Source organism: Micromonospora pisi, assembly GCF_003633685.1.
Classification (GTDB): domain Bacteria; phylum Actinomycetota; class Actinomycetes; order Mycobacteriales; family Micromonosporaceae; genus Micromonospora_G; species Micromonospora_G pisi.
In genome coordinates, this window is record NZ_RBKT01000001.1 from 2,707,134 (window position 1) to 2,761,833 (window position 54,700).

Below are 54,700 nucleotides of genomic sequence, written 5' to 3' on the forward strand. Positions count from 1 at the left end.
GGGGTACCCCAACCCGACGACGGGCGCTGCTGGAACAGACCCAGGGAGTCGTGGTCGTTCATGTCACCGAGGTGACCCAGGTTCTCCAGCTTCGACTCCTGCATCGAGGTGGCGACCGCGATCACGGCGCCTCGCTCACCCATGCCGAGCTTCTTGGCCGTGTCGGTGATGGCCTTGGCGTTAGCGAGCTGGTCCTTGCTCAACGAGATCTCCGACTGGGCACCCTGGGTGCCGTGCGGCACCAGCTTGTCCATGGCCGGCTTGTCACTGGTCACCTGCGCGACGGTGGTCATCGCCGGGGCGGTGTGCTCGGCCGGGGCCGCGAACGCGTGGCTCGCGGGACCGGCGACGGCGCCACCAACAAAGGCGAGGCCAGCAATACCAAGAGCGGTCTTACGAACGAACGAAGCTTCAGTAACAGCGGTGAAAGTCGTCTTCACGATGGTTCACCTTCCAATCGGGGGTACCGAGGCGCACACAAGAAAGGGGGGAAACAGGTGCGTCACTCGGGAAGAAGTACGAGGCCACAGGCCCTCATGAGGCGGGGGACGCCTCGGCGCTGCTCCGGTCGTACGCGATGTATAACGACCCCACCCCCGCCAACATTCCGCCGATCATGCCCCGGACCAAGTTGATCAAGCCCAAAAACCTCGCACCGGGGACATCCGGCACGGGTGACGAGACGTGTCCGCTCCGGGTGCCTGCCCCAGCAGGCCCGAGGCGTTCACTCGAGCCGGACCCATCCCGTCCCCGACCCGGACATCGGGGTGACTACGGGATGATCGCGTCGACGTAGCCGCCGTCTACGCGTACGGCCGCGCCGGTGGTGGCGGAGGCGAGCGGGGAGGCGAGATAGGTGACCAGGTTGGCGATCTCCTCGGGCTCGATCAGCCGCTGGAGCAGGGACTGCGGGCGGTGCAGCCGCATGAACTCGTGCTGGGCCTCGTCCCACGGCAGGCTCTTGTCCACGAGTTCGTAGACGAAGTCCTCCACGCCGCCGGTGTGGGTGGGCCCGGCGATGACCGCGTTGACGGTCACACCGGTGCCGGCGGCGGCTTTGGCGAATCCCCGTGACACACCGAGCAGGGCGGTCTTCGAAACCCCATAGTGGATCATCTCGGCGGGGATCACGACCGCCGAGTCGCTGGCGATGTACTGGATCCGGCCCCAGCCGCGTTCGATCATCCCGGGAAGGTAGGAACGGCTGAGCCGGACCGCGGCGAGCACGTTCACCTCGAAGTAACGACGCCACTCCTCGTCCGAGATCTCCAGCGCCGGTCGGGACCCGAAGATGCCGAGGTTGTTGACCAGGATGTCGACGGCCGGCAGCAGGTCGAGGGCGCGCGCCGTACCCTCGTCGCTGGCGACGTCGGCGGCGACCTCGACCACGTCCGCCTCGGGGACCGAGGTACGCAACGTCTTCGCCGCCTCCTGGACGCTGGCGGCGGTACGACCGTTGATCGCCACCCGGGCGCCGGCCCGGGCGAGACCGGTGGCGATGGCGGCGCCGATGCCCTGCGTCGAACCGGTGACCAACGCGGTCTTACCGGTGAGGTCGATGTTCACGGTCATGGCCGTCCTTCTCGTCATGCGTCCCGCGCCGCCCCCGGTTCGGGCGACGTTTCCGGCAATCTGCACCGTAACCTCGCCGGCGGTATCCGGCAGGGCGAGCGATGACAGAGCGGGCCCGCTCCCGGCCGAGCAGTCGGGACCGACGGCGGGTCAGGAGCCGGGTCGACTCGGTGGCTGAGGCGTCGACGGTGGCTCGGTGGCCAGGGCATCGGCGCTGGCCTGACGTTGAGCGGTGGCGAGCAGTGCGCGGGCGGGGGCGCCGAGACGCCGATCGGCCGGGGCGGCGATCGAGGTACGGAAGACCGGGCCGTGCCGTACGGGTATCAGGCGCAGGTCCACGTCCTTGACGATCGCGCTCGGGGGCACGAAGGCGATGGCGAGCCGGTGCCGTACGAAGTCGATGAGGCTGCCCAGGTCACCGACCTCGTAACGGACGGTGCGGGCCACCTCGGCGGCGGCGAAGGCGCGGTCGGTGGCGATCCGGTTGCCCCAGTCGGGCGGGGTGTCGACGAACGTCTCGTCGGCCAGGTCGCCCAGTTCGACCTCGGCGCGGTCGGCGAGCGGATGGTCGGAGGCGCAGACCAGCGGCATGTTCTGGGCGTCCAGCGGGAGCAGGTCCAGCCCGGCCGCCGATCCGGTGGGCAGCGCCAGGTACGCCAGGTCGAGGCGTCCGCTGCGCAGGTCAGCCGCGTGCGCGGCACTGGCTCCGACCCGCAGTTCCACCTCGACGCCGGGGTGTTCGGCCCGGAACTCGGCGAGGAGGCGGGCCACGCTCACCGCCGAGGCGCGCTGGGCCTGCATCATCCCCAGCCGTACGGTCCCGCGCAGACCACCGCGGAGCTGGTCGACCACCTCACGGGCGCCGGCCGCGGCGGCGAGCGTACGGCGTGCCTCTGGCAGCAGTAGCCGGCCGGCGTCGGTGAGCTGGACCCGGTGCGTGGTCCGTTCGAAGAGCGGCACGCCCAGTTCCCGTTCGAGGTTTCGTACGGCGGCGGAGACAGCGGACTGGACCACCCGGAGCCGGTCGGCGGCCCGGGTGAAGCTGCCCTCTTCGGCGACGGCCGTGAAGGTGGCGAGGTGCCGGAGTTCCATCCTCCGTGTTTATCACGGATCAAGATAATCGATAGAAGTTTTCTTCGTGGCCGGCGATTACTTACCGGACCATGATCGGAGTCGACTCACACGGCTTCAGACGAGGTGCTCCGAACATGTCCTCAACCAGCACGAACCTCAGCGCCGGGCGGTCGGCACGCGCCCACGGCCGAGGTTTCTGGGCGGTCGCGCTCGCCTTCCTGGCGATCATGGCGCTCGGCACCCTGCCGTCCCCGTTGTACCCGCTCTACCAGCAGCAGGACCACTTCTCCACGTTCACCATCACGCTGATCTACTCGGCCTACGCGGCCGGGGTGTTGGTCAGCCTCTTCACCGCCGGGCACATCTCCGACTGGCACGGCCGGCGTCGAGTGCTGGCCCCGGCGGTGGCGGTCAGCGCCCTCAGCGCCCTCGTCTTCCTGCTCTGGCCGGAGCTGCCCGGCCTGGTCGTCGGCCGGGTGCTCGGCGGCATGGCCGTCGGGGTGGTGGCGGCCACCGCGACGGTGTGGCTGGCGGAACTGCACCGCGCCCACCGCCCGGACGCCTCGCCCCGGCGGGCACAACTTGTCGCGTCCGTCGCCAACCTCGGCGGCCTCGGGCTCGGCCCGCTGATCGCCGGCCTGCTCGCCGAGTACGCCCCGCACCCGCTGCGACTGCCGTACGTGGTGCTGCTGGTCGCACTGGCGCTGGCCCTGGTCGGCGTACTGCTCTCCCCGGACAGCCGGGAACTGCCGAACCCCCGCCCCCGCTACCGGGCGCAGCGAATCTCGGTGCCGGCCGCCGCCCGGAGCCGGTTCTACGCCGCGCTGGCCGGCGCGTTCCTCGCCTACGGCGGTCTCGGCGTGCTCGTCGGGCTCTCCGGCACGTTCCTCGCCGGCACCCTGCACCACCCCTCCCGGGCGCTCGCCGGTGCGGCGGTCTTCCTGGTCTTCGCCGCCGGTGTGGCAGTCCAGCTGACCACGCTCAACTGGTCGATCCGGCGCAGCCTGGCGGTCGGCATGGTCGGCCTGGTGGCCGGCGTCGGTCTGCTCGTGCTCGCCGCCTGGCTACCCACGCCCAGCCTGACCGTCTTCCTGGTCGGCGGGGTACTGACCGGCGTCGGGGCCGGGGCGCTGTTCAAGGGCACGCTCGGCACCGCGGTCGCCATTTCCAACCCGGAGAGCCGCGCGGAGGCGCTGGCCGGGCTCTTCCTCGCCGGCTACCTCGGGCTGTCCGTACCAGTGATCGGGATCGGGATCGCGTTGCAGCACGTCAGTGCACGGGTGGCGCTGCTCGGCTTCGCCGTACTCGTCACGCTCGGGGTGGTGGCGGTCGCCCGCCGGCTGCTGGACGACCCACGCCCGGCCACCGCGGTCCGGCCCGTGGTCACGACGCACTGATCCGGGGGGATCGGCCCCGACCGGCCGGGCAGCGTGGCCCGGCCGGTCGGCGAACAGGGGCGGTGCACCCGCGTCCCCGGGGCGCCACCCCTGTTCGCCGTGGGCCGCCTACCCGGTACGCCCGCCGGTGGCGAGTCGCTGCCGGTGGGCGGGCGACTCGGTCCGGTCCAACCACCACTGCGAGACGAGCAGCGGGACGGTCCAGCCGACCCAGGTGGTGATGCCGGCGATCGTCCAGCTCAGCAGTTCCTCGCTGCCGCCAAACGTGGTCTCCAGTTGCGGCGCGAGCGCCAGGTACGCGAAGACGCCCCAGATCCGGTTGGTGATGATCGAGGCAGTGAGCGCGAAGCTGCGGATCATCCAGCGCCGGTGGTCGGCGTAGCGTCGCTGGCGGGCCATCCGGTAACCGACGACGGTGCAGGTCAGCCAGAGCGCGGCGAGCAGCACGTTGCTGACCCGAGCCACCGGCCCGTAGGGGCTGACCGCGCCGATGGTCAACGCCATGATCCCGGCCGGCAGCACGCCGCCGAAGACGTACACCCGGCCGATGACCCGGTGCGCGGTGCGGTAACGCTGACGGAACCAGGGCCAGATCTGGAGGCAGGCCGTCAGCAGCGCGATCGAACCGAAGGTGACGTGCCCGACCAGGATCGGGTAGTGGGCGGCGGTGAGCCACTCCGGCTGCGGCACCCGGGACTGGGTCGGGTCGAAGGTCAGGTACGGCGGCAACGAGAACGCCACGAAGACGATCGACAGGACGGCGAGCGGGGCGATCCAGGGGCGTCGCCACCAGCGGCGTGGCCTGCGGCTCGGTGCGGGGGTGGGCGGCTGGTCGGGCTGGGGACCGGTGCTGGGCGTCTCGGTGATCGTGGTCATGGCGGGGCTCCTGTCTGCTCGCCGGCAGCTGCGGAACGCGGAGGGATCGCACCGGCGGGGACCTGATCGGAATGTTGCCGAGTACGGCGTACGCGATGCGTATGCCGTACGCACTGCGTAGGGTATACGCATCGCTAGGATGATCGCATCCAGGAAGGTGGCGGAGATTTGGCTTCGGCAGACAGCGACGACGAGATCCCCCGGAGCCTCCGGGTCCTCTGGGGACGGACCGACCGGCGCCCCCGAGCACCGCAACCGGCACTCAACCTGGACCGCATCGTCGCCACCGCCATCGAGATCGCCGACACCGACGGCATCGGCGCACTCTCCATGGCCCGCCTCGCCGAGCGGCTCGGCTGCGCCACCATGTCGCTCTACCGACACGTGGCCAACAAGGAAGAGCTACAGGTGTTCATGATGGACGCCGCCCCCGGCGATCCGCCGGACATCCAGACCGCCCCCGGAGACTGGCGCGCCGGGTTGGAGCGCTGGGCCCGGGAACTACAGGCCGTCTACTACCGACACCCGTGGATCCTTCAGATCACCGCCGGTCACCCACCACTGGAGCCGGGTCAGCTCGCCTGGCTCGACTGCGGTCTGCGTACGCTCACCGGCACTCGACTGGACCCGCAGGAAAAGATGAAGGTCATCCTGCTGGTGCTGAACTACGTACGGGGAGAGGCGCAGATCGCCCTGACCCTGCATCAGGCAACCGGCCCGGAAGACCACACCGACCACGATCGGCAGATTTGGTACGGGCGGATGCTGACCAAGCTGGTGGACGCCGAGCACCTTCCCGCGCTGGCCGAACTCTCCACCGCCGGCACCTTCGATCCGGGCAGGCTCGAAGCCCACCAGCCGCCGTTCGACTTCGCCCTGGCCCGGATCCTCGACGGCCTCGAAGTCCTGCTCCGGTCCGAGACCTTGCCCCCGGGCCGCCAGGCGGGACCGTGACGGGGACAAGACTTCCCCGCCCCGGTGCACCCGGCGGAAGCCGCCCGGTCAGCTCCGGACGAGCTGCTCGCGAGCCGAATCAAGTGCGAAGCGCATCGAACCGGCCGCCCCGTCGGGCCGCCAGCCCTCGGCCAGACCGGCCCGGACCACCCGCTCGACAACTGCCGGAGTGATCGGCTCCAGCTCCATCACCTCGGCGATCCGCTCGGGCGGCGCGGTGATGATCAGCCCGAAGTTCAACCACGGGTCGTCGAAAGCCACCCGGACGTCCAGCCGGCAGCCGCGCCCGTTGGCGCCGCCCCACACCCGGAGTTCCACGTGGCTCTCCCCGCCCGAGCGGACCAGCCAGCGGTAGTCGGCACCATCAACATGAATCCGGCGCAGCCTGCGTCCCATCCGGCCACAGTAGATGGACAAACCGAGGGACCGCACCGTCATTTGCCGTCCCGAACTTCGTCGCTCCTTTCGTCGCGCATTCCGTCGCGCATTCCGTCGCGACGAAGCACCAGCAGGTCCAGCCGGTCCACCACCGGGGTGGCATCCGGGCCGGCGACCCGGGCCGCCGTACGCATCCGGTCCAGACCTGCCGCGTACGCCGCGTCGCTGATCAGTTGCAGCGGCGTGTGCGCCGCGCGGCGCAGGTTCGCCACGGCCTGCGCCAGGGAGGCCGCGCTCACCTGCGGGACCTGTTCGAGCGCGACGAACTCGAACCCGGCCGTCGTGAACGTGTCGCGGACCTGCTCCACACTCGGATAACCGTCCAGCACCCGGATCGCCTCGGGAAAGTAGCGGAACAGGGTGATCTGCTCGTGCCGGCCGGCGAACGCCGAACGGATCAGCACCGGAGCACCGGGGCGGAGGACCCGCCGCAGCTCCGCCGCCGCCGCGCCGAGGTCGGTCACGTGGTGGATCACGGTGGAGATCCAGGCGCCGTCGACGTACGCGTCCGGCAGGGGTAGGGCGGCGGCGTCACCGGCCAGCATGCCCGGAAAAACCGAGCGGGCCCGCATCTCGGCCGACGGCTCCACCGCGACCATTTCGATCCCGTACCAGTCGGTGAAGAGGCGGGCCCAGGTCCCGGTCCCCGCGCCGAGATCAAGCACGCGGGTCCCGGCACGGGGACGCAGGTGCCGGGCGACGGCCTCCCGCCAGTGCGCCGCCGCGTCCGGATCGAGTTGCCGATTGGCGGCAAACGCCTCGGCCTGCTCGGCCGCGTACTCCGTCATGCCCATCGCCGCTCCCCCACTCGCTACGGGTAGTCGCTGACCTCAGACAGGTTGCTGTCGGGTCGCGCGGGTAGATCGTTCGCACCGCTGCGTATCTTTCGCGGCGCCCAGGGTGCTCGCCGTCACCACACTCCGGTCGAGCCGTCGGTGAGTTCCCGCAGGATGTCGATGTGACCGGCGTGCCGGGCGGTCTCGTCGATCATGTGAACGTAGATCCAGCGCAGCGAGACCGCGCCCATCTGCTCATGGCTGCCGGTGTCGTCGAGGGCGTACCCGGCGGCGGTCTCCCGCGACCGGGCACACTCTCGGGAGTAGTCGTCGAGTAGTTCCGCCATGCTGGTGTGCTCCACCGACCAGCCACCGTCGGCGTCACCGGGCGGTGTGGGCCGACCGGCGAGATGATGCTGGAACCAGTTGCGTTCGACCACGGCCAGGTGGCGCAGCAGCCCGGCGAGGGTGGTCTCGGACGGGACGAGCCGACGCTTGGCGTCGGCGTCCGACACGTCGTGCAGCTTGGTCACGACGATCCGGCGGTAGAAGTCGAGAAAGGATTCCAGGACCTGGCGTTCGTCCGAGGTGACGACAAGTTCCGGTCCGAACGGCGGCGTGAGCGGCATCGTCTCCATACGCCACGTTAACCCCTCGCCCCGCGCCATGCCCGCCCGCGGCCACCTCGCCCACGCCGCGCCCGCACCCCGCCGCGCGGCGGCGGCGTTAGGAAGGGCCCCTTCCTATACAGAAAGCGATAACAAGGGGCCCTTCCTTCGTCAGGCGACGGAGGCGAGGTAGGCAGCGGTCTTCGCCGGGTCCATCAGCCAGTTGGCGTAGTCGGAGGGGTCGGAGAAGCCGTTGGCGAACCGGCGGGCAACCGTCTGATTGGCCACCGCGGTACCGAGGATCTGCTGTACGTGCTCGGGCAGCGGCGCCAGCATCGCGTTGGTCCAGTCGGTGACCGGTGCCCCGGACCGCTCCCAGAAGTCGGCGAAGGTCTGTTCCATCCACGCCCGGTCGAACGGCTGGTCACCGTGGCTGACGATCGCCGCGAGGTACGCGGCGGCGCACTTGGCGGCGGTGTTGCTGCCCTGCCCGGTGATCGGGTCGTTGGCGATGACCACGTCGGCCATGCCCAGGACGAGTCCACCCGACGGCAGCTCGGCCACGGGGTGCCGGACCGTCGGGGTGTACCGGCCGGAGAGGGTGGCGCGGGCGTCGGTGAGCTCGACCTCCGCGCAGCGGTCGTACACCCAGGGGGTGTAGCGACGGGCCAGCTCCAGGGTGAGCTTGAGCTGTTCGGCCGGGTCGAGCCGCTCCTGCCACAGGTCCAGCGGGCCGTCCGGGACCGCCTCCCAGAACAGGATGTCGCAGGGGCCGCTGCGGGTCAGGGCGGGGATCACGAACAACTCCCCCAACCCGGGTACGGCGTTGAAGCCGACGTTCGGCGCCGGGAACCGGGGGTCGGGCGCCAGCCCGTGCACGTACGAGACCGCCAGCCCGCGCTGCGGGGCGGTGTGTGGGGAACGGGCCGTGTCGCGGTCGAAGACGCCGACGAGTTCGCCCTTGCCGGCGGCGACCACGGTCAGGTCGTACCGGCCGATCCGGGTGAGCCCGTCCAGGTCGGCGGTGGTGACCCCCTGGTAGTGCAGGATGCCGCCGCGCTCTTCGAAGAGTTCCAGCCAGGCGGCCATCTTCACCCGTTGGTCGGTGCTCTGCGCCGGGTCGTCGAGCGGGGCGATGATGCTCAGGGCCCGTTGCCCCGGGGGCGCGGAGAGTGAGACGTGGAAGCCGGCGATCTGCGGCGCCTGGTCGTCCCAGAGGTTCAGCCCGTACGCCCGTTCGGTCTGCAACGCCTGGTGGAACATTGCCTGGGTGCTCATCACCCAGCCCTCGCGGATCTCCTCGGGGGTCCGCGCCGACATCAGCGTCACCTGGTAACCCTCGGCCAGCAGGCTGAGACCGAGTTGCAGGCCGGACTGTCCGGCACCGATGATCAGGATCTTCCGCATCGTCTTTCTCTCCCAGGGGTGGTAGGGGCTATCGGCCGGCGGCGGCCGGGGCGGGGCCGGCGGGGCGGGGACCGGCCACGGGTACGGCGGGCCGGTGGACAGGCCGTCGACCGCCGGTACGGCGCATGGTGTGTTCCACGACGGTGAGCAGTGCCCGCGCGACGGAACCGGTGTCCCGGGCATCGCAGCTGATCACCGGCACGTTCGGGTCCAGTGCGAGCGCGCGTCGTACGTCGGCGAGTTGGTGGGTGAGCCGGCCGTCGAAGAGGTTGACGCAGACCACGAACGGCAGGTTGCTGTCCTGTTCGAAGTAGTTGACCGCCGCGAACGACACGTCCAAGCGGCGGGTGTCGACCAGCACCAACGCGCCGACGGCGCCCCGGCACAGGTCGTCCCACATCGGCCAGAACCGGGCCTGTCCGGGCGTACCAAAGAGGTAGAGGACCAGGTCGTCGGCGACGGTCCGGCGGCCGAAGTCCATGGCGACGGTGGTGGTGGTCTTGTCGATGCCCGGGTCGAGCCGGTCGACCGGTTCGCTGGCGGCGGTCATCCAGGCTTCGGTGTTCACCGGTGGGATCTCCGAGATCGACCCGACGAAGGTGGTCTTTCCCACCCCGAATCCACCTGCGACGACGATCTTCGCCGAGGTGACGGGTGGCGGCTCAGGCGAGTTGTAGGAGGCCATCGCGGAGTCTTTCCAGAAGCCGGGAATCAAACGGGGAGGAGTAGGTCTCGGGGTGGATCTGCAACCGGTTGGTGGTGGCGAGGTCGTCGATGACCACCCGGGTCACGCCGAGCGGCATCCCGGAGTACGCGGAGAGTTCGGCGACCGAGGTGGTACGCCGGGCCCGGTCGTAGAGCGACCTCGTCTCCGGCGGCAGGCCGGCGGCGAACCGGGGGTCGTAGTACGGCACCGAGATCAGGGTGTGTACGAAGAGGCGCTGCCGGGTGCGCGTACGGCCGCCGGTAAGCACGTAGGGTCGCACCTTCCAATGTGCGGTAGCCACGGTGGCGATCGCTCCCTCGAGAGTGCGCGGTCGGGGTCTGGTTCGGGCGCGGGTACGGGCTGACCCGCTGTCGGCCCGCGTACGCGACGTCCGCTGCGGCGGTGGTCAGCCGACGCGCTGGCCGGCGGCGGTACGGCGCTGGAGGTCGCTGCGGACCTGCGGGCTGAGCAGATGGCCGACCGCGCCGACGAACTTCGTCATCTGGTAGGCGACCACCCGAAGGTCGCAGCCGCTGGTGGCGGCGACCGCGAGACCCGCCGAGTCGCCCACCCGCATGAAGAGCAGGTGTCCACGGGGCAGGCGGACGGTGAGGTATTCGGAGAGTCCCAGGTCGAGCAGGGCGGCGCTGCGGTCGGCCATGCTGATCAGGCCGGAGGTGAGCGCCGCCAACTGGTCGCCGAGGTCGCGGGAGACCATGTCCGAGGCGACGAGTTGCAGCCCGTCCAGGCTGACCAGCAGCGCGTGCGTCACCCCCGCCGTCTCGGTCGCGAACCGCCCGAGCAGCCACCCGAAATCCTGTGGGGCCTGGACTCCGGCCGGCGGGCGGGGCAGGTCACTGCGCGGGCTGGTCATCACGATGTCCTTCGTCGCTGGGGTGTGGTTGCTGCCCGTCGCGGGAACCGGCCGCGAACCCGTCACGGAAACCGGTGGCGAAGTCGAGCGTCTCGTCCGGCCAGGCGAGCTGGTCCGATCCGACCGTCGGGCCGGTCGGTGCCAGGGGCGGGGCGGGCAGGTCGCCGCGGAGGCTGGCCGGTTCCCGCCGGGGCAGGCCGTTCGGGCTCGACCCGGTTCCGGCCGGCGACGGTCCGCTGCCGTTGACCCGGGGCGCCGGGCCGTCGGCCGGCTGCCGCGACGGCTGATGCGGCGCCTGATGCGGCGCCTGGTGCGGCGGCTGGTGCGACGCGAATCCCGGCGGGGTGAACCGGGGCGGGGCGGACGGTGCCCGAACGGACGGGGGCTGGACGGCCGGTGCCGGGGCGGACGAGAGCTGGTCCGGACCGGGTCGGGCCGGCTGGACGGGCTGGGTCGGATTGGGTCGGACCGGCTGGCCGGACGAGGTCTGAGCGGGTCGGGCCGGCGGAGGCAGGGACGCGGGTCGGGGCAGCGGGGGTGCGGCGGGCCTGGCCGCTGCGGTCGGGGGCAGTGCCGCCACGGGCCGGACCGGTGGGGGCGGGGCGGGCGACAGGGCGTGCGGATTCGGGGCGTCGTGCGAGGAGGGGATCTCGCAGAGCAGCCCGGCGGGGAGCAGGGCGGTCGCCGTGGTGCCGCCACCCGGACGTGCGGTGAGCCGTACACCGATTCGGTGCGCGGCGGCGAGCCGCTGCACCACCAGCAACCCCAGCCGGTTCGCGCTCGCCGGGTTGACGGCGTGCGGTGCCGCACTGGCCAGCATGGCGTTGACGTCGGCGAGTTGCCCAGGGGTGAAGCCCAGGCCGGTGTCCTCCACCCGCAGCAGCACGCTGCCCGCCTCGGTCAGGTGGGCCGAGACGGTGACGGGCATGGACGGCGGGGAGAACCTGGTCGCGTTGTCGAGTACCTCGGTCAGCACCCGGATCACGTCGTCGGCGGCGAAGTCGACCACGGCGAGGTGGGCGATGACGCCGAGGCGTACCCGGGGGTAGTGCTCGATCGCCGACGTCGCCGCCCGGGCCACGTCGATCAGCGAGGTGATCTGACGTCCGGCGTCGTCGACCGGCCGACCGGCGAGCACCAGCAGGTTCTCGGCCTGCCGACGGATCCGGGTGTTGGCGTGGTCGATCCGGTAGAACTGGGCCAACCGGCCGGGGTCCTGTTCGTCCGCCTCGACCTCGGCGAGCTGCCCGCCGGTCTGGTACGCGGCGGCCAGGATGCGGAGTGCGAACTGCTCGCAGAGCGCCGGCCACGCCTGCGCCGCCGTGAACTGCGGTCCAGCCGGATCCCGATCGAGGGCGGACGTGGGTCGAACGGACTCGGCGCCGTCCGCCGGTGCGGCGTCGAAGATGTCGGCGGCGGTCGGGTCGAGCCACCGGGCGACCCGACGTCGCAGTCCACCCGGCCGGTTCATCGCAGGACCTTTGAGCAGCACATATCCTGTTCTTCCGGATCAGTGATGAACTCACATAGGGCACGGCATTTATTTATGCTTCGAGGTTTTTGTGCCATAGCTCGGTGTAGCTAATCAGCCCCACTCAGGAACGGCAATAGGGGCCGGCGCTCCACACGTGGTGCATACCCCTAGGGGCAGGACATCGATGATCGACGACGCCACCGGGATTAACTTTGTCCGGTCTGCCGGCCTCCGGGGCGCGCAGCGGCGACACTACCGGGATGGGAGTTCTCCGCATCAATGGCACAACAGCGCTGGTCACCGGTGGTTCGTCGGGCATCGGCGCGGCTGCGGCCCGGCAGTTGGCCGGCGCGGGCGCCCGCGTCTTCCTCGCCGGCCGCGACGCCGCCAAACTCACCGACCTGGCGGACCGGATCGGCGGCACGGCGGTGATCGGCGACCTCACCGAACCCGCCGGAGCCGCCGAACTGGCCGACCGGGTCCTGACCGAGGCGGGGCGGGTCGACGTACTCGTGAACAACGCCGGGCAGGGCTGGGCCGGCTCGTTCACCGGCATGGACGAGCCCGAGATCGCCCGGATGGTGGCGCTCAACCTGACCGCACCGCTCCTGCTCACCCGGGCCGTACTCCCGGACATGCTGGCGCGCGGACGCGGCCACCTCGGCTTCGTCGGCTCGATCGCCGGCCGGCTCGGGGTACGGGACGAAGCCGTCTACTCGGCGACCAAAGCGGGGCTGAGCGTCTTCGCCGACAGCCTGCGACACGAGACCGCCGGGCGCGGAATCGTGATCACCGAACTGGTGCCTGCGGTGGTGGACACCCCGTTCTTCGTACGCCGGGGTCGCCCCTACGACCGCCGCTCCCCTCGCCCGGTCTCGGCCGAACGGGCCTCCGCCGCGCTGCTCACCGCCATGTTCGCCGGCCGCCCCGAGGCGTACCTGCCGCGCTGGCTCTACCTTCCGGTGGCGATCCGCGCCACCCTCCCCCGCACCTACCGCCACCTCTCCCGCCACTGGGGCTAACCCCCTTCCCCCTCGATCTAGGGCGTATCCGCGCCGTAGGAGATCAACCGACGCGGATTTGCCCTAGATCGACGAGGTGGGTGGGCGGGCGGGCGGGTGGCCGGGGGGTTAGCTGGTGGAGCGGAGGGCGCGGATGGACTGGGTGAGGGAGTTCATGGTGGCCAGGACGGCGGTGGGCTCGTAGCCGCAGTGGGCCATGCAGTTGGCGCAGCGGGAGTCCTTGCCCCGGCCGTAGCTCGACCAGTCGGTGGTCTCGATCAACTCCTTGTACGTCTTGGTGTAACCGTCGTTCATCAGGTAGCAGGGGCGCTGCCAGCCGAAGAGCGAATACGACGGGATCGCCCAGGCGGTGCACGGGAAGTCGATCTTGCCCTCCAGGAAGTCCAGGAAGAGCGGCGAGTGGTTGAGCCGCCACTTGCGCCGCCGCCCGTCCGCGAACGCCTTGCGGAACATCGACCGGGTCTCCGTCACCCCGAGGAAGTGCTCCTGGTCCGGCGCCTTGTCATAGGCGTACGCCGGGGAGAGCATCATCTGGTCGACGGCGAGTTCGTCGTTGAGGTAGTCGAGCACCTCGATCACCGTCTGCGGCGTGTCGGTGGAGAAGAACGTGGTGTTGCTGGTGACCCGGAAGCCACGCCGCTTGGCCTCCCTGATCGCCTCCACCGCCTGGTCGAAGACGCCGTCCTTGCAGACCGAGGCGTCGTGCCGTTCCTTCAGGCCGTCGATGTGCACCGCCCACGAGAAGTACGGCGAGGGCCGGAACTTGTCCAGCTTCTTGGTCATCAGCGCCGCGTTGGTGCAGAGGATGACGTACTTGCGGCGCTTGACCAACTCGTTGACGATCACGTCGATCTGCGGATGCATGAGCGGCTCACCACCGGCGATGGAGACCATCGGCGCCCCTGACTCCAACACCGCGCCGACCGCCTGCTCCACCGGCATCCGCCGCTTCAGCACGTCGGCCGGATGCTGGATCTTCCCGCAGCCGGCGCAGGCGAGGTTGCAGGCGAAGAGCGGCTCCAATTCCACCAGCAGCGGGAAGTACTTCTTGCGGCGCAGCTTCTGCCCGATCAGATAGCGGCCGACCCGGATGCTCTGACGCAACGGCATACTCATCGCGGACGTTTCTCCTTTGGCAGGGTGAAATGCACTTCCTCCGTGCTGGTCGTACGTTCCCGTACGGCCCGCGCGCCGAGCCCGACGAGCGCCGCCACGGTCTGGTCGACCAGGTGCGGCGGAGCCGACGCACCCGCGGTGACACCGACCGTGCGGATACCGGCGAGCCAGCGCAGGTCCACCGCGCCGACGTCGTCGACCAGGTGGGCCGGGGTACCGGCGCGCCTCGCCACCTCCACCAAACGCAACGAGTTGGAGGAGTTCGAGGATCCGAGGACCAGCACCAGATCCGCCTCGGCGGCGATCGCCCGGAGCGCGACCTGGCGGTTGGTGGTGGCGTAGCAGATGTCGTCCGAGGAGGGGCCGGTCAGGGCCGGGAAGCGGCGGCGCAACACGTCCAGCACCCCGCTCACCTCGTCGACCGCGAGCGTGGTCTGGACCAGGTAGGAGACCCGGTCGGGGTCGGCGACCTCGACCCGCTCCGCCTCCCCGGGGCTCTGCACCAGGGTCACCCGTCCCGGCACCTCACCGAGCGTGCCCTCGGTCTCCTCGTGCCCGGCGTGACCGATCAACAGCACGGTACGGCCCTGTCCGGCGTACCGGCGGGCCTCGTTGTGCACCTTTGTCACCAGCGGGCAGGTCGCGTCGATCACCGGCAGCCCTCGGTCGGCGGCGGTCCGGCGTACCTCGGCGGAGACGCCGTGGGCCGAGAAGACGGTGACGGCGCCGTCGGGCACCTCGGTCAACTCGTCCACGAAGACCGCGCCGCGCCGGCTCAGGTCGTCGATGACGTGGGTGTTGTGCACGATCTGCTTGCGTACGTACACCGGTGGGCCGTGCCGGTCCAGGGCCTGCTCCACCACGGTGATCGCCCGTTCCACCCCGGCGCAGAACGAGCGGGGTGCGGCCAGCACGACCTGTTCGAGGCTGGTCGCCCCGGCCCACTCCGCCAGACCCGGGCCGACCCGGGTCAGCGCCCGCAGCGCGGTCGCCACCCGCCCCAGGGTGGCGGCCCGGAACAGCGGCTCCGGTGCCACGTCGGCGATCACCCGTACGCAGGCGGTGGGGCGGTCCGGCGGACCGGCGAGCAGCGCGGAGGACTCGGTGTCCACGGCGAGCGCGCCGGTGGCGGCGAGTCGGTCCCGGTCCGCGCCGTCGACCAGCCGGTCGCTGCTCACCACCGGGCCGAGGTGGACGGTCAGCCCCTGCCGGCGCAGTGTCGCGGCGAGCATCGGCGCCGAGGGGCAGGGCAGTCGCTCGTCGCCGGTCCGGCCGTCCCGGCGTACCTCGGTGGCGACCACGACGTCGCCAGGGCGCAGTGCCGGGTCGAGACCGCCGGCGATGCCGGCCACCGCGAGCGCCGAGGTGCCGCCGTAGCCGGCGGCGGCGCGGGTGGCCCGGGACAACCCGCGACCGGTACGCCGCAGCGGCGCGCCGGCCGGCAGGGCACGACGCAGCGCGCGGGCCTCCATCCGCATCGGCGCGAAGAGCACCCAGTCGCCGGACAGGTCGGTGCGTTCGCCGAGTCCGGTCACCCGCGCCCCCCGCTGATCGCGCCCACGTCGGCGTTGGCCCCGACGGTGGCGCCGTCCCGGCCGGTGGCGCCGTTCCGGGCCGCCGAAGGGTGAGCGGCCCCGACCCCGACGCTCTCCCCGGTGGCGGAAGCGGCGAGGATGCGGCCGAGGGCGCTGACCGGGAAAACGAGCCGGTACAGGTGGTAGTTGATGTAGAAGTCGCCCGGGAAGCCGGTGCCGGTGTACTGCGGCTCGTCCCAGGTGCCGTCGGGGCGCTGGGTCGCCACCAGCCAGTCGATGCCGCGCCGGGCCGGCTCGCTGTCGCCGTGGCCGGTGGCGTGCAGGGCCAGCAGCGCCCAGGCGGTCTGCGACGCCGTCGAGGTGCCCCGGCCCCGCCAGGACCGGTCTCGGTAGGACCGCATGTCCTCGCCCCAGCCGCCGTCCGGGTTCTGCGCCCGGTGCAACCAGCCGACCGCGCGTACCAGCACCGGGTCGTCGACCGGGAGGCCCGCCGCGACCAGCGCGGGCACCACCGCACCGGTGCCGTAGACGTGGTTGGCGCCCCAGCGGCCGAACCAGGAGCCGTCGCGTTCCTGAGCCCGCAGCAACCAGGCCACCCCGCGCCGGACCGCCGCCGAGTCGGACGGCCCACGGGCGCAGAGCGCCTCGACCACGTGCGCGGTCACGTCCGCGCTGGGCGGGTCGATCACCTCACCGAAGTCGCAGAACGGCAGCTCGCGGGCGACGGTACGGGTGTTGTCGGCGTCGAACGCACCCCAGCCGCCGTCACGCGACTGCATGCCGCGCAGCCACTGCTCGCCCCGGTCCAGCGCCGCTGGCGTACGCGGGTCGTTGCCGCCGCGCCGCAACGCCATCAGCACCTCGGCGGTGTCGTCGGTGTCCGGGTAGCCGTCGTTGTCGAACTCGAACGCCCAGCCGCTCGGCGGCAGGTCGGGCCGGCGTACCTGCCAGTCCCCACCGACCCGGATCTCCTCGTCGAGCAGCCAGCTCTGCGCGCGTACCAGGGCTCGGTGGTCGGCGGGAAGGCCGGCGTCGGCGAGCGCGATCACCGCGAGCGCGGTGTCCCAGACCGGCGACTGGCACGCCTCCAACCGGCGCAGTTCCCCCTCCGGGCTGGCCTCCCGCACGGTGAAGCGGTCCAGGCCGGCGAGCCCGGTCCGGAGCACCGGGTGGTCGAGCGGGTAACCCAGCAGGTGGAGTGCGATCAGCGAGTAGACCCACGGCGGTTGGATCCCACCCCAGGAGCCGTCCGCCTCCTGCCGCGCCACGATCCACTCGGCGGCGCGGCGCAACGCGTTGCGGCGTACGGACCGCAGTGGCCGCCGCTCGTAGCCGCGCAGCGCCCCGTCCAGCCGCTGGAACCAGCCGGTACGGCTGCGCAGCGACGTCGACGGCGGCGTCGGGCGTACGCCGGTCCGGAGTTCGTCCAGGGCGAAGCCGAGCGGGCGGACCGGACGCAGCGCCCGCACGATCGACAACGGCACGATGGTCTGCCGGGCCCAGCAGGCGAAGTCGTAGATGTTCAGCGGCACCCAGGACGGGAGGAGGACCACCTCCGGTGGTACGGCGGGGATCCGGTCCCAGGGCCACTCGCCGAACAGGGCCAGCCAGATCCGGGTGAAGACCCGACTCAGTTCGATCCCACCGTGGGCGAGGACGAACTCGCGGGCGGTACGGAGGTGTTCGGCGTCGACCGGGTCGCCGGCGAGCCGCAGCGCGGCGTACGCCTCGATGGTGGTGGAGAGGTCGCCGGGGCCGTCGTGGAAGTTGGCCCAGCTCCCGTCCGCCTGCTGCTGGCTGCGGATCCACCGGGCGGTGGCCTCGGTCTCCTCGGCGGTACGGATGCCGAGGAACTGCCGCATCAGCAGGTCCTCGGCCTCCATCGTCACATTGGTGGCCAGCTCCCCCTGCCACCAGCCGCCGGGATGCTGCGCGGCGAGCAGGTGGTCGCGGGCCCGGCCCAGGGCGTCGACCGCCCGCCGCTGCCGGTCGTCGACGGCGGCACCGGCCGGCGGGTCGAGCGTGGCACCGGCGGACTCGATCCCGGGCACCACGGCGGCGTCGACCGCCTCCGCGACCGCCAGGTCGACCGCCTGCGCGACGTCGAGTTCGACCACGCCGTCGGCGTTCGGGGTGGCGATCGCCTCGTCGACCGGACCGGTCCCCGGGCCGACGTCGGGTTCGGCGCCCATCAGTGGTCCCGGCCGGTCATGAACCGGGCGATCTCCACCAGCTCCCGGTGCACCTCGGCCAGGGCGTTCGCCTCCGGCCCGTCGCTCGCGCCGACTTCGGTGAGCCGGTCGAGCTCGGCGAGGGCCTCGGTGAGCAGCCGGTCGGCCTCCTTCTCGGTCCAGTCCCGGGCACCGGTCTCCTCGATCAGGTCGGCGGCCAGGGCGAGGTCGGCGGTGGAGAGCTCGCCCGGGGTGGCGTACAGCTCCTGGAGCTGCTCACTGGCTGTTCCGCCGGCGGTGAGGGCGCGGACCACCGGCACCGACTTCTTCCGGGCGACCAGGTCGGCCAGGACCGGTTTGCCGGTGACCGCCGGCTCGCCCCAGATGCCGAGCAGGTCGTCGACGAGTTGGAAGGCGAGGCCGAGGCGGTCGCCGTAGAGGGCCAGGCCGAGGGTGAGGGCCGGCGGGCCGCCGCAGACCACCGCGCCGAGGGTCGCGGAACAGGAGAGCAGCGCCGCGGTCTTGTCCCGGGCCATGGTCAGGCACTCGTCCAGGGTCACCGTCACCCGGTGTTCGAACGCGACGTCGGCGGCCTGGCCGGCGATCAACCGCCGGACCGCGGCGTTCAGGTAGCGCAGCCCCCAGGTGCCGCCGTGTCCCGGCATCGCCGAGAGCACGTCCCCGGCGAGGCTGAGCATCGCGTCGCCGGCCAGGATCGCCGGGCCGATGCCGAACGCGGCCCAGGCGGTCGGCCGGTGTCGCCGCTCCGCGTCCCCGTCGATGACGTCGTCGTGCAGCAGGGAGAAGTTGTGCACCAGTTCCACCGCCACCGCACCGGGCAGGGCGTCCTCCGCGGTCTTGCCGGCGGCCCGGGCGGAGAGCAGCACCAGGGCCGGTCGCAGCCCTTTGCCACCGCCCCGGGTGGTCGGTTGGCCGTCGGCGTCCCAGTAGCCGAGCTGGTAGCCGGCGGTGAGCCGGGTGCGTTCGTCGATCCGGTCGAGCGCCGCCCGGATCTCGGGCTGCACGAGTGTGTCCACCTCGGCCAGGAAGCCAGGCAAGGTCATGGTCATGTCGGCGCCTCCGTCGTACTCGATCTCGACCCGAGATGGGCGAGCACGACGTCGGCGGCCTGCCGGCCGCTGCGTACCGCGCCCTCCATCGTGTCCGGCCATCCGGTGTCGGTCCACGCCCCGGCCAGCGCCAATCCGGGCAGCCGGGTTCCCGCCGCGGGCCGGTCCCGGCGGGTGCCGGGCCCCTGCCGGAAGGTCGCCCGTGGTTCCCGCGTCACGAACACGTCCCGTACCGGGGTACGCCGGGCCGCGGGAAAGAGGTCGGCCAGCGCGTCGAGCTGGGCCCGGCCGAGTCGTCCGGCCGGTGTCCGCAGCAGCGGTTCCGCCGCCGAGATCGAGGTGACCAGGTACTGGCCGGTGCTGCCGGGCGGGGTCCGGTCGAAGACCCACTGCACCGGGTTGTCCAGCGCGGCGGCGAACTCCAGGTCGGTCACCCGCCGCTGGTAGCGGACGTGCACGTTGATGATCGGCGCCGCACCGAGCCCGGCCCAGCGTTCGCGGTCGGGTGCTGCCTGTGCCGGGACCAGTCGGGCCGCCTGCGGGTGCGGTACGGCCAGCACGACCGCGTCGGCGGTGAGCCGTACCCGGTCGGCGGTGATCTGGAACTGACCCTGGTCCGGGACGATCTCACGCACCTTGACCCCGGTGTGGACGGTGCCGCCGCGTTCGCGCAGCAGCGCCCCGGCCGGCTCGCCGTGCAGTTCGGACAGGGGCACGGTGGGGCGGCCGATGTCGCCGGCGTCGGCCCGGTCGAGCAGGCCGGTCCGGAACACCCGCGCGGCGAGCGCGAGCGACGCCCGGTGCGGCGGCGCGTTCAGCGCCGCGACGCAGATCAGCTCCCACAGCCGGCGTACGGTCGGTGCGTCCTGCCCGTGTCGGGTCAGCCAGTCACCGAAGCTGATCTCGTCGTTGGCCGGGTCGTCCGGGTCGACGCCGCGCAGCGCGGCGGCACCCCGGATCGCGGCGATCCGTTGCCCGACCCGGAGCGGCCGGTAGTTGATCAGGGCTGGGAGCAGGTGCGCCGGGGCCGGCAGCCGCCGGGTACGGGTGAGCAGGTGCGGCGGTACGCCGACCCGCAGGATCGGCACCGCGAACACGTCCTGCAGGTGTGCTCCGCCGCTGGTGCCGAGCTGGTCGAGCAGTTGCCGGTACTCCCGGTAGCAGCGGAGGAAGACGTGCTGGCCGGTGTCGACGACGAGATCGCCCCGGCGGAAGGAGTAGGTGGCGCCGCCGAGTTCCGGCCGCGCCTCCAGCAGGGTGACCCGGGCCCCGGCGTCGACCAGCCGCAACGCGGCCGCGATGCCGGCCAGGCCGCCTCCGACGACACAGACCTGTTCTCCGTTCACGCGCTGCTCCGGGTCATCGCCCGCGCCGCCACGTACGCCTTCTGCCAGCCCGGCAGGGAGACCCGCCGCCGGGTGACGGCCTGCGGGTCGGCCACGATCCGGGCCAGCAGCCGGTGGTAGATGCCGGCCATCGCGGCGACGCAGGCGGCGCTGCGCCGGTCCAGCAGCGGCAGCAGCCGCAGTCCGGTGCGGTAGTAGCGCTCGGCCCGCTGGGCCTGCCAGCGGACGAGTTCGGCGAGCCGCTCGGGCGGGTCGGCGAGCCCGCCGTCGATGCCCGGGGTGAGGGTGCAGCCGAATCGTTCCAGGTCGACCCGGGGAAGGTAGACCCGGCCGTCCCGCCGGTCCTCGACGATGTCCCGGAGGATGTTGGTCAACTGCAGGGCGATGCCGAGCGTGTCGGCGAGTTCGCTGGCGACCGCACGCGGCACGGTCGGCCGGACGTCGAAGACGCCGAGCGAGAGCCGGCCGATCGACCCGGCCACCTGCCGGCAGTAGCCGACCAGGTCGTCGAAGGTGTCGTACCGGGTGCCGCGGACGTCGGCGAGGCAGCCGTCGACCAGTTCACCCAGGGCGTCGATCGGAATCGGCAGTCGACCGCCGGCGTCGGCGAGGGCGAGCAGCACCGGGTCGCCGCCGGCCTCCGGGAGTTGACGCAACGCGGCCCGGACCTGGTCCAGTCGGGCCAGTTTGGCGGCCGGGGGCAGGTCGCCGTCGCCGATGTCGTCGATCCGGCGGGCGACCGCGTAGACGGCGCAGAGCGCGCCGCGCCGCTCGGGCCGGAGCAGCCGGATGCCGTACGAGAAGTTCCGCGCCTCGGCGCGGGTGATCCGCTCGCACTCCCGGTAGGCCAGGTCGAGTTCGGAGGGGACCGTCGAGCGGCCCGCGGCGCTCATCCGGGCCTCGCGATCAGGGTCTTGAGCCACTGCCCGGCGGTGCCGGCGCGGGTCGGCCGGGGCACCCGGGCTAGCGGGTCGTGGTCGGAGCGGGAGAGCGCGGCGAGCGCGGCCCGGCCACCGGCGAGGTAACCGGCGACCGCCAGTCGAGCCCAGCCGTGCAACGTACCGACCAGTGGGGCGCCCGCGTCGAGTGCGGCGCGGGCCCGTTCCGCCTGCACCCGGATCACCGCGCGCAGCGCCGGGGAGGCGTACGGCGCGGCGAGGTCGGCCGGGGTGACGCCGTGTCGGGCCAGGTCGTCCTGGGGCAGGTAGATCCGGCCCCGGCCGTAGTCCTCGGCCACGTCCTGGAGGTGTTCGATCACCTGGAGGGCGGTGCAGATGTGGTTGGACTGGGCGATCCGCCGGGCCGACTGGGCGTCGAAGATGTGCAGCACCAGTTCGCCGACCGGGTCGGCGGAGAGGTGGCAGTAGTCGACCAGGTCGGCGTACGTGTCGTAGCGGTGGACGACCTGGTCGCGTTGGTTGGCGGCGATCAGGCGGCAGAGTGGTTCGAGCGGCAGCCGCCGGTCGGCCACGGTCGGGGCGAGTCCGACCAGGACCGGGTGGGTGGGCGGGACACCGTCGTACATGGCCCGTAGTTCGTCCTCGAACCGGCGCAGCGTCGCCGACCGGGTCGCCGCGTCGTCGTACGGGCCCGGTCCGCCGGGTTCACCGCCGGGGTCGCGGGCGGGTTCGCTGGCCGGGTCCCGCGCCGGTTCGCTGAACGGGTCGAGCGCGGGTCGGCTGGACGGGTCGACCGGTGGCCGGGCGGGCGGGTCGGTGGCGGGCTCACTGAACGGGTCGAGGGCGGGTTCGCTGTTCGGCTGCTGGGCCGGTTCGTCGCCCAGGTCGTCGACGTAGCGGGCGTACGTGTAGAGCGTCAGCAGGTGACGGCGGATGGTTCCGGGCAGGATCCGGAGCGCGACCGGGAAGTTCTCGCCGGAGAGCGCGGTCTGCGGGATCCGCCGCTGCGCGGCCGGGTCCCCGGACGGTTGGGCGGCTGGATCTCCGGGCGACTGGCTGGAGACGTTGCCGGTCAATTCGAGCACATGCAGCCTCTCGCGCAGAGTCCACCTGTCGACGCGAGCCGGCCGGACCGCCGCACCAGATGTCAGTAACCCATCACTCGCGCTAAGTAGTCGTGACTGAGCGTACCCAACTTCACCCGCCTGGACGGTGAGGCCGGCGAAGTCTGTTTCAGGTTCCGCCCGGGCCGGGCTACTTGGACCGGGTGGTGCTGGCCAGGGAAATCCCAACGATCATGAGGATCACGGCGATAATCTCGATCACCAGTCGGGGGCCGTCGGTGGAGAGCGTCTCGTGGAACGCGAACACTCCGATCATCACGCCGCCGAACGGGTCGAGCAGGGTGATCGCGGTCAGCGGGGCGGCGATCGGCCCGCTCTGGTACGCGTTCTGGTTCAGCACCAGCGCCGCCGCGCCGACCACGATCAGCGCGTACAGGTGCCAGTCGGCCAGCAGTGTCCACGGGTGACTGGTCAGGTCCTCGCTGATCGTCTTGAGCAGTGCCGCCGCGACCGCGTACAGCAGCCCGGTGGCGATGCCGAGCAGCGTGCCCCGGTGTGCGTCCCGGGCCCGCCAGGCGCCGAGCAGGCAGATCGCGATCAGGCCACCGGCCACCACGCCCACCCCCAACCAGGCCAGGGTCGACGGCTGCTCGACCCCGGCCCGTGGGTTGGCGGTGATCAGGAAGGCGGCCAGGCCGACGATCGCGACCCCGGCCAGGATCAGGTCCTTGGCATGGGGCCGGCGTTTCTCCAGCGCCGCCTCCAGCGGAATCGCCATGAACAGGCCACTCATCAGCAGCGGTTCGACCAGCGCCAGCGGACCGAACCGGAGCGCGACGGCCTGGAGACCGGTGCCGATCGCGTCCGGGATGCCGCCGAAGAGCCAGAGTGGGCGGTGCAGCAGCCGGATCAGCAACCTCGGGTCGCCGGCCCTGGTGGGCTTCTCCTGCTTTGCGGCGTGCTGTTCCAGCGCCGAACTGAAGGCGAAGAAGAGCGCCGAGGCGAGGCCCAGCAGGACCGCGAAGAGGGTCACCGGGTCAGCCCGCGCTGTGGCGGCCCGACCTCACCTGCGCCGTCCCGGCGCGGTGGGCTGCTGGGCGTGGTGGTGGGCGTACCAGTTGAGCGCGGCGACGGCCAGGCAGACCAGGACCCCGGCGCGACGGGCCCGACGACCGCGCCGGCCCCGGGTGAACACCGAGGACTTGGGCAACGGGACCGGGGGCTCGGCTGCCCCCCGGGCCACCTCGGCCACCACCTCCGCCGGATCGGACCGGAACAGCGCCAGCCCGGCTTCCCGCTGCCGCTGCCCGCGTACCCCGTCGGTGAGTTCGACCAGGGCGGGCCCCAGGTCGTCGGCGCGGCGTACCCAGGTGACCATCCCGGCCTCCGCCATGGTGACCGCGTTCGCCCGCCCGTGGCCGGGGATCGGGCGGTAGGTCGCGACCGGGAGCCCGCTCGCCATCGCCTCCAGCGCGGTCAGCCCGCCGGCGTTCTCCACGAGTACGTCGGCGGCGTGCAGCAGGGCCGGCATGTCGTCGACCCAGCCGAAGACGTGGGCCTGCCCCTGCCGACGCAGCCGGCGGTAGAGCGCCTCGTTGTGGCCGCAGACCACGACCGGTACGGCCGTCCCGGTCCGGGCGATCTCGGCTGCGGTCGTCGCGACCTCGCCCACTCCCCAGGAACCGGCGACGAGAAGGGCGAGCCGCGCGTCGGTCGGCAGGCCGAAGCGTTCCCGGGCGTGTCGCCGGGCCTGTTCCGTGCCGGGGCCGAAGCCGGCAGAGACGAGCCGGCCGACGACCCGTACCTCTGTGCCGCCAAGCGCTCTGGCCTGGTCCCGCGTGCTCGGGTGCGCGGCGCAGTAGACGTCGACACCGGGTGAGACCCAGAGTGGGTTGACCGCGAAGTCGGTCAGGTAGGTGATCACCGGTACGTCGAGTTGGCCCTTGCGGCGCAGCGGGCCGAGCAGTTGGGTGGCGATCGGGTAGGTCGAGACCACCGCCCGGGTGTCCGGCCCGACCAGTTGTCGGACCTGCGGGCGGACCGGGCGCAGCAGTGCCCGGGTGATCGGGCCGGCGCCGGCGAAGCCGCAGCCGATCGCGAACAGGGAACCGTAGATCCACGGGAACCTGCTCAGCATCCCGTGGTAGGTGCCACGGAGCAGCTTGCCGAGGCCGTACGGGAAGATATCCGCCAAATCCCGACAATCTACCTGGAATCCGCGAGTACGGAGCCGATGTGCCAGCTCACGGCTCGCCCCTTCGTGCCCAGCCCCCGCGCTGGCCGAAATGATCACCACTCGGGCCGGCCGTTCCGGTGTGCCCCGTCGTCGCCCGGGCGGAACCCCCGCTCCGGCGTACGGGTCCCAAGCCGCCGGCCTCGGCGTGCCGCCATTCGGCTTGGCCGCCGGGCGCGTCTCGCGCCACCCGCGAATCAGTCGCATCCGGCCATCTACCCGAACCTGGTACGAAGAATCCTCGGGATCCGCATCCGGCCCGGATATCTCCCCCGCCCCGTACCCGCCCTCAGGCAGAGCGGATCCCGGCACCAGCGATCATGGGTAGATGCCCCATCTCGGACTGGTTACCCTCGTCGTGCGCGACTATGACGAGGCGATCGCCTTCTACGTCGACCGGGTCGGCTTCCGGCTGGTCGAGGACACCCCGCGCGGCGACGGCACCCGCTGGGTGGTGGTCGCCCCGGTCGGCTCGACCGAGACCGCGCTGCTGCTGGCCCGCGCCGCGAACCCGGAGCAGGCCGCCCGGGTGGGTGACCAGGCCGGCGGACGGGTGACGCTCTTCCTCCACACCGACGACTTCGCGCGGGACCACCAGCGGATGACAGCCGCCGGCGTACGGTTCGCCGAACCGCCCCGGCACGAGCCGTACGGTTCGGTCGCCGTCTTCGAGGACCTGTACGGCAACCGCTGGGACCTGATCCAGCCGCGTACCGGCGACGCACCGGCCTGATCCGGCGGGTCGGTCATCCCGACGCAGGTCAGCGCTCGGCTTCCCCCACCAGGTCGGTGCTCCGGCGCCGGACCGGACGGGTTTCCCCGTCGAGTTCGGCCGCCGCCTCCGGGGTGGGCGCCGAGCCGCCGAGGTGGGCCGGCTGCCACCAGGAGTCCTCCGGCCCGGCCGGCTGGTCCGGGTATTCGCGCTGCGCCCGGTCGATCAGTGTGGTGAGCTGCCGGCGCAGCTCCGCCATCAGCGCACCGGAGGTGCCGAAGTCGGCCGGGGCGAGCGGCTCCCCGATCAGCACGGTGATCGGGGTGTGGCGCCGGGTCAGGGTCTTCGGGCGCCCCTTGGTCCAGAGCCGCTGGGTGCCCCAGAGCGCGACCGGCAGCACCGGCACCCCGGCCGTGTCGGCCATTCGGGCGACCCCGCTCTTGGTGGCCTTGAGGGTGAACGATCGGCTGATCGTGGCCTCCGGGAAGACCCCGACGACCTCACCGGCGCGCAACGCGCTGACCGCGGTCGCGTACGAGCCGGCGCCGTTGGCCCGGTCGACCGGGATGTGCCGCATGCCGCGCATCAGCGGGCCGGCGTACCGGTTGGTGAAGACCTCCTGCTTGGCCATGAACCGCACCAGTCGCCGGGACTGCTGGGCGCCGAAGCCGCAGAAGATGAAGTCGAGGTAGCTGACGTGGTTGCTGGCCATCACGGCACCACCGGAGCGGGGCACGTGATGCCCACCCTCCACGTGTAGCCGCAGGTCGAGGGCGCGGAACAGCGTCTTGGCGGTCGCGATCACGGGCGGGTACACGAGTTCTGGCATCGCCAAACGTTACCCGTACCACATCACGAGGTAACCCACGCCCCGCCCGGCTCGCCCGCTGGCTGGGCGAGCCAGTCGTTGACCAGTGCGGCGAGCTGGGCCGGTTGCTCGATGACCATGCCGTGACTCGTCCCGGCCAGCTCGATCACCCGGAGCCGCGGGTTGGTGGCCGCCACCTCCGCGATCCGGGCCGAGTTGCCCCGACGGTACGCCCCGTACAGCTCCCGGAACGGATGTTGCTGGGGCAGGTCCACAGTCGCCAGCACCAGCAGCAGCGGGCAGCGCGCCGCCCGCAGCGCCGGGACCAGGTCGAACGCCGCCATCGCCAGGCGTAACTGTTCGACCGTCTCCGGGCCGGGGCGTGTCTCCTGCCGGGCCAGCTCGACGGTTGTCGCCGCGAAGGCGGCGTGCAGCCGGGCCAGCTCCGCCGCCGCGTGTGCCGTGGTCAGACCGGCCAGTTGGTCGGGGTGGGCCGGTGCGGGGACGCCGTCGAGGCTCACCGCGCCCGGACACTCCGGATGCCGCCGCGCCCACTCGGTGGCGATCATCCCACCGAGCGACCACCCGACGATCGCGGGCGGCTCCAGCGCCAGTTCGGCGACGAGCGCGTCGAGGTCGGCAAGGGCGGCGTCCATGGTCCACGGGCCGTCACCGGAACGGCCGTGCCCGCGCAGGTCGGCGGTCACCACCCGGTGGTCGGACGCCAGCGCCTCGGCCAGGGTTTCCATGTGCTCCAGGTTGCCGCCGGCGCCGTGCAGCAACAGCAGGGGCGATCCCGGCCCATCGTGGTCCCGTGCGGCGATCGGGACACCGGCGGCGGCCACCGTCAGGTCACGCATGGTCGACCCGCCCGTCGAGCTGGTGCAGGCGGTCGCGCACCGAGGCGGGCACCACCCCGCCATCCGGGTGGCGGGCGAGTCGACCCCGGTTGACCAGGTCGTGCACGCCCTGTCGGGTGATGCCGAGCATCGCGCCGGCGACCGCGTACGACACCGTGGTCGCGGTGGGATGTCCCACCCGCCAGGCCACCGCCCGGCCCAGTGGGCTGCGCCACCAGTCGAGCGGCGGCTCGAACGGTCCGTCTCCCGGGTAGAGGGTGGAGACGACCCGCATGATCACACCGACGGCGGCCTGGTCGTCGCCGGCGACGATCCGGTCCGCCCAGCTCGCGGCCCGGATCCGGACCACGGTACGGAGTGCGTCCACGCTGTCGTGCCCGTCCAGCAGGATCTCCAGCGGGTCGAGCAGTCGGATGTCGAGCAGTCGGGCGAGCTGCTCCGCGAGTTGGGCCCGTTCCGGTGGTGGCACGACGCCTCCCCTTCCTGACACCGAACATCAAGCACTTGACGACCACTGTCAAGCACTTGACGCCACATGTCAAGTACGACGCGGGCCGCCGACCGGTCTGATCGACGGGCGTCTTGGTGGCGATGGCGAAATTCAGCCCGGTCCACTGACCCGTCGAACCGATACAGTGACCGGGTGATCCCGCTCGCCGCGACCGCCGCCGCGTACCAGTGCTGGATCACGCCCGATCTGCCGCTCTACGGCAACGATCACGAACGCGCCGACTTCGCTCCCTGAGCAGGCCCGGAACCCTCGTCGTCCGGTCCCTTCCCCGCCCTCGGGAGCCTGTCACCATGCCCGAAACCCCCGCCACCATGCCCGAAGACGCCGACCTGCGGCCCGGAGACGTCGAATCCCGGCCCGGAAGCCCTGACTCCCCGTCCAACGACGCCGACACCTCGGCGCTCGCCGTGCTCCGGGCACCGCAGACGGCCCGGGTGCTCGCCGCCAGCCTGCTCGGCCGGATCCCACTCGGCGCGGCCCCACTGGCACTGCTGATCTTCGCCCGCGAGACGATGACGCTGACCGTGGCCGGGCTGCTGGTCGGCGCGTACACCGCCGGCATGGCGGTCGGTCAGCCGATGCTCGCCCGGGTCGCCGACCGCTGGCGGCAGCCCCCGGTGCTCTGGCTGGCCATGATCGTCTCCAGTCTCGGCTTCGCTCTCGCCGCCGCGCACGTCAACCTGCCGGTCACCGTGCTCGCCGCCGCGATCGCCGGGGCGGGCGCTCCGCCGTTCGAGTCGTGCCTGCGGGTGCTCTGGCGCGATCTGCTCCCCGCCCACCAGGTTCAGACCGCGTACACCCTGGACATCGCGGTCCAGGAGGCGATCTTCGTACTCGGACCGGTGGTCACCCTGGCCGCGGTCGGCCTCGCCGGACCGACCGGCGGCCTGGCCGCCGCCGCACTGTTCCAGGCGGTCGGAACAGCCTGGTTCGCGACCAGCGACGCGGTCCGCCGCTGGCGCGGGGAGCCGGCGGTACGGCACTGGGCCGGGCCGCTGCGCTCCGGCCGACTCCGGCTGATCCTCGCCGCGCTCCTGCTCGTCGGCGCGGGGGTGGGCAGCGTGACCGTCGCCGCGACCGGCTACGCCGAGGCGTCCGGAGCCCGTTCGTGGGCGGGTTGGCTGCTCGCCGCCCAGGCCACCGGCGCCCTCGCCGGTGGGCTGCTCTACGTACGCTTCGCCAGCCTGCGCCGGCACGCCACCCTCCCCCGGGCTACCGCGGTCTTCGCCGCCGGCTACCTTCCCCTGCTGCTCACCCCGGCCCCGCCCGCGATGCTGGCGCTGATGGCGATCAGCGGACTCGCCCTGCCGCCGCTGCTCACCATCGCCTTCGTCGCGATCGACGAGGTGGCACCGCCGGGCACGGTCGCCGAGGCGTTCGCCTGGGCGGCCACCGCCTTCTCGGTCGGCAGCGCGGCCGGCGCGGCGGTCAACGGGGTCCTGCTCGACGCCAGCGGGCAGGTGACCGTCGGCTTCCTCATCGCCCCGCTCGCCGCCGCCACCGCCACCGGCCTGCTCGTGCTCTTCCGGGGCCGTACGAGGTGACGTCGCGCTTCACCTCATCGGGGTGATGTGCCGGTGCCGCCCCGAGGGTGATGCTTCTCGAGTACGGCGAGGAGGCGTACCGGGAGGGCGCGCGATGAGCGAGGTGACCACGAGGTTCTTCCACAGCCTCGGTGAACGGGCGCCCGAACTGCTGCCGCGCCGGATCCACGGCACGATGCGGTTCGACCTGCAACGCGGTACGGAGATCTCGTACTGGTTCATCGCCATGCGCCACGGCAACATGGTGGTCTCGCAGGACCAGCGGGACGCCGACTGCGTGGTGCACGTCAGCGAGGCGCTCTTCGACCGCTTCACCACCGGCGAGGCGAACGTGATCTCGGCGATGATCCGTACGGAGTGCGTGCTGGACGGGGACATTCCGCTGCTGATGATGTTCCGCCGGTTCTTTCCCGCCGCCCCGGACGCGATCGACCCCCGCCGGATGGTCCGGGAACGGCAGTCGCGATGACGCAACCGGGCGTGACGCAGCCGGTCAGCATCCTGGACGGGGCCACCTTTGTGGTGAGCGACCGCAACGGCGACATCGACCCGTCGCCGTCCTTCCCCACCGGCCTGTTCGCGCTCGACACCCGGTTCATCGCGCGCTGGGAACTCACCATCAACGGCGAGCGCCTGCACTCGCTCTCCGTTGACGACCTGCGGTACTTCCAGACCAGCTTCTTCCTCGCCCCGGGTGAGCCGACCCACTACATCGACGCCAAGGCGTCGGTGATCCGCAAACGCACCGTCGGCGGCGGGTTCGAGGAACGGTTGACGGTGCTGAACCACGAGGAGGAGGCGGTCGACTTCACCGTACGGATCGAGGTCGGCAGCGACTTCGCGGACCTGTTCGAGATCAAGAACCTGCTGCCGAAGCGGGGCGAGGTCTCCACGCTGGTGGAGCAGGGCCGGCTGCGGTTGCGCTACCGGCGCGGCGCCTTCTTCCGGGAGACCCTCGTCGCGGCGAGCAACGAGGCGGAGATCGACGACCACGGCCTGACGTTCCGGATCCGGATCGAGCCGCACGGCAAGTGGACGACGCTGCTGCGGGTGGTGACGCTCTTCCCCGGGGCGGACGAGTCGGCGGCGGCGGAGCTGCCAACCTCCGACCGCGGTCGGGGGCGCCCGGACGTGCAGCGCCTGCTCGACGAGTGGACGGCACGCGCACCGCACCTGGCCTGCGACTGCGAGCCACTGAGCGACTCGTACAAGCGCAGCGTCATCGACCTTGCCGCACTGCGCTACACCGGCCTGCTGCGCAAGGAGAAACTGCCCGCCGCCGGGCTGCCGTGGTTCATGACCCTGTTCGGCCGGGACAGCCTCATCACCTGCCTGCAGACACTGCCGTTCATCCCGGAGATCGCGCCGCCGACGCTGCGTACCCTGGCCGAGCTGCAGGGCACCAAATTGGACAATCTCCGCGACGAGGAGCCGGGCAAGATTCTGCACGAGGTTCGGTACGGCGAGTCGGCCGCGTTCGAGGAGCAGCCGCATTCGCCGTACTACGGCTCCGCCGACGCCACTCCCCTGTTCGTGATCCTGCTCGACGAGTACGAACGCTGGAGTGGCGACGCGGACCTCGTCCGCGAGTTCGCCGACGAGGCGAAGCTCGCGCTGCGCTGGATCGACACCTACGGTGATCTGCTCGGCAACGGCTACATCTGGTACGAGCGGCGCAACACCCGCAACGGTCTGGAGAACCAGTGCTGGAAGGACTCCTGGGACGCGATCTGCTACCGGGACGGTAGCCTGCCCGACTTTCCCCGAGCCACCTGTGAGCTGCAGGGGTACGCCTACGACGCGAAGATCCGGGGCGCCCGGATGGCTCGCCGGTTCTGGGACGACCCGGATCTCGCGGACCGGTTGGAGCGGGAGGCGGCCGACCTGAAGGCACGGTTCAACCAGGACTTCTGGGTCGAGGACGGTGGTTACTACGCGCTCGGCCTGAACCGTGACGGCCGCCAGATCGACGCTCTCGCCTCGAACATGGGGCATCTGTTGTGGAGCGGAATCGTCGATCAGGAACGGGCCGGAATGGTCGCCCAGCATCTGCTCGGCCCGTCGATGTTCTCCGGTTGGGGCGTACGGACCCTGGCCGAGGGGAACGGCCGCTACAACCCGCTCGGATATCACGTCGGCACGGTCTGGCCCTTCGACAACTCGATCATCGCCTCGGGTCTGGCGCGCTACGGATACACCGAGGAATCGGCCCGGATCGCGGAGAGCATCGTCGACGCGGCCAAGTACTTCCAGGGCCGGCTGCCGGAGGCGTTCGCCGGTTACGACCGGGACCTGACCACGTATCCGGTGCAGTATCCGACCGCGTGCAGCCCGCAGGCGTGGTCGGCGGGCGCGCCGATGCTTCTGATCCGTACGATGCTCGGCCTGGAGCCGCAGGAGGACGGACTCACCGTACGACCGGCGGTGCCGGCCAGCCTCGGCCGGATCGAACTGCTCGGCATCCCGGGCAGGTGGGGGCGGATCGACGCGTTCGGCCGGGGCCGGCTGCGTACCGCGGCGTACCCGGAGACCGAGGAGTCCCGCGCCGACCGTACGGGCTGATCTCGCCGTGGCGACCGGGGTAACTGCCGGAAATACGACTGTCCCACGAGTGCGGACGTGACAGGGATTACCGTCACGCCTACCTGCCAGTTTCCGTTTGACCCACGTCAGACACGTGAATGGGATCGGGATGAGGGCCATGGAGGACGAGCGCGACCGGGTCGGTCGCCCACGAGAACGAACTCTCCTGACCCCACGGGACGTGCGCAGAAAGAGATTCAGCCCGACCGGGATCGGCCGACGCGGTTACCAGCCTGGTGAGGTGCGCGAATTTCTTCATCTGGTCGAGGGCGATCTGGCGGTGCTGTACCAGCAACTGATGAGCGCACGGGAGGAGGCGACCCGGATGCGGACGGCACTGCGGGAATGGCAGAGCCGGCACAACGTGTGCTACGTCCAGAGCCGCCAGGACGCGCAGGAGTCCTATCGCCGCCCGATCGAGTCGGATCAGGTACGTCCGGTCGAGTCCACCGAGGACCGACGGGCCCACCTGCCGTACCCCCAGCCCCAGCCCCGCCGAGGTGACTGACATTCCGACCATCCATGCACCCTGCCGGCCGGACTGGTCCTGCGCCGCCTGCAAGCAGGAGTGGCCGTGCGTTGTGCGAAAGCAGCAGTTGAAATACCTCTACCAGGGCAATCCGGTCGAGCTGGGCAACCAGCTCCGCGCCCTGATGGAGCAGGCCGGAGCCGATCTGCCGGCGTTGACCGAGGAGCAACTGGCCGATCGATTCATCGGTTGGAGTGAGCGGCCGATCGCCACCCCGGATCACTCCTAGGCCCACACTTGACTCGAGGCGTGCAGCCGTCAGTGGTCAGCCTGTTCTGAGCCGGCTGCGATAGGCCCGCATCGACATCTGGGATCCACACGCGGCACCGCAGTAGAGGCCGGACGAGTTCCTGGTCTTGTCGAAGAAACCGGCAAGGCAGGACGGGTTCTTGCACACCTTCAGTCGTGACCACGCTCCCCGGGCCGCGAGGTCGGCTGCCGCGGCGAAGAGCGCACCGAACGCACCCGGTACGCCCGTCTGCGCCGGGACGAAGGTGCAGCCGTCGGCGCTGAGTCTCGGGGTGAGCGGATAACGCTCCGCCACCCGCCGCAGGTATGCCTCGGCGGCCGGCACAGAGGTGACGTCGTCGACGCAGCCGGCGTGCGCGCGGAGGATGGTCTCCAAGGCTCCGCGTAGCTCCTGCGCCGCCACCGCGTCGGCGTAGCTGACGCCCGGGTCGTCGGCGGCGAGACCGGCCCCGGTCAGCCACCGCACCAATCCGTCCCGGTCGGAGAGGGACTCGACCCGACCGTTCCCGGAGGGGCGGGTGTTCACGAAGCCGAGGATCAGCTCGGAGCTGTCACAGACGCTGGGCGGGTAGCCCTCGGCCGTTGTCCGCTCCATGATCGTTCACCTCCTCCCCGACCAAGCTAGCCTAGCGCACTCACCGGCAAAGGTGATGGGCTAACTGACAACGATCGTAACGAGCGAGCCGCTGCCAGCTCGCTGGTTATCCCCGAACCTGTTACGGTCGTTACGACGGGCGCGGAACGTGCCACACCTGACCCTGATCGACAAGCGCCACCCCGCACCACTGGAGGTAACCATGTCATCGATCCTCATCGTGCTGACCGGAGCACGGAACTGGACTCAGCGGGACGGGAGCCAGCACCCGACGGGGTTCTGGGCCGAAGAGTTCGTGGTGCCGCACCGGCTCCTCGTCGGGGCCGGGGTCGACGTCACCATCGCCACCCCGGGTGGCCTGACCCCCGTCGCCGACCAGGGCAGCCTGTCGGCGGCGGCGCTCGGCAACGACGAGGGCAAGGCCGCCGAACTCCGCGCCTACCTGGAACAGGTCGCGGAACTGCTGGAGTCGCCCGCCCGGTTGGAGGACATCGACCCGACCGAGTTCGACGGCGTACTCATCCCCGGTGGTCACGGCCCCATGCAGGACCTGGCCGTGAACCCCGATGTCGCTCGGGTGCTGGCCACCCTGTTGCCCGACCCCACCAAGGTGGTGGCGTCACTCTGCCACGGTCCGGCCAGCTTCTTCTCCGCCGGCGCCCCCGACGGCGCCTGGCTGTTCAAGGGCCGCCGGATGACCGCCTTCACCGACGAGGAGGAGCGCCAGGCCGGCCTCGCCGACAACGCGACCTGGCTGCTGGAAGAGCGACTCCGCGACGCGGGCGCCCAGTTCGAGTCCGGACCCGCCTGGGGGTCGTACGTGGTGGTCGACGGCAACCTGGTGACCGGGCAGAACCCCGCCTCCAGCGAGGCTGGAACCGAGGCGCTGCTGAAGGAACTGGCCGCTCGCGCCTGAGTCGCGACCGGTCGGAGGGCACCCTCAGGTCGTGCGGTCCGGCAACGCCTGCAGCACGGGTTCAGTCGAGCGTTCGCTCTCCTCGTCGACCATCTGCTGCTCGTGCTGCGTGTCGACCCGGCCCCGACCAAAGGCGTCGATCTTGCCCCACCGACCCGGTACGTCGAGCAGTTCGACCCGGCCCATCCCTCGTGGCAGGGCCGGGTCGACCACCAGGTGCTCGTCGTGCGGTTCGAGGCCCAGCATCGTACGGAGCAGCAGCATCGGCGTACCGGTCGACCAGGCCTGCGGACTGCACGCGGTCGGGTACTGCACCGGGTACTTCGTCAACGCCCGGTCGTAACCGGCGAACGCCTCCGGCAGCCGACCCCGGAAGTACTGCGAAGCGTCGATGATCGACTCGGCGATCCGGCCGGCCTCCTCGTTGAAGCCGTACCGCCGCAGCCCCCAGGCGATGAAGGAGTTGTCGAACGGCCAGACCGTGCCGACGTGGTAACCGACCGGGTTGTAGCGGCCCTCCCCCTCGGCCAGGGTCCGCACTCCCCAGCCGGAGAAGAGCCGGGGCCCGAGCAGGTGCGCGGCGATCTGGCTGGCCCGGTCCTCCTCGACGATGCCGCTCCAGAGCAGGTGGCCAATGTTCGACGAGAGCGCGTCGACCTGACCGCCGTCGGCGTCGAGGGCCAGCGCGTAATATCCGCCGTCCTCGACCCAGAAGTCCCGGTTGAACCGTTGCTTCAGGTCCTCCGCCTCCTGCTCCAGCCGGTCGGCGTAGACGGGGTCGTGCCAGACCCGCCGGGCCAGCCGCGCCCCGCGCATCTTCGCGTCGTACGCGTAGCCCTGCAGCTCGCAGGTGGCTCGGGGAAAGTCCGGCAACCGCCCGTCCCGGTACGAGATCGCGTCGGGGGAGTCCTTCCAGCACTGGTTCTCCAGCCCGTTGAGCTTGTTACGACTTTCGTACCAGATGTAGCCGTTGCCCATGATGTCGCCGTACGTGTCGATCCACCGCAGCGCCGCCCGCGCCTCGGGCTCCAGCCGGCGTACCAGTTCCACGTCGCCGGTCCAGCGCTCGTACTCGTCCAGCAGGATCACGAACAACGGGGTCGAGTCGGCCGCGCCGTAGTACGGCGAGTGCGGCTGGTCCGCGAAGGCCGCTGACTCCCCGTACCGCAACTCGTGCAGGATCTTGCCCGGATCCTCGTCCCGGAAGTCGTCGAGTTTGGTGCCCTGTTTCATGGCGAGGATCTGCAACGTCGGCCCGGCGAGTTCGGGTGTGAACGGCAACGACTGCAGGCAGGTGAAAATGCTGTCCCGGCCGAAGAGCGTCATGAACCAGGGCAGGCCGGCGGTGGGCACCTTCGCCTCGAACGAGAGCGGGCTGTAGCGGAGCGCGGCCAGGTCGGCGAGGCTGCGGTCGTACGTGTCGCCGAGCGGCTGACAGTCGCAGGCCAGCTTCGGCGCCCGCGCGACCCAGGCGGCGAGATCCTTCTGCATCTCCATCTTGACCCGGCTACCGTGGCTGATCAGGCCCAGCCGCAGGTCCCGCCCACCGGCCCCCTCCACCATGGTCTGTACGTGCAGGTTGGTGGTCCACTCCGCGTGCGCCTCGATCCGGACCCGGAAGGTCAGCCCCTTCTCGTCGACATCGGCCGGCACGGTGGAGGAGATGATGGTCTCCCGCCGGAAGGTGTCCCGGCGGTAGCTCAGACGCAACCGCCCGTCCTCGATGAACGCTTGGGCGGAGCCGGCCTTCTCCTTGACGTCCTTGATCTCGAACAGGTCGGCAAAGTCGCACCCGATCTCCATCCGGATCGTCAACTCCACCGGTTGGCCCTGGTGGTTGAGGACGGTGAGCTGCTCGTCGAAGCTGCCCCCGATGGTCCGCTGCCGCACCACCGACACCTTCGCGTCGACGTAGTGGGTCGGCTCACCGGGTACCAGGAAGAACCGGGTCTCGTAGTACTGGAGGTCGTCGATCGAGAGCGCGTTGAGCCGCTCACCGTCGATGCTCAGCTCCCACCGGGAGAGAAACCGGGTGTCGAAGGAGAAGAGCCCGGTGGGGAAGCTCGGTGACGGGTCGATGTCACCACGGGCGTCGCTGACCAGGAACGTGTTGCCGTCGAGGATGCTCACCATGTTGTCGGTCACTTGTGCCGCCTCTCCCGCACCATCTCACGTGGATCGCGCGCGCCCGGCGGGCCGGGCAGGAGCCGTTGGAAGTAGTGGAACAACAGGAGGTTGCCCTCGACCGTTATCTCGTTGCGCAGCAGCGCCGCGATCGGGTTCGCCTCCCCCGTGGTCACCCGGTCGAAGAACCGCAGGTCGGTGCTGATCACGCAGTCCGCCGGCCGCTCCCCCCGGCTGGCACTGACGTTCCCCTCACTCATCACCAGCACCCAGTGGTCGGTTCCGTCCCGGTGCCCCAGGTCGAACCGGACCGTGCCCCTGACCTTCGTAAGCATCGGGTCGGGGCCACGATGGCCGAGCCCGTCGAAGAAGTCGGCGGTCGGATCTGCCATCGGTCCTCCTTCTCACGTCTGCACGAGTAGCCACTTCTCCGGAGCGTCCCGCACACCCCGGTGGTAGGGCATCGCCCAGGACGGGTGAGGTTGCCGGGACGCCGCCACAGCCGCCACATGCACCGCGGTCGTCCCACCGGTCAGGTCAAGGGGGCCGCCGGGCTCGGGCTGACGGCATTCCAGGCGGCCGCCGACACGTTCCAAGCGGTGGTCCGCACACCGATGGCGCACCCGGTGGTCCCGGCTGGCCGGGCGGAAGCGGCTGGAGACGCGACCGCACCGACTCCCGCTGTCGGGATCGGTGCGGTCACGGCCTGTCGTCCACGTGCTGCGGTGCGCTGGTGCTCCGGGCGGCCCCGGCTCAGTTGTTCGGGTCGTCGGCGCTGATGTCGGCGAGCACCGACTGCGGTTCACGTTCGACCGCCAGGTCACCGATCGAGACGAGCCCGATCAGCCGGCCCTCTTCGATCACCGGGAGTCGCCGTACGCCGTACGTCCGCATCAGATCGGCCGCTGCCACCGCGTCGTCGTACTGGGTGACGGTGACGACGTCCTGGGTGAGAATCTGGCTGAGTGTCGCGGTGTTCACGTCCAGCCCGTCCGCCACCCCACGTACCGTGATGTCGCGATCCGTCACGATGCCGATCACCGCGTCCCCGTTGGTGACGATGACGTCGCCAATGGCGCTGTCCCGCATCTCCTGGGCCGCGGCCGTGAGCGTGTCGGTGCCGTCCATGGTCACCAACCGGGTCGTCATGAACTCTCCGACGGTCGTCATGGCGCTCCTCTCCTTGTCGGCGGTTGCCGTCTACCCGGCCCGACCGAGAGGTAACGGCACACAGCCACCCGGAGTTGGCGGCACTCAGTGGTCGAGGGTGACCACCCGTCGCTCGGTGGCCGAGACGAGCGCCGCCTCGATCACCCGCAGGCCCTCGACCGCGCCGGCCGGATCGACCGGGAACTCACCCCGGCCGAGCAGCGCCTCCCGCACCTCGGCGTAGAAGCGCTCATACTGGCCGATCTCAGTCGGTACGGTCTCGACCTCGTCGTTCACCCCGAGCACCCCGGCGTTCTCGGCCGGCTCCACGCCCCACCCCGGGTCACCCGGCCGCTTACCCGCCAGCACCTGCGGCTCCTGTACGTCCAACCCGTACTTGGTGAAGGTGGCCCGGTCGCCGAGCACCCGGAACCTCGGGTTACGGGTGCCGGCCAGCGCCGACGCCCAGAGGTGCGAACGGACCCCGTTGACATGCCGCAACGCGACGAAGGTGTCGTCGTCGACGACCACCCCGGGGCGGCGGCGGTCCAGCTCGGCGTAGACCTCGGCCACCGGGCCGAACAGTTGCAGCGCCTGGTCGACGATGTGCGCGCCGAGGTCGTAGAGGAGCCCGCCCGCCTCCGCCGGGTCGCCGAACTCGCGCCAGTTCTCCTTGGGCGTCGGCACCCAGCGGTCGTAGCGCGACTCGAAGCGGTAGACCTGGCCGAGGCTGCCGGCGGCGAGCACCTTGCGTACGGTCAGGAAGTCCGAATCGAGCCGACGGTTCTGGAACACCGTCAGGCCGACACCGGCGCTGGTCGCCGCGTCGACCACCCGTTGCGCGTCGGCCGCCGTCGGTGCGAACGGCTTGTCCACCACCACGGGCAGGCCCAACTCGATGGCGCGCAGGGCCAACGGCACGTGGGTGCGGTTCGGCGTGCTGACCACCACGAGATCGAGCGAGTCCGCGGCCGCGAACAGGTCGTCGGCGGTGGGGACCACCCGCGCCTGCGGGTAGCCGGCCTGTGCCTGCCGCGCCCGCTCCGGGTCGCCGGTGACGATCGCCGCCACCGACAGGCCCGGCGTCGCCGCTACCAGCGGCGCGTGGAAGCGGTGTCCGCCGATGCCGTATCCAAGGATGCCGACCCGCAGGTCAGAGCTTTTCTCCGTACTCATGGTTCGGTATTAAACGCGCCCCCGCCCAGGGGGAAGGAAGGGCCCCTTCTTATCGCATTTGGTATAGGAAGGGGCCCTTCCTAACATCAGGATTGGGGCGGGAGGCCGTAGAGGCGTCGGACGGTGAGTCGCAGGACGATCCGCCGTTCGGCCACCATCGCCCGCCGGTAGTCGTCCCAGTCCGGGTGCTCCCCCCGCAGCGCGCGGTAGACCCCGACCAACTCCTCCACCGTGGCGTCGTACGGCTCGGTCGCCGTCGGGGAGAGCTCCGCGCTCCCCTCCGCCACCGCGTACGCCCAGCCGTCAGCCGAGCTGGCGCTCAGACTGGCCCTCGGGTCCCGGCGGAGGTTGGCGGTCTTGGCCCGCCCCTCGGCGATGGAGACCCTGAGCAGGTTCTGCTCCCGGTCCAGGTGATAGACCACATTGGACAGCTGTGGGCGGCCGTCCCGCTTGATGGTCGCCAGCACCCCGTACGGCCGGCTGGCCAACAGGTCGAGCAGTGCCGGGTCGAACTGGTCGTTCGCCATGCTCTCCTCCACTCGCAAGGAACCCCGGTTCCGGGGGTACGCCGGACCACGCTGGCCGGCGCCCCTCACCGTACGGTCGGCTCAGGCCACCGAGCCAGTCCTCGCGAGCAGCTCGGCGATCTGCACCGCGTTGAGCGCGGCACCCTTGCGCAGGTTGTCGTTCGAGCAGAACAGGGCCAGGCCGTGCTCGACGGTCTCGTCGGCCCGGATCCGGCCCACGTAGGTCGGGTCCTGACCGGCCGCCCGCAGCGGGGTCGGCACCTCCTCCAGCGCCACACCGGGGGCGTCGGCGAGCAGTTGCGTCGCGCGCTGCGGACTGATCGGGCGGGCGAACCGGGCGTTGATCTGCATCGAGTGACCGGTGAAGACGGGCACCCGGACGCAGGTGCCGGAGACCAGCAGGCCGGGGATGCCGAGGATCTTCCGGCTCTCGTTGCGCAGCTTCTGCTCCTCGTCGGTCTCGGCCGACCCGTCGTCGACGATCGAGCCGGCGAGCGGGAGCACGTTGAACGCGATCGGCTGGCTGAACTGGCGCGGCGCCGGGTAGTCCACGGCGGCTCCGTCGAAGGTCAGGGCGGTGGCGTGCTCGGCGACCTTGCGTACCTGTTCGTCCAGTTCCGCGACACCGGACAGGCCGGCACCGGAGACGGCCTGGTAGGTGGCGACGACCAGGCTCACCAGCCCGGCTTCCTCGTGCAGCGGGCGCAGGATCGGCATCGCGGCCATGGTGGTGCAGTTCGGGTTGGCGATGATGCCCTTGGGGCGTACGGCGGCGGCCTCCGGGTTGACCTCGGCGACCACCAGTGGCACGTCCGGGTCCATCCGCCAGGCCGAGGAGTTGTCGATCACCACCGCGCCGGCCTCGGCGACCTTCGGCGCGAGTACGCGCGACGCCCCCTTACCGGCGGAGAAGAGCACGACGTCCAGTCCCCGGTAGTCCGCGGTCTCCGCGTCCTCCACGGTCACCTCGGTGTCGCGCCAGGCCAGCGTGCGCCCGGCCGACCGCGCCGAGGCGAAGAGCCGCACCTGCTCCGCGGGAAACTCCCGCTCCGCCAGCACCTTCCGCATGACCCCACCGACCTGGCCGGTGGCGCCCACAATGCCAATCCTCATGACTGCGAGGCTACCCAGGTGATCGCCCGGACCGGGAGTCGGTTTCCGTCACCGGGCCAGCGGAGTCGACCAGCGTGGCCGGCGTCACCGGGCCGGCCGGCGAGACCGGTGCCTCGGGCGGGGCCGGGAAACGGGCCGCTGGGGCGGCGGGCAGCCGGGCCGGGAGCAGCCGCCGGGCCCAGAGCACCGGACGTACCCGCTCCAACGGCAGGAAGCTGGTCATCGCCACCTGGTGCGGCATGAAGGAGATGGTGATCGCCGACCAGGTCACCGCGTGGAAGAGGTAGAAGAAAGCGATCATGGCGTTTCGGGCCCGACCACGCAGCACGAAGATCAGCGGGCTGGTCAGCTCGAACGCCATGATCCCGAACTGGGCGGCGACGAGCAGCCCGGGTACGTCCAGCAGCCACTCGCTGGCGAAGGTGCCGCGCCGGATCACCGCTCGGGCGAGGGTGGCCCCGGTCAGCCAGTCCAGGCCGCCGTAGCGCAGCTTCGCCCACGCGGCCAGGAAGTAGGTGGCGATGACCGCGAGCTGGGTCACCCGCAACGCCCAGCCGGCCTTGGCGCTGGGGGTGAGATCGCCGTGCCGGGCCCGACCGATCGTCGGCAGCACGGCCAGGGCGACCAGGATGCCGAACCGGTCGTGGTCGACCTTGCCGTAGCTGAACGCGATGATCAGCCACTCGAAGTAGAGGGCCAGCACGGTCCAGCCGAGCAACCGTGGCGCCCGTCCGGTGGCGGCGGCGAGCGTGGCCGCCAGCAACACCCAGAAGAGCACGGTCACCAGGACGGCGTTCGGGGTCGGCAGCGGCAGCACCCGACCGACCAGCAGCGGCGCGTACAGCTCGCCGGAGACCGCGGTCCGGCCACGTATCCAGCCGGTGAAGAAGACGATGTCCGCGGCGACCAGCAGGTACGCCAACGTACGGAAGGCCGCCGCCCGCCCCAGCGGCACCGGTGTGGTGAGCCAGTCCCCGACCCGCCTCATCCCGCCACCTGCCAGTCGACCATCGTCTCGTCGATGTTGTTTCCGTTCGGCCGCCCGTCGGTCATGCCGTGGCGACGGATCACGATGGAGACCGTGGTCAGCGGTGGCCGCTCCGGATTCCGCCGGTGGTACGCGTCCACGATCAGGCTCAGCCGCGTCGGGTCGGCGTCGAACCGGCTCAGCTGGCCCTCGATCTCCGCCCGGCGGATCCCGGTCTCCCGCTCGGTCAGGACGAGGCTTTCGCCCGCCGCGTCCTTCGCCGTCACCAGCGCCTCGGCCACCGGCGCGTCGAGCCGGTCGGTGGTGGCGTACATCCGGAACGGGCCGAACGGGAAGTCGTCGTCCGAGCCGACCAGCGTCCCGGCCAACAGCAGACCCGCGCCGACCAGGGTCACCACGACCCGGACCAGACGACCACGGACGGTCAGCGATTCCATTCGCCGCACAATACTGGGCACCGACGAGGAAAGATCACATTCCGCGACGGCATGTTTCATCGGGGACGACCCTCCCGGACCGCCCCGGCGTCCGGCGTCGCCAGCCTGGGCGGCTAGCCTGGGTCGCCATGACGAGGAAGCAACCGGCGGAGTCGCCGGCCGGGTCCCCGCCGGTACGCACTGCGGCTGAGCTGCGCCGCAGGCGGATCGGCGCGATGGCGCTCTGGATCGTCGCCTTCGTGGCCGGCTGGCTGCTGATCGGCCTGCCGACCGATCCGCTCTACGCCTTCTTCTGGCTCTGGGCGGCGACCGTCGCGTGGCGCAGCCACCTGCCGTGGCGGCAGCACCTGACCTTCGCCCGGGACTGGCTGCCGGTGGTGATCCTGCTCGCCATCTACAACGTCTCGCGCGGGTTCGCCGACGACTACTTCCAGCCGCACGTCACCGAGTTGATCCACGCCGACGAGTGGATGTTCGGCTGGGCCACCGGTGGGCAGGTGCCCACGGTCTGGTTGCAGCAGCACCTCTACCACCCGGACGTCCGCTGGTACGACGTCATCGCGAGCTTTGTGTACTTCTCGCACTTCGTCGCCGCGCTCACCGCCGCGGTGGTGCTCTGGCTGGTCTCCCGGCCGCGCTGGGCCGCCTTCATGCGTCGCTGGTTCACGCTCAGCCTCGCCGGTCTGATCACCTACTTCGCCTACCCGGCGGCGCCGCCGTGGTGGGCCTCGGTGCACGGCTTCCTCCCGGTCGACGTCGCCAGGATCTCCAACCGAGGCTGGCAGGAGTTCGGCCTGCACGGCGCCGGCAACACCCTCAACGTGCTGCAACTCGCCTCGAACCCGGTGGCCGCGATGCCGTCGCTGCACACCGCGTACGCCCTCTTCGTGGTGGTCTTCTTCCTGCCGACGGTCAAACGGCGGTGGTGGCCGCTGCTGCTGGCGTACCCACTGGCGATGACCTTCACCCTGGTCTACACCGGGGAGCACTACGTGATCGACGTGCTGGTCGGCTGGGCCTACGTGGGCGGGGTGTTCCTGCTGGTCGGCGCGGGTGAGCGCTGGTGGGCCGCACGCCGGGCCCTCGGGACAGCCGGCCCCGGCTCCGACCCCGGCGGCACGAACACCGGACCCGGCGGCCCGGAGCACAACCCACCGCCGAGCGGACCGACCAACGGGCCCACGGGTGGCCCGGGTGGCGCGTCGACCGACCGGGGCGGCCCGGAGCAGACCCGTACCGGGCGACTCGACCCGCCGACGACCGGCTCCGGGGCGACCGGGGTGGATGGGACCACCAATCCGACCCGACCTTCCACTCCCGGCGACAGCCGCCCCAGCTCAGGAGTGGGCGCGGTGCCGGCCCAACCGACCGTGAACGCGGAAGCCGGCCAGCGTCGTCGCTGACCGGCTTCCCGCCGTTATCGAGACCATCAGGGCCGGCGGATCGCCGTTCGACCGGTCACTGCTTCGCGTCGACCACGTCACCGAGACCGGTGGCGACGATCTCGTCCCGGATCAGCGCCGCGTCGCCCTCCACCACCAGGGTCAGGCCCTCCGGGCGCAGGTGCGTCGCGGCCGCCGCGGAGACCTCCGCCTCGGTCGCGGCCAACAGTCGGGTACGCAACGTGGCGTGGTAGTCGTCGGGGAGGCCGTACACCACCAGGGTGCTGAGCGCACCGACGATCGCGCGCGGCGACTGCAACTCCACCGAGAGCTGGCCGGCCCGCCAGGACCGCGCGACCGCCAGCTCCACCTCGGTCACCCCCTCCACCTGGGTACGGCTGATCTCGCCGATCGCGTCGACCAGCGCGGGCGCGGTCACCGCCGTCTGCACGTTCCCGGCGACGACGAACCGGCCGAACCGGCGGGAGAGGCCGAAGTCGGCCCGGATGCCGTACGTGTAACCCCGCACCTCGCGGAGCAGGTGGTTGAGGCGGGAGGTGAAGGCACCGCCGAGCACCGTGCCGGCCAGCGTCATGGTGACGTAGTCCGGGTGGGCGCGGTGCGGCCCGGGGTGCCCGATCCGCAGCGTCGACTGCACCGAACCAGGCCGGTCCACCACGATGATCCGCCGCTGGTCGCGGAGCTGGACCTCGATCGGCGGGTCGACCGGTGCCGGTGCCCCGGCGGCTGCGCCGAACGCCGCCGCGCCGAGCGCGTCGAGGTCGATCTGGTCCAGGTCACCGGCGACGAGCAGGGTGCCGGGCCGGGTGAACCATTCGGCGTGGAACGCCGTGACGTCCTCCACCCCGATCCCGGCAACCGAATCCGGATCGCCGTCCAACGGCCGGCCCTGCCGCCGGTCGGAGCCGAACAGGTCGGCGCGGAACGCGGCGTCGGCCCGGGGCCCCGGGTTGGCCCAGTACATCCGCAGTGCGGTGACCTCGTCGTCGCGTACCCGGTTGATGTCCGCCGGGTCGAACCTGGGCGTGCGGACGGCCTCGGCCATCAGCTCCACCGCGGCCAGCAGCCGGCGGACCGGCACCTGGACCCCGACCTGGAACGCGTCCCAGTCGGTGCCGATGCTCAGTTCGGTGCCGAGCCCCTCCAGGGCCAGCGCGTAGGCGGTCGAGTCCCGCCGCGTGGTCCCCTCCTCCAACGCCTTCGCCAGCACACCGCCGAGCCCCTCGCGGCCCAGCGGCTCCCGTCCGGCGCCCGCGTCGAGCAGCAACGTCGCGGCGGCGAGGTTGTGGCCGGGCAGGTGGGCGGCGACCACCTCGCCGCCGGCGACGGTCCGCCGGACCACGGTCGGAAACTGGTACGGCCGGGGCTCGCCCGTGGCCGGACGGTCAGCAATCAGCGTCATGCGCTCTCCTCCGGCAGGTAGGTCAGGGTCACCCGGTCCGCCGGGCGCAGCACCTCGGCGGCCACCTCGGCGAGCTGGTCGGCACCGACCGAGAGCCAGCCCGGCAGGCGGTCCGCCGCCCGGGCCGGGTCACCGAACTGGGTCGCGTACCGGCCCAGGGTGTCGGCCCGGCCGTCGACGGTGGCCAGTGACCGCCACCAGGCGGTGGTCAGCAGGGCACGGGCGCGGTCCAGTTCCGCCCCGGTCACGCCGCCGTCGGCCAACTCGTCCACGACCTCGGTCAGCCCGGCGGTCAGCTCCTCGGCGCTCACCCCGTCCCGCGCGGTCGCGGTGATGATCAACGGCGCGGGAGCGTGCGCCAGGTCCACCCCGTACGCGCCGACGTTGTCCGGCTGGGCCAACCGGGCACCGTCGGCGAGCCGCTGGTAGAGCCGGCTGCCCCGGCCACTGCCGAGCAGCGTGCCGAGTACGGTCACCGCGTCGTACTCGGGGGTGCCGAACGGGTACGTCCGGTGCGCCAGGTAGACCCTCGGCGCCGGCACCTCGGCGTGGACCGTCTCCTGGGCCGGTACACCGGTCGCCGGCACCACCAGTCCGTCCGGCGCGGCCGGGATGTCGGGGCGCGGGGCGAGCCGCCCGAAGTACTTCTCGGCCAACGCGAAGACCTCACCGGACGAGGCGTCGCCGACCACCGTGAGCACCGCGTTGTTCGGCGCGTAGTAGGTGACGTGGAAGTCCTTGAAGGTTGCCAGGTCGGCCGCGTTCAGGTCGGCCATCGAGCCGATCGTCGAGTGGTGGTACGGGTGCCCCGGCGGGTAGAGCAACGGCAGCAGGCGCAGCCACGCGTCCCCGTACGGGACGTTCTCGTACCGCTGGCGCCGCTCGTTCTTCACCACCTCACGCTGGTTGTCCAGGGTCTCCTGGGTGAGCGCCGGCACCAGGCCACCCATCCGGTCGGCCTCCAGCCAGAGCACGAGTTCCAGGTGCTCGGCCGGCACGGTGTTGAAGTAGTTGGTCCGGTCCGGGTTCGTGGTCGCGTTGAGCGACCCGCCCGAACCCTGGATGAGCTTCATGTGTTCGGTCTTGGCCACGTTGACGGAGCCCTCGAACATGAGGTGCTCGAAGAGGTGGGCGAAGCCGGTCTGGCCGTCGGGTTCGTGCCGTGATCCGACGTCGTACCAGAGGTTGACCGCCACCACGGGTGCGCTGCGATCCTCGCTGACGACCACGCGGAGGCCGTTGTCCAACCGCGTGGTCTCGATCGGCCAGGGGTAACCGGTCTCGGGCATGGGGACGACGCTATCCGATCCGGAGACCGCCGTGGCACAGGTGCACCAGCGGAACGCCGGCCGGCTTTGCCGTCGGGGACGACCGAACGGGGGAATCGCGGCCCCCATCGGGGGATCCTGCCCACGCCGGCCACCTTCGGGGCGGGCGGCGGATCTACTGGGTGCGGACCAGGCGTACCCGGAGGTGGTGTCGAATGCCCGCGCACCGACAAGCTCGGCGGTTCCCCCGCCGCCGATGGTCCGCCACCTACCGACCGGGCTGGTCGGCCAAGCGGGTCCGGCTGTTCCGGATCGGCATGATGCTGGTCGCCGGTCTCGTCGCCGGGGTACTTGTCGCCGCGGCGGCGTTCCCGGCGCTGGCACTCACCGGGTTGGCGGCGAAGGCCGGCGCGAAGGCGTTCGAGAGCCTCCCGGTCGAACTCCGGGTGGCCTCGGCGCCACAGGCGAGCCGTGTCTTCGCCTCCGACGGCCGGACCCCGCTCGCGGTCTTCTTCGACGAGAACCGGCAGGACGTGCCCCTAGCCGAGGTCGCACCGGTGATGCGGGACGCCATCGTCGCCGCCGAGGACCACGCCTTCTACCGGCACCGGGGGATCGACGTGCGGGGTTTCCTACGGGCGATCGTGGCGAACACCATCGGCGCCCAACAGGGCGCGTCGACGCTGACCATGCAACTGGTACGGATGTCCGCCACCTACTCGGCCGAGGAACCGCAGGCGGTGGTCGAGGCGAGTGAGGACACGAAGGCGCGCAAGCTGCGCGAGATGCGGCTGGCCTCGATCCTGGAAGCGCACCTGAGCAAGGACGAGATCCTCCAGCGGTACCTGAATCTGGCGCCGTTCGGGCACGGCGCCTACGGCGTCTCGGCGGCGAGCCGGTTCTACTTCGGCAAGCGGCCCACGGAACTGACCGTGCCGGAGGCGGCGATGCTTGCCGGGCTGGTCAAGGCGCCGAGCTTCTACGACCCGCTCGACCGTTCCGGGGCGGGCGCGACCGAGACGCTGCACCGGCGCAACTGGGTCATCGGGCAGATGGTCGAGACCGGTGCGGTCAGCGAGGCGGACGCGAGCGCCGCGCGGGCCGTACCGCTGGTGGTGCAGGGCCGGGTGCCGGCGAACGGCTGCTCGGTCACCGGCAAGCAGCACTGGGGTTTCTTCTGCGACTACCTCTACCGATGGTGGCTAAGCCAGGAGACGTTCGGCACGACCGAGTACGACCGGGAGCGGCGGCTCAAGAGCGGCGGTTACCGGATCGTCAGCAGTCTCGACGCGGTCACCCAGGAGGCGGCGCACCGCAACCTGGAGCAGAAGCTGCCGACCGGGTCCGCCCAGGCGTTGATGCTGGCGGCGGTGGAGCCGGGCACCGGCCGGGTACGGGCGCTCGCCACGAACCGCACCTTCGCGATCGACGATGCGGCGAAGCCGGGCAACGGTCCCGCCACCGATCCGGCGAAGGCCGTTGCCGGGGTCCGGGGCACCTATCCGCGTACCACCAATCCGCTCCTGACCGGCGGTGGTGACGTGCACGGGTACCAGGCCGGCTCCACCTTCAAGATCTTCACCATCGTCGCCGCGCTGGAACAGGGCATCCCGCTGTCGCACGAGATCGACGCCCCGCAGCGGTACGAGTCGCGGTACACCGTCGAGCGGGACAGCCCGGCCGCCTGCCCGGGGACCGAGCGCTACTGCCCCGGCAACTACGAGGAGAAGATGGCCGGTCGGCACGACATGTGGAGCGCGTTCGGTTCCTCGGTCAACACCTACTTCGTGCCGCTCACCGAGCGGGTCGGCGCGGCGAACGTGGTCGACGTGGCCCGGCGGCTCGGGATCGGGTTCCGGGCGCCGACGGACGCGGCACTGGCCGACAACCGGAAGTCGGCCGACGGCTGGGGCGCCTTCACCCTGGGCGTCTCGGCGACCACGCCGCTCGACCTGGCGAACGCGTACGCGACTCTGGCGGCGGGCGGCCGGCACTGCGTACCGACGCCGGTGCAGGAGATCCGGGACCGGTCCGGCGGCCCGCTCGACGCGGTACGGCCGCGCTGTGACCGGGCGGTCGAGCCCGGAGTGGCGTACGCGGCTGTCGACGCCGCCCGTTGCCCGGTCGGGGACAAGTCCGCCGCTGACCGGTGTCGGGAGGCGACGGCGGGGGACGCGCGCCAACTGGTCGGTCATCCGCTGGCGGGCAAGAGCGGCACCACGGACGGGCGTCGTACGGCGTCGCTGGCGTTGACCACCACCTCACTCACGGTCGCCGGCATCCTGGCCGACCCCGACTGGCCGGAGGGGACCGTGGAGATGCCGCGTGAGGTGGTGAATCCGGCGGTGTCGGGGACCCTCGCGGAGGCGATGCGGGGCAAGCCGAAACGTGACTTCCCGAAGGCGTCGGCCGCGCTGCTGGGGGTGCCGGAGCGGGCCGTACCGATGCTCGACTGCGTACCGGCGGAGCGGGCGGCGCGGACCCTGCGGGAGGCCGGGTTCCGGGTCTCGGTCAACCCCGAACCGGTCGACTCGGACTGCCCGCGGGGGGCTGTCGCCGGCACCGAGCCGGCGAGCGGCGCGGTCCTCGGTGGCGTGGTGACGCTTCGGCTGAGCAACGGCCGGTACGCCGCGACGAACGGTGTCCCGGGGCCCGGCCCGGCCGATCCGCCGCCGGACCGCTGAGTCCGGGCCCTGAACCAGCTGCCCGGCCACCGCCGGCATCACCGACCCACCTGGGGAGGTCGACCGGGAGGCCGCCCACGACCAGGGTCGTGGGCGGCACCGGAGAAAAACTACGCCGCCCACGGCTGTTGCCATGGGCGGCGCTGGTGTCGGTGTGCAGGTCGCCTCTCGGCGAGTGGCACGACGCGGCTCCAGCCGAACGGTATTCCGCGAAGGCAATTAGGTGAGGCCCGGGGACACTGGTCACACCGACAGTCATCACAACGAGCCGACCCCGTCCGGGATTCCATCCGGCGTTGTGGCTCATGTCACTCTCCGACCGAGGCCGTCAGGCCCCGACGGTACGTCCCGGAAGTGCCGTGCGTCCCCGTCGGTGTGTTTGACCGACCCGCCACCGGGTAGCCGGGCCTGCGTGACCGACGATCAGCTCCGTCCCGATCTGGACGACCTGTTGGACGACCTCTACGAGGGTCAGGAACGGGTCACCCAGGCGGAGATCCATCGCCGCGCCGTCGCCGCCGAGTTGCCGGCCGAGCTGCTCATCAGGATCACCGCCATGCCCGAGGGCGAGTACGCGGTCGACGAGGCCGCCGAACTGCTCGGCGGCACCCCCGCCTGACGGCCCGGGTCCGGCGGGTGGGGTGAGAAGTCGCCGACAGCACACCAGGAGGACAGATGAGTCAGTACGGCCAGCAGGGCGAGCAGAACCAACCGGCGGTCGGCGAACCGCCGCAGCAGGGGCAACAGGACCAGCAGGACCAGCAGCAGGGCGACCTCGGCGAGCAGGAACAGCAGCAGCCCGACGAGCAGTTGCTCACCGGTGAGCAGGTCGGCCAGGAGCCGCAGGCTCCCGAGGGTTGGTCTGACCTGGAGGAGTGAGGCCGGCCCGGGCCCGACCCGGCGGGCCAGCTCGCCGGGTCCGGTCCTTGCGGCCCTCGACCGTCTACTGCGCGGGTTCGCTGCGGCCCTCGGCCGCCTGCTGCGCGGAGGCGTACGCCAGTTGCAGGAAGTCCGACGCGGCGATCGCGGTCAGCGCGGTCGCCACCAGTCGGGTCAGCCGGGGGGCGAGCACCAACCCGCCGGTGAGCCCGGTGGCCACCCAGACCGCCAGGCAGAACGGACAGCTCAGCAGTTCACCGATCGCGTGCCGGGTGCCGCTGCCCTGGTCGCGTACCTGCTCCATCACCTCGCCGTTCCCGGTCGGGCGGTCGTAGCTGGTGAACGGGGCGCGCAGCGGGCTGGTGACGGCGTCCTTGCTGAGCAGCCGGCTGAGTTTGTGTGTGGCGATGCCGAGCAGGACGATGTCCGAGTTCGACGGGGCGTGCGGCACCGGCCGGCCGGTGGCTCGTACCACGCCGGTGAGCCCCGCGATCACCCCTCCGTAGGCACCGAGTGCGACGAGGTAACCGCCGAGCGGCCGGTGTTCGTGTGGCGCGTACGCCTGCCGCAGCCGCGCCACCCTGCTTCGTACGTTCATGACCCGGTCCCCTCGATCGGTCGTGTCCACCGCCGGTGCTCCGGTTCGGCCGGTCAGCCGGGGGTCAGGTTCTCCCCGACCTCCCGGGCCAGGTTGACCAGCGACTCGTCGGCGAGTTGGTCGAGTTCGCGGTCTGGTGGGTCCGCTTCCAGTTCGAGCCGTACCTCGGCGCCCCCGGCGTCGGTGGGGCGGACGTGGAGCCGGGCCGACCAGGTCGGTGAGCCGGCGGTCTCCCAGTGCGCCCCGAGCGCGTCGGTGACCCGGGCCGGTGCGCCGCCGTCCCGGCGCAGGGGCGCGGGCAGCCAGGCGTCGACCCGGTCCGGGTCGGTGGCGGTGTTGAAGACCACCTCGGGCGGGGCGTCCATGCCGCGTTCGGCGCGGGCCACGTCAGTTGCCGTCCCGCAGTCGGGCCGGGTCGACCTCTCGACCGGGGTGCCGGCTGAGGTATTCGGTCTCCAGCTCGGCTGTGCGTCGCAGATGGTTGGCGAGTGCGGTGTCGGCGGCGTGCCGGAGCGTGTCCAGCCGGGTCCGGTGCAGGCTGCGCAGTTCCCGGATCAGGTCGTCGTCGCCGAGCTCGGCCGGGTCGATGCCGAGGTCGTCGGTTTCCTCGACCACGACCGCGGCGGCGGTCACCGGGTCACGGTCGTGCAGGTGGTCGCCGTCCCACTCCCCGACCCGCTGTTCAGGGCTGTCGTCGACGGACCCGGTCATATCGAATTGGGCACCTCGTGCTGAATCGGTCATCATCGCCCCCGGTTGCTCGACTGGGTTGGCGACTGAACGGTTGCCCGCGTCGGGTACACCCCAAACCACACGACGCCGAGCACTACTACGACGCCACGTCGGAGAGCCGGACGGATCGCCGGTACGCTCTAGAGCCATGAGACGGTTGTGGACACCGGCGTGGATCGCCCGCCACGTGCTCACCATCGTGCTCGTGGCCGGGTTCCTCGCGTTGGGCTGGTGGCAGATCAGCCGGGCCGCCAACGGCAACACCCTGAGCTGGGCGTACGCCTTCGAGTGGCCGATCTTCGCCGGCTTCGTGGTCTTCCTGTGGTTCCGTGAGGCGCGGCACACGCTGCGCCCCGGGGATCCGGACGAAGCGACGCCGCCGGTCACCCCGGCCAGAGCTCCGGGCGTACGGCGGCCGGTCCGCTCGGCGCGTACCAGTGCCCGGGTGCTGGTGCCGGCGGAGGAAGTCGATCCTGAGCTGAGCGAGTACAACCACTACCTGGCGTGGTTGAACGCCAATCCGGGCGCCCGGCCCGGCGACTACCCCGGCCCCGGCCGGTAGGAAGGAACGGAACGACGTGGGCGCAGCCCTGACCCGATACCGTGTGATCGCCTATGTGGTAGGCGTCGTGCTGATCCTGCTGGTGGTGGTGGGAATGCCACTGAAGTACGGCTGGGACGAGCCGGTGGTGGTGGAGACGGTGGGTCCCGCCCACGGTTTCCTCTACATGATCTACCTGGTGGCCGCGTTCGACGTGACCCGCAGGGCCAAGTGGCCGCTGGGCCAGATGCTGCTGGTGATGCTCGCCGGCACTGTCCCGTTCGTGTCGTTCTACGCCGAACGCGTGGTACGCCGACGGATCAACGCCCAGGTGCGGGAGGAGCAGCCGCAGCCGCAGACCGTGGCCGGCTGACCCCCGGCCGGTCGGGCCCTCGGGCGCCCCTCCCGCACGGCAACCGGGCACGCTCCACGTCGATTCGATGCCGTACGTCCGGATCGGGCCCGTTGGCCGGCGATCCTGAGTGAAGCATGAGCCGGTACGTGAATCCCGTGCCGTGGGGCACTCCGTACGGCGCGTCACCGGCCGGCCCGGGCGCCCCGGCGGGCACTCAGCCCCGGTCGAACTCGCCGAGCCGGACGGTGTCGACGAATGCCTGCCAGGCGGTCGCCGGGAAGACGACGTGGCGCTCGGGGTCGGTGGAGTTGCGCACCGCCATTCCCGCTGTCACCTCGGCAACCTCGACGCACTTCTGCGATTCGCATCGAGTGCTCTTCCGCCACGTACCCGCGACGGAATCCGGCTGCGACATGCGTCCTCCTCGGCACCCGCTACCTTCACGGCAGGTGCCGCGACGAGCAGACGATACCGGTCGGCCAGCGGGGCGGATAGCCCGCAAATGCGCGCATTATGGTGCTTCATTTCTGGGTTACACCGAGTGCCACGGTACGACTCCGGCCCGCTGCAAACCTCTGGTGTTGGTTTGCGCGGCCGGTGTAGCCTGCACGATAGCCTTCCCATCTGGTAGGTAGCCGATCGCCAGGTGGCACCCCGGAAACACCCCCGCTCCGAGGAATCACCCGCTCTGAGAAGGACCGGATCCGTCCAGGACCGGATCTGACGACACCGGCCAGCGCCCCCTCGCTCAGCCGCCGGTGTGGTGCCGTTGACGGAGAGAAATCTGCTGATGAGCACGGCATTCGGCCCAACGGTGGGCAGACGCAGACTTCGCTCGGCGATCCGCCGGGCCCGGGAGGCCTCCGGGCTGACCCAGGAGCAGGTCGCTCTTGCGATGGACTGGTCGCTCTCCAAGCTGATCCGGATCGAATCCGGCTATGTCTCCATCTCCACCAACGACGTCAAGGCCCTGCTGCACCACTACCAGGTGACCGATCCGGCCCAGGTGGCGAAACTGGTGGAACTGGCCCGGGTGGCAAGGCAACGCACCTGGTGGTCGCAGTACCGGGACAGCGTGCCGCCGGCGTACTACGCGTACATCGGCCTGGAGGCGGAGGCGTCACGACTCTGCTTCTACCAGTCGGTCGGCATGCCCGGTCTGCTCCAGACCGAGGCGTTCGCCCAGGCCGTGGTCCGGTCCGTGATACCGAACTTCAGTGACGCGAGCGAGGCCCAGGCGTCGGTGGCGCTGCGGTTGCGGCGCCAGCGCGAGGTGCTCGACCGGCCCGACCCACCGGTCATCGACGTGGTGCTCGACGAGGCGACCCTGCACCGCCAGACCGGCGGTCGGGACGTGATCCGCGAGCAACTGCTCAACCTGGTCCGGCTCGGCAAGGTGGAGCACATCACGGTGCAGGTGTTGCCGTTCACCTCCACCATCTACACCCCACTCGGCCAGTTCGTGATCGTCTGCTTCGACGGCTCCGAGGAGACGGACGCGGTCTATCTGGAGAGCACCGGCCTGGAGGACGTCCTCGACCACCCGGAGTCGGTCACCTCGCACCTGATGACCTTCGAGGGACTACGACGGGCGGCGATGAGCCCGGCGGAGTCCCTCGAACGGATCGCGGCCATCGCGCACGATCTGGCCTGATCCGGCACGGCACTGTCGAGCGGGGCGCGGGTCAGTGGGCCGGCGGCTCCCAGGGCGGCGGCGCGGTGACGACCGGCTCGGCCACGCCGCCGTACCGGGCGACCTCCTGTGCCCGGCGCAGGGCGCGCGTGAGCTGGCCGAACTGACGCTCCTGGTCGCTGCTGAACAGAAGCATCATCTCGCCCCGGTAGCGGCCCCACAGTTCCCACGTCGGCGGCCGCAGCCTGTGCCCGAGGAACGCGAGGAGCACCGGCACGAACGCGGCGGCACCGAGCGCCAGATAGGTGGCGGCGTTGAGTCGGTAGAACTCACCGGTGTAGCCGAACGCGATGCCGATCACGACCAGCACCCCGCCGGTGACCACCACGGCCCGTACGGTGAGCGGGTCGTGCGGGCCGCGCGCGGTCCTGAGTTGGGTCAGCTCGGCCACCGGGAACCGCCGTCCGGCCACGGTGAACCATTCGCTGGTGACGCTGACTCCCGGTCGGCGGTAGAAATCCACCGGCGCCGGCCGATCGGCCCCTCGCCCGGTGACGGATTGTGTACCTGGTCGGCGCGCGGAGTCGCGAGTAGGATGCATGACAGCCTCCAACGGCTCGTGAGGCGGGCTGTGGTGTGCGTGGTGAAGAGTGGTTGTAAAGATCGGCACTTGGTGGCAGCCAGGTGCCGATCATCGTTTTGCAACGATGCCGTTGCGAGAAATCGATTCCCGCTCTGCAATCATTGTGCGAAGCACGTGCCAGGAGAGGGAAGGGCTATTTCAGCCACCTGGCAGATTTCCAGGCGGCAGCTAGCTCACTGGACAGATTTATGTCCTTCTTTGCGGTGCTTTAACCTACCGACAGCCCGTACCTCATTTGCCAACACCGGCCAAAGGGGCAATCGGCGAGTCCCGGTGCGGGATCCACCGCTTATATCACCAAGCGGTTCCGCCTCACCACGCCACGTGATCAGGGCATTCGAGAAATCGTTCACCTCGTCACAGAATGATCGACCCCCACTGTTGCCGCGACCGGTTCGGGGACTAGGTTGGTTTTCGCTGGTCCGGTGGTCAGTCATCCCCCTGGGTGACGCCGGCCCGGCGCCGCCGAACCGCACCGGCCGGACGTGACCGCGAGGTGACACTCCGCAATCGCGCCCGGGACCGCTCCACAACGGACGCGACCGCCCCCGGGCGGAAACGGCCGATGTGCCGGGCCTCACGCCCGAGGGCGCGCACCGCGCGACCGAGCGGACACATCGGCTCGACCTCGTACCCGAGCACCGGGACCAGAGGTCGCGACATCGATCGGCGGCGAGAACGGAAGGGGCTCCGCACTCTTGCCATCCGCGCGGATCCTGTTGCGCTCGCTCGTCCTGGCGGGTCTGGCGGTCGGGCTGATCGCGCCCACCACGATCGCCCAGGCGGAACCCTCCGCCGCCGAGCTGACGCAGCAGATCAACAAATCCTCCACCGAGCTGGAAAAGATCGTCGAGTCGTACAACAAGCTCAACGAGCAGATCAAGGGCACCAAGGCCGCGGTCGCCGACCTCGGCACCAAACTCGGCCCGCTGGAGCAGCAGGCGACGCAGAGCCGCGCCGAGGTGGCGGCGCTCGCCACCAAGGCGTACAAGGCGGGCGGACTGCGTACGGCGGACGCGCTGCTCGGCGACAACGCCGCCGAGAGCCTGGTCAACCGGCTCGGCACCCTCGACTACCTGGCCCGGAACCGGGAAGAGCAGCTCGCCGGCCTGACCGCCGCCCAGCAGGA

57 protein-coding genes and 1 pseudogene (2 of these 58 only partly in view) are annotated in these 54,700 nt (G+C 71.2%); 18 read left to right on the top strand and 40 right to left on the bottom strand.

Annotated features, from left to right (window positions below):
- The 3 genes from BDK92_RS11015 to BDK92_RS11025 all read right to left on the bottom strand — a co-directional run.
- Positions 1 to 440 carry the 5' portion of a hypothetical protein gene (locus BDK92_RS11015; RefSeq protein WP_121156620.1) on the bottom strand. The gene continues 187 nt to the left of window position 1, outside the view, so the window shows 440 of its 627 coding nt (coding positions 1–440); it begins with the start codon at positions 438 to 440; its stop codon lies beyond the left edge, outside the window.
- 331 nt (positions 441 to 771) lie between these two features.
- Positions 772 to 1,572, bottom strand: coding sequence for an SDR family NAD(P)-dependent oxidoreductase (locus BDK92_RS11020; protein WP_211349178.1), 801 nt, complete (start codon positions 1,570 to 1,572; stop codon positions 772 to 774).
- Between the two features lie 150 nt (positions 1,573 to 1,722).
- On the bottom strand, positions 1,723 to 2,664 hold the full coding sequence (locus tag BDK92_RS11025) for a LysR family transcriptional regulator (protein ID WP_121156621.1): 942 nt from the start codon (positions 2,662 to 2,664) through the stop codon (positions 1,723 to 1,725).
- 116 nt (positions 2,665 to 2,780) lie between these two features.
- Here BDK92_RS11025 and BDK92_RS11030 point away from each other — a divergent pair, with 116 nt between their 5' ends.
- A complete protein-coding gene (locus BDK92_RS11030) occupies positions 2,781 to 4,043 on the top strand; it encodes an MFS transporter (RefSeq protein WP_170208546.1) in 1,263 nt (420 codons plus the stop codon).
- A 108-nt stretch (positions 4,044 to 4,151) separates the two neighbouring features.
- Here the strand turns inward: BDK92_RS11030 and BDK92_RS11035 are convergent, their stop codons facing one another.
- Positions 4,152 to 4,919, bottom strand: a complete 768-nt coding sequence (locus BDK92_RS11035) for a DUF2306 domain-containing protein (protein WP_121156623.1) — start codon at positions 4,917 to 4,919, stop codon at positions 4,152 to 4,154.
- Positions 4,920 to 5,087: 168 nt separating this feature from the next.
- Between BDK92_RS11035 and BDK92_RS11040 the strand changes: the two genes are divergently transcribed.
- Entirely contained in the window at positions 5,088 to 5,873 is a 786-nt protein-coding gene (locus BDK92_RS11040) for a TetR/AcrR family transcriptional regulator (protein ID WP_211349180.1), read from the top strand.
- A gap of 48 nt (positions 5,874 to 5,921) precedes the next feature.
- Here the strand turns inward: BDK92_RS11040 and BDK92_RS11045 are convergent, their stop codons facing one another.
- From BDK92_RS11045 to BDK92_RS11080, 8 genes are all read right to left on the bottom strand, one after another.
- Positions 5,922 to 6,269 carry a hypothetical protein gene (locus BDK92_RS11045; protein WP_147456958.1) on the bottom strand — a complete coding sequence of 116 codons (348 nt, stop codon included), beginning with the start codon at positions 6,267 to 6,269 and terminating at the stop codon, positions 5,922 to 5,924.
- A 38-nt stretch (positions 6,270 to 6,307) separates the two neighbouring features.
- Positions 6,308 to 7,105 carry a class I SAM-dependent methyltransferase gene (locus BDK92_RS11050; protein WP_121156625.1) on the bottom strand — a complete coding sequence of 266 codons (798 nt, stop codon included), beginning with the start codon at positions 7,103 to 7,105 and terminating at the stop codon, positions 6,308 to 6,310.
- Positions 7,106 to 7,221: 116 nt separating this feature from the next.
- The gene (locus tag BDK92_RS11055) at positions 7,222 to 7,725 is read right to left on the bottom strand and encodes a DinB family protein (protein ID WP_121156626.1); all 504 of its coding nucleotides are present in this window, start codon (positions 7,723 to 7,725) and stop codon (positions 7,222 to 7,224) included.
- Positions 7,726 to 7,866: 141 nt separating this feature from the next.
- Entirely contained in the window at positions 7,867 to 9,102 is a 1,236-nt protein-coding gene (locus BDK92_RS11060; protein ID WP_121156627.1) for a styrene monooxygenase/indole monooxygenase family protein, read from the bottom strand.
- A gap of 28 nt (positions 9,103 to 9,130) precedes the next feature.
- Positions 9,131 to 9,787, bottom strand: a complete 657-nt coding sequence (locus BDK92_RS11065) for a GTP-binding protein (protein ID WP_121156628.1) — start codon at positions 9,785 to 9,787, stop codon at positions 9,131 to 9,133.
- A complete protein-coding gene (locus BDK92_RS11070; RefSeq protein WP_211349182.1) occupies positions 9,765 to 10,076 on the bottom strand; it encodes a DUF742 domain-containing protein in 312 nt (103 codons plus the stop codon). The genes BDK92_RS11065 and BDK92_RS11070 overlap by 23 nt, the downstream gene beginning before the upstream one ends.
- Positions 10,077 to 10,214: 138 nt before the next feature.
- Positions 10,215 to 10,682, bottom strand: a complete 468-nt coding sequence (locus BDK92_RS11075; RefSeq protein WP_121156630.1) for a roadblock/LC7 domain-containing protein — start codon at positions 10,680 to 10,682, stop codon at positions 10,215 to 10,217.
- Entirely contained in the window at positions 10,663 to 12,153 is a 1,491-nt protein-coding gene (locus BDK92_RS11080; protein WP_147456959.1) for a sensor histidine kinase, read from the bottom strand. The genes BDK92_RS11075 and BDK92_RS11080 overlap by 20 nt, the downstream gene beginning before the upstream one ends.
- 263 nt (positions 12,154 to 12,416) lie before the next feature.
- On the opposite strand from BDK92_RS11080, the gene BDK92_RS11085 reads away from it, so the two are divergent.
- Complete coding sequence (locus tag BDK92_RS11085) at positions 12,417 to 13,178, top strand: SDR family NAD(P)-dependent oxidoreductase (RefSeq protein ID WP_121156632.1); 762 nt, start codon at positions 12,417 to 12,419, stop codon at positions 13,176 to 13,178.
- A gap of 108 nt (positions 13,179 to 13,286) precedes the next feature.
- Here BDK92_RS11085 and hpnH read toward each other — a convergent pair whose 3' ends face one another.
- From hpnH to BDK92_RS11130, 9 genes are all read right to left on the bottom strand, one after another.
- The gene (gene hpnH / locus BDK92_RS11090; protein ID WP_121156633.1) at positions 13,287 to 14,294 is read right to left on the bottom strand and encodes an adenosyl-hopene transferase HpnH; all 1,008 of its coding nucleotides are present in this window, start codon (positions 14,292 to 14,294) and stop codon (positions 13,287 to 13,289) included.
- A complete protein-coding gene (gene ispH / locus BDK92_RS11095) occupies positions 14,291 to 15,772 on the bottom strand; it encodes a 4-hydroxy-3-methylbut-2-enyl diphosphate reductase (protein WP_121161976.1) in 1,482 nt (493 codons plus the stop codon). Before ispH ends, hpnH begins: the two co-directional genes overlap by 4 nt.
- A 53-nt stretch (positions 15,773 to 15,825) precedes the next feature.
- Positions 15,826 to 18,021: a squalene--hopene cyclase gene (gene shc, locus BDK92_RS11100; protein WP_121156634.1), complete on the bottom strand. Its 2,196-nt coding sequence runs from the start codon at positions 18,019 to 18,021 to the stop codon at positions 15,826 to 15,828.
- Positions 18,021 to 19,070: a polyprenyl synthetase family protein gene (locus BDK92_RS11105; protein WP_121156635.1), complete on the bottom strand. Its 1,050-nt coding sequence runs from the start codon at positions 19,068 to 19,070 to the stop codon at positions 18,021 to 18,023. The genes shc and BDK92_RS11105 overlap by 1 nt, the downstream gene beginning before the upstream one ends.
- Positions 19,067 to 20,416 (bottom strand): hydroxysqualene dehydroxylase HpnE, encoded by a 1,350-nt coding sequence (gene hpnE / locus BDK92_RS11110; protein ID WP_121156636.1) that lies wholly within the window; start codon positions 20,414 to 20,416, stop codon positions 19,067 to 19,069. The genes BDK92_RS11105 and hpnE overlap by 4 nt, the downstream gene beginning before the upstream one ends.
- On the bottom strand, positions 20,413 to 21,309 hold the full coding sequence (locus tag BDK92_RS11115; RefSeq protein ID WP_121156637.1) for a squalene/phytoene synthase family protein: 897 nt from the start codon (positions 21,307 to 21,309) through the stop codon (positions 20,413 to 20,415). The genes hpnE and BDK92_RS11115 overlap by 4 nt, the downstream gene beginning before the upstream one ends.
- Complete coding sequence (gene hpnC, locus BDK92_RS11120) at positions 21,306 to 22,400, bottom strand: squalene synthase HpnC (protein ID WP_170208547.1); 1,095 nt, start codon at positions 22,398 to 22,400, stop codon at positions 21,306 to 21,308. Before hpnC ends, BDK92_RS11115 begins: the two co-directional genes overlap by 4 nt.
- Positions 22,401 to 22,569: 169 nt before the next feature.
- Positions 22,570 to 23,412 carry a DMT family transporter gene (locus tag BDK92_RS11125; protein WP_121156639.1) on the bottom strand — a complete coding sequence of 281 codons (843 nt, stop codon included), beginning with the start codon at positions 23,410 to 23,412 and terminating at the stop codon, positions 22,570 to 22,572.
- A gap of 30 nt (positions 23,413 to 23,442) precedes the next feature.
- The gene (locus BDK92_RS11130; RefSeq protein WP_246016961.1) at positions 23,443 to 24,573 is read right to left on the bottom strand and encodes an MGDG synthase family glycosyltransferase; all 1,131 of its coding nucleotides are present in this window, start codon (positions 24,571 to 24,573) and stop codon (positions 23,443 to 23,445) included.
- Between the two features lie 367 nt (positions 24,574 to 24,940).
- On the opposite strand from BDK92_RS11130, the gene BDK92_RS11135 reads away from it, so the two are divergent.
- Positions 24,941 to 25,345, top strand: a complete 405-nt coding sequence (locus tag BDK92_RS11135; protein ID WP_121156641.1) for a VOC family protein — start codon at positions 24,941 to 24,943, stop codon at positions 25,343 to 25,345.
- Between the two features lie 28 nt (positions 25,346 to 25,373).
- Here BDK92_RS11135 and BDK92_RS11140 read toward each other — a convergent pair whose 3' ends face one another.
- From BDK92_RS11140 to BDK92_RS40230, 3 genes are read right to left on the bottom strand one after another with little or no spacing between them, the layout of a single operon-like run.
- Positions 25,374 to 26,153 carry a lysophospholipid acyltransferase family protein gene (locus BDK92_RS11140; protein WP_121156642.1) on the bottom strand — a complete coding sequence of 260 codons (780 nt, stop codon included), beginning with the start codon at positions 26,151 to 26,153 and terminating at the stop codon, positions 25,374 to 25,376.
- A 23-nt stretch (positions 26,154 to 26,176) separates the two neighbouring features.
- A complete protein-coding gene (locus BDK92_RS11145; RefSeq protein WP_121156643.1) occupies positions 26,177 to 26,992 on the bottom strand; it encodes an alpha/beta fold hydrolase in 816 nt (271 codons plus the stop codon).
- Positions 26,985 to 27,461, bottom strand: a complete 477-nt coding sequence (locus BDK92_RS40230) for a hypothetical protein (RefSeq protein ID WP_121156644.1) — start codon at positions 27,459 to 27,461, stop codon at positions 26,985 to 26,987. Before BDK92_RS40230 ends, BDK92_RS11145 begins: the two co-directional genes overlap by 8 nt.
- 332 nt (positions 27,462 to 27,793) lie before the next feature.
- Between BDK92_RS40230 and BDK92_RS11155 the strand changes: the two genes are divergently transcribed.
- The 5 genes from BDK92_RS11155 (at position 27,794) to BDK92_RS38930 (ending at position 32,388) form a co-directional block, all read left to right on the top strand.
- Positions 27,794 to 29,047 (top strand): MFS transporter, encoded by a 1,254-nt coding sequence (locus tag BDK92_RS11155; RefSeq protein ID WP_121156645.1) that lies wholly within the window; start codon positions 27,794 to 27,796, stop codon positions 29,045 to 29,047.
- A 94-nt stretch (positions 29,048 to 29,141) separates the two neighbouring features.
- Entirely contained in the window at positions 29,142 to 29,516 is a 375-nt protein-coding gene (locus BDK92_RS11160) for an SCP2 sterol-binding domain-containing protein (protein ID WP_170208548.1), read from the top strand.
- Positions 29,513 to 31,609: an amylo-alpha-1,6-glucosidase gene (locus tag BDK92_RS11165; RefSeq protein ID WP_121156647.1), complete on the top strand. Its 2,097-nt coding sequence runs from the start codon at positions 29,513 to 29,515 to the stop codon at positions 31,607 to 31,609. Before BDK92_RS11160 ends, BDK92_RS11165 begins: the two co-directional genes overlap by 4 nt.
- 139 nt (positions 31,610 to 31,748) lie before the next feature.
- Positions 31,749 to 32,138: a DivIVA domain-containing protein gene (locus BDK92_RS11170; protein WP_121156648.1), complete on the top strand. Its 390-nt coding sequence runs from the start codon at positions 31,749 to 31,751 to the stop codon at positions 32,136 to 32,138.
- A 73-nt stretch (positions 32,139 to 32,211) separates the two neighbouring features.
- Positions 32,212 to 32,388, top strand: coding sequence for a hypothetical protein (locus tag BDK92_RS38930; protein ID WP_170208549.1), 177 nt, complete (start codon positions 32,212 to 32,214; stop codon positions 32,386 to 32,388).
- A gap of 36 nt (positions 32,389 to 32,424) precedes the next feature.
- On the opposite strand, the gene BDK92_RS11175 is transcribed toward BDK92_RS38930, so the two are convergent.
- A complete protein-coding gene (locus BDK92_RS11175) occupies positions 32,425 to 33,003 on the bottom strand; it encodes a CGNR zinc finger domain-containing protein (protein WP_121156649.1) in 579 nt (192 codons plus the stop codon).
- A 202-nt stretch (positions 33,004 to 33,205) separates the two neighbouring features.
- Here BDK92_RS11175 and BDK92_RS11180 point away from each other — a divergent pair, with 202 nt between their 5' ends.
- Positions 33,206 to 33,919: a type 1 glutamine amidotransferase domain-containing protein gene (locus BDK92_RS11180; RefSeq protein ID WP_121161978.1), complete on the top strand. Its 714-nt coding sequence runs from the start codon at positions 33,206 to 33,208 to the stop codon at positions 33,917 to 33,919.
- A 24-nt stretch (positions 33,920 to 33,943) separates the two neighbouring features.
- On the opposite strand, the gene BDK92_RS11185 is transcribed toward BDK92_RS11180, so the two are convergent.
- The 8 genes from BDK92_RS11185 to BDK92_RS11220 form a co-directional block, all read right to left on the bottom strand.
- A complete protein-coding gene (locus BDK92_RS11185; protein ID WP_121156650.1) occupies positions 33,944 to 36,064 on the bottom strand; it encodes an amylo-alpha-1,6-glucosidase in 2,121 nt (706 codons plus the stop codon).
- Positions 36,061 to 36,435 carry an SCP2 sterol-binding domain-containing protein gene (locus tag BDK92_RS11190; RefSeq protein ID WP_121156651.1) on the bottom strand — a complete coding sequence of 125 codons (375 nt, stop codon included), beginning with the start codon at positions 36,433 to 36,435 and terminating at the stop codon, positions 36,061 to 36,063. The genes BDK92_RS11185 and BDK92_RS11190 overlap by 4 nt, the downstream gene beginning before the upstream one ends.
- 361 nt (positions 36,436 to 36,796) lie before the next feature.
- Positions 36,797 to 37,213 (bottom strand): CBS domain-containing protein, encoded by a 417-nt coding sequence (locus BDK92_RS11195; protein WP_121156652.1) that lies wholly within the window; start codon positions 37,211 to 37,213, stop codon positions 36,797 to 36,799.
- 84 nt (positions 37,214 to 37,297) lie between these two features.
- Positions 37,298 to 38,368 (bottom strand): Gfo/Idh/MocA family oxidoreductase, encoded by a 1,071-nt coding sequence (locus BDK92_RS11200; RefSeq protein ID WP_121156653.1) that lies wholly within the window; start codon positions 38,366 to 38,368, stop codon positions 37,298 to 37,300.
- Between the two features lie 86 nt (positions 38,369 to 38,454).
- A complete protein-coding gene (locus tag BDK92_RS11205) occupies positions 38,455 to 38,895 on the bottom strand; it encodes a PPOX class F420-dependent oxidoreductase (protein WP_121161980.1) in 441 nt (146 codons plus the stop codon).
- 81 nt (positions 38,896 to 38,976) lie between these two features.
- The gene (locus BDK92_RS11210) at positions 38,977 to 40,008 is read right to left on the bottom strand and encodes an aspartate-semialdehyde dehydrogenase (protein ID WP_121156654.1); all 1,032 of its coding nucleotides are present in this window, start codon (positions 40,006 to 40,008) and stop codon (positions 38,977 to 38,979) included.
- Positions 40,009 to 40,018: 10 nt separating this feature from the next.
- Entirely contained in the window at positions 40,019 to 40,996 is a 978-nt protein-coding gene (locus BDK92_RS11215) for an MFS transporter permease (RefSeq protein ID WP_211349185.1), read from the bottom strand.
- Positions 40,993 to 41,433, bottom strand: a complete 441-nt coding sequence (locus BDK92_RS11220) for a hypothetical protein (protein WP_121156655.1) — start codon at positions 41,431 to 41,433, stop codon at positions 40,993 to 40,995. The genes BDK92_RS11215 and BDK92_RS11220 overlap by 4 nt, the downstream gene beginning before the upstream one ends.
- A 128-nt stretch (positions 41,434 to 41,561) precedes the next feature.
- Here BDK92_RS11220 and BDK92_RS11225 point away from each other — a divergent pair.
- Positions 41,562 to 42,533 (top strand): annotated as a pseudogene (locus BDK92_RS11225) (phosphatase PAP2 family protein); the annotation flags it as partial.
- Positions 42,534 to 42,891: 358 nt separating this feature from the next.
- On the opposite strand, the gene BDK92_RS11230 reads toward BDK92_RS11225, so the two are convergent.
- Positions 42,892 to 44,238 (bottom strand): M16 family metallopeptidase, encoded by a 1,347-nt coding sequence (locus tag BDK92_RS11230; RefSeq protein ID WP_121156657.1) that lies wholly within the window; start codon positions 44,236 to 44,238, stop codon positions 42,892 to 42,894.
- Positions 44,235 to 45,527 carry a M16 family metallopeptidase gene (locus tag BDK92_RS11235; protein WP_121156658.1) on the bottom strand — a complete coding sequence of 431 codons (1,293 nt, stop codon included), beginning with the start codon at positions 45,525 to 45,527 and terminating at the stop codon, positions 44,235 to 44,237. The genes BDK92_RS11230 and BDK92_RS11235 overlap by 4 nt, the downstream gene beginning before the upstream one ends.
- 194 nt (positions 45,528 to 45,721) lie before the next feature.
- Between BDK92_RS11235 and BDK92_RS11240 the strand changes: the two genes are divergently transcribed.
- The 3 genes from BDK92_RS11240 (at position 45,722) to BDK92_RS11250 (ending at position 49,069) form a co-directional block, all read left to right on the top strand.
- Complete coding sequence (locus tag BDK92_RS11240; RefSeq protein WP_246016963.1) at positions 45,722 to 48,190, top strand: penicillin-binding protein; 2,469 nt, start codon at positions 45,722 to 45,724, stop codon at positions 48,188 to 48,190.
- A gap of 379 nt (positions 48,191 to 48,569) precedes the next feature.
- On the top strand, positions 48,570 to 48,809 hold the full coding sequence (locus BDK92_RS11245) for a hypothetical protein (protein ID WP_121156659.1): 240 nt from the start codon (positions 48,570 to 48,572) through the stop codon (positions 48,807 to 48,809).
- Between the two features lie 56 nt (positions 48,810 to 48,865).
- Positions 48,866 to 49,069, top strand: a complete 204-nt coding sequence (locus BDK92_RS11250; protein ID WP_121156660.1) for a hypothetical protein — start codon at positions 48,866 to 48,868, stop codon at positions 49,067 to 49,069.
- 64 nt (positions 49,070 to 49,133) lie between these two features.
- Here BDK92_RS11250 and BDK92_RS11255 read toward each other — a convergent pair whose 3' ends face one another.
- The 3 genes from BDK92_RS11255 to BDK92_RS11265 are packed head-to-tail and all read right to left on the bottom strand — an operon-like array spanning position 49,134 to position 50,378.
- Positions 49,134 to 49,667 (bottom strand): DUF1360 domain-containing protein, encoded by a 534-nt coding sequence (locus tag BDK92_RS11255; RefSeq protein WP_121156661.1) that lies wholly within the window; start codon positions 49,665 to 49,667, stop codon positions 49,134 to 49,136.
- A 53-nt stretch (positions 49,668 to 49,720) separates the two neighbouring features.
- Positions 49,721 to 50,053, bottom strand: coding sequence for a hypothetical protein (locus BDK92_RS11260; protein WP_121156662.1), 333 nt, complete (start codon positions 50,051 to 50,053; stop codon positions 49,721 to 49,723).
- A gap of 1 nt (position 50,054) precedes the next feature.
- Positions 50,055 to 50,378, bottom strand: a complete 324-nt coding sequence (locus tag BDK92_RS11265; protein ID WP_425462222.1) for a DUF6158 family protein — start codon at positions 50,376 to 50,378, stop codon at positions 50,055 to 50,057.
- A 169-nt stretch (positions 50,379 to 50,547) separates the two neighbouring features.
- Here BDK92_RS11265 and BDK92_RS11270 point away from each other — a divergent pair, with 169 nt between their 5' ends.
- Both BDK92_RS11270 and BDK92_RS11275 read left to right on the top strand, forming a co-directional pair.
- Positions 50,548 to 50,961, top strand: a complete 414-nt coding sequence (locus BDK92_RS11270) for a hypothetical protein (RefSeq protein ID WP_121156664.1) — start codon at positions 50,548 to 50,550, stop codon at positions 50,959 to 50,961.
- Between the two features lie 16 nt (positions 50,962 to 50,977).
- On the top strand, positions 50,978 to 51,313 hold the full coding sequence (locus tag BDK92_RS11275) for a DUF3817 domain-containing protein (protein ID WP_121156665.1): 336 nt from the start codon (positions 50,978 to 50,980) through the stop codon (positions 51,311 to 51,313).
- Positions 51,314 to 51,509: 196 nt separating this feature from the next.
- On the opposite strand, the gene BDK92_RS11280 is transcribed toward BDK92_RS11275, so the two are convergent.
- The gene (locus BDK92_RS11280; protein ID WP_121156666.1) at positions 51,510 to 51,710 is read right to left on the bottom strand and encodes a DUF397 domain-containing protein; all 201 of its coding nucleotides are present in this window, start codon (positions 51,708 to 51,710) and stop codon (positions 51,510 to 51,512) included.
- Positions 51,711 to 52,085: 375 nt separating this feature from the next.
- Between BDK92_RS11280 and BDK92_RS11285 the strand changes: the two genes are divergently transcribed.
- The gene (locus BDK92_RS11285) at positions 52,086 to 52,949 is read left to right on the top strand and encodes a helix-turn-helix domain-containing protein (protein ID WP_121156667.1); all 864 of its coding nucleotides are present in this window, start codon (positions 52,086 to 52,088) and stop codon (positions 52,947 to 52,949) included.
- Between the two features lie 31 nt (positions 52,950 to 52,980).
- Here the strand turns inward: BDK92_RS11285 and BDK92_RS11290 are convergent, their stop codons facing one another.
- Positions 52,981 to 53,451, bottom strand: coding sequence for a DUF6232 family protein (locus BDK92_RS11290; RefSeq protein ID WP_121156668.1), 471 nt, complete (start codon positions 53,449 to 53,451; stop codon positions 52,981 to 52,983).
- Positions 53,452 to 54,269: 818 nt separating this feature from the next.
- Here BDK92_RS11290 and BDK92_RS11300 point away from each other — a divergent pair.
- Positions 54,270 to 54,700, top strand: the 5' end (the start) of a protein-coding gene (locus tag BDK92_RS11300) for a C40 family peptidase (RefSeq protein ID WP_121156670.1). It continues 532 nt past the right edge of the window; the window shows 431 of its 963 coding nt (coding positions 1–431); its start codon is at positions 54,270 to 54,272; its stop codon lies beyond the right edge, outside the window.

Excerpts from the sequence above, each read along its gene's own strand:
- BDK92_RS11020 (WP_211349178.1), bottom strand. The coding sequence starts at position 1,572 with ATGACCGTGAACATCGACCTCACCGGTAAGACCGCGTTGGTCACCGGT.
- BDK92_RS11025 (WP_121156621.1), bottom strand. The coding sequence starts at position 2,664 with ATGGAACTCCGGCACCTCGCCACCTTCACGGCCGTCGCCGAAGAGGGC.
- BDK92_RS11030 (WP_170208546.1), top strand. The coding sequence starts at position 2,781 with ATGTCCTCAACCAGCACGAACCTCAGCGCCGGGCGGTCGGCACGCGCC.
- BDK92_RS11035 (WP_121156623.1), bottom strand. The coding sequence starts at position 4,919 with ATGACCACGATCACCGAGACGCCCAGCACCGGTCCCCAGCCCGACCAG.
- BDK92_RS11045 (WP_147456958.1), bottom strand. The coding sequence starts at position 6,269 with ATGGGACGCAGGCTGCGCCGGATTCATGTTGATGGTGCCGACTACCGC.
- BDK92_RS11050 (WP_121156625.1), bottom strand. The coding sequence starts at position 7,105 with ATGGGCATGACGGAGTACGCGGCCGAGCAGGCCGAGGCGTTTGCCGCC.
- BDK92_RS11055 (WP_121156626.1), bottom strand. The coding sequence starts at position 7,725 with ATGGAGACGATGCCGCTCACGCCGCCGTTCGGACCGGAACTTGTCGTC.
- BDK92_RS11060 (WP_121156627.1), bottom strand. The coding sequence starts at position 9,102 with ATGCGGAAGATCCTGATCATCGGTGCCGGACAGTCCGGCCTGCAACTC.
- BDK92_RS11065 (WP_121156628.1), bottom strand. The coding sequence starts at position 9,787 with ATGGCCTCCTACAACTCGCCTGAGCCGCCACCCGTCACCTCGGCGAAG.
- BDK92_RS11075 (WP_121156630.1), bottom strand. The coding sequence starts at position 10,682 with ATGACCAGCCCGCGCAGTGACCTGCCCCGCCCGCCGGCCGGAGTCCAG.
- BDK92_RS11080 (WP_147456959.1), bottom strand. The coding sequence starts at position 12,153 with ATGAACCGGCCGGGTGGACTGCGACGTCGGGTCGCCCGGTGGCTCGAC.
- BDK92_RS11085 (WP_121156632.1), top strand. The coding sequence starts at position 12,417 with ATGGGAGTTCTCCGCATCAATGGCACAACAGCGCTGGTCACCGGTGGT.
- hpnH (WP_121156633.1), bottom strand. The coding sequence starts at position 14,294 with ATGAGTATGCCGTTGCGTCAGAGCATCCGGGTCGGCCGCTATCTGATC.
- ispH (WP_121161976.1), bottom strand. The coding sequence starts at position 15,772 with ATGCGGATGGAGGCCCGCGCGCTGCGTCGTGCCCTGCCGGCCGGCGCG.
- shc (WP_121156634.1), bottom strand. The coding sequence starts at position 18,021 with ATGGGCGCCGAACCCGACGTCGGCCCGGGGACCGGTCCGGTCGACGAG.
- BDK92_RS11105 (WP_121156635.1), bottom strand. The coding sequence starts at position 19,070 with ATGACCATGACCTTGCCTGGCTTCCTGGCCGAGGTGGACACACTCGTG.
- BDK92_RS11115 (WP_121156637.1), bottom strand. The coding sequence starts at position 21,309 with ATGAGCGCCGCGGGCCGCTCGACGGTCCCCTCCGAACTCGACCTGGCC.
- BDK92_RS11135 (WP_121156641.1), top strand. The coding sequence starts at position 24,941 with ATGCCCCATCTCGGACTGGTTACCCTCGTCGTGCGCGACTATGACGAG.
- BDK92_RS11140 (WP_121156642.1), bottom strand. The coding sequence starts at position 26,153 with ATGCCAGAACTCGTGTACCCGCCCGTGATCGCGACCGCCAAGACGCTG.
- BDK92_RS11145 (WP_121156643.1), bottom strand. The coding sequence starts at position 26,992 with ATGCGTGACCTGACGGTGGCCGCCGCCGGTGTCCCGATCGCCGCACGG.
- BDK92_RS11155 (WP_121156645.1), top strand. The coding sequence starts at position 27,794 with ATGCCCGAAACCCCCGCCACCATGCCCGAAGACGCCGACCTGCGGCCC.
- BDK92_RS11160 (WP_170208548.1), top strand. The coding sequence starts at position 29,142 with ATGAGCGAGGTGACCACGAGGTTCTTCCACAGCCTCGGTGAACGGGCG.
- BDK92_RS11165 (WP_121156647.1), top strand. The coding sequence starts at position 29,513 with ATGACGCAACCGGGCGTGACGCAGCCGGTCAGCATCCTGGACGGGGCC.
- BDK92_RS11170 (WP_121156648.1), top strand. The coding sequence starts at position 31,749 with ATGGAGGACGAGCGCGACCGGGTCGGTCGCCCACGAGAACGAACTCTC.
- BDK92_RS11175 (WP_121156649.1), bottom strand. The coding sequence starts at position 33,003 with ATGGAGCGGACAACGGCCGAGGGCTACCCGCCCAGCGTCTGTGACAGC.
- BDK92_RS11180 (WP_121161978.1), top strand. The coding sequence starts at position 33,206 with ATGTCATCGATCCTCATCGTGCTGACCGGAGCACGGAACTGGACTCAG.
- BDK92_RS11190 (WP_121156651.1), bottom strand. The coding sequence starts at position 36,435 with ATGGCAGATCCGACCGCCGACTTCTTCGACGGGCTCGGCCATCGTGGC.
- BDK92_RS11195 (WP_121156652.1), bottom strand. The coding sequence starts at position 37,213 with ATGACGACCGTCGGAGAGTTCATGACGACCCGGTTGGTGACCATGGAC.
- BDK92_RS11200 (WP_121156653.1), bottom strand. The coding sequence starts at position 38,368 with ATGAGTACGGAGAAAAGCTCTGACCTGCGGGTCGGCATCCTTGGATAC.
- BDK92_RS11205 (WP_121161980.1), bottom strand. The coding sequence starts at position 38,895 with ATGGCGAACGACCAGTTCGACCCGGCACTGCTCGACCTGTTGGCCAGC.
- BDK92_RS11210 (WP_121156654.1), bottom strand. The coding sequence starts at position 40,008 with ATGAGGATTGGCATTGTGGGCGCCACCGGCCAGGTCGGTGGGGTCATG.
- BDK92_RS11215 (WP_211349185.1), bottom strand. The coding sequence starts at position 40,996 with ATGAGGCGGGTCGGGGACTGGCTCACCACACCGGTGCCGCTGGGGCGG.
- BDK92_RS11220 (WP_121156655.1), bottom strand. The coding sequence starts at position 41,433 with ATGGAATCGCTGACCGTCCGTGGTCGTCTGGTCCGGGTCGTGGTGACC.
- BDK92_RS11230 (WP_121156657.1), bottom strand. The coding sequence starts at position 44,238 with ATGACGCTGATTGCTGACCGTCCGGCCACGGGCGAGCCCCGGCCGTAC.
- BDK92_RS11235 (WP_121156658.1), bottom strand. The coding sequence starts at position 45,527 with ATGCCCGAGACCGGTTACCCCTGGCCGATCGAGACCACGCGGTTGGAC.
- BDK92_RS11240 (WP_246016963.1), top strand. The coding sequence starts at position 45,722 with ATGCCCGCGCACCGACAAGCTCGGCGGTTCCCCCGCCGCCGATGGTCC.
- BDK92_RS11250 (WP_121156660.1), top strand. The coding sequence starts at position 48,866 with ATGAGTCAGTACGGCCAGCAGGGCGAGCAGAACCAACCGGCGGTCGGC.
- BDK92_RS11255 (WP_121156661.1), bottom strand. The coding sequence starts at position 49,667 with ATGAACGTACGAAGCAGGGTGGCGCGGCTGCGGCAGGCGTACGCGCCA.
- BDK92_RS11265 (WP_425462222.1), bottom strand. The coding sequence starts at position 50,378 with ATGACCGGGTCCGTCGACGACAGCCCTGAACAGCGGGTCGGGGAGTGG.
- BDK92_RS11270 (WP_121156664.1), top strand. The coding sequence starts at position 50,548 with ATGAGACGGTTGTGGACACCGGCGTGGATCGCCCGCCACGTGCTCACC.
- BDK92_RS11280 (WP_121156666.1), bottom strand. The coding sequence starts at position 51,710 with ATGTCGCAGCCGGATTCCGTCGCGGGTACGTGGCGGAAGAGCACTCGA.
- BDK92_RS11285 (WP_121156667.1), top strand. The coding sequence starts at position 52,086 with ATGAGCACGGCATTCGGCCCAACGGTGGGCAGACGCAGACTTCGCTCG.